We start from the raw sequence: 56,573 nt of genomic DNA, 5'->3' as shown, positions 1-56,573 counted from the left end.
TTTCAGTTGCTGGGAAACGCTCCAGTACCGCGACAGGAGGGAGAAGTTCTTTAATTTCGCTAATGCGAACATCATCGGTCTTATGCATTGTTACTTCCTAATTTACGCATGTGTCAGCTGTAAACTTAATATTACAGACTTCGTTGACAGTATCTTTCAAATCCAATTGACATTAACTTATCTTCCTTTTATGAGCAGTGCAAACGCTAATTGGCCAATTCGGTGATTTTTTTTCAGATCGGTGGCTTATTAATCAACATGATGCGTAATCAATAAAATTTCACATTTATCTCCGTTTTATCTCTTCATATCTTTGAATTCCTCGTTACAAAGCAATAGCATAGTCTTATAAATACTATCTCTTTGGAGCGGTCTGGATGACCAAAGAAACTGTAATTTCGTTTCAAAACATCAATAAGTGGTATGGAGATTTCCAGGCACTCAAGAATATCAACCTAGACATTCAGCGAGGTGAAAAGCTCGTCATCTGTGGTCCATCAGGTTCAGGAAAATCAACCTTGATCCGGTGTATTAACGGCCTTGAACAGTTCAATGAAGGTCAATTGGAGGTGGCTGGAAAACCGCTTGATGCACATCACCTCAAACGCATCCGTGGTCAAGTGGGTATGGTGTTCCAGCACTTCAACCTATTCCCCCATATGACCGTATTAGAAAACCTGACCCTAGCTCCTCGTCGCACCCGAAAGCTTAGTAAGCAAGAAGCCGATAAATTAGCAATGGAATACCTTAACCGTGTTCATATTGCCCATCAGGCCGATAAATACCCTTCACAACTTTCAGGTGGGCAGCAACAGCGTGTAGCTATTGCCCGCTCACTTTGTATGAAACCGGATATCCTGCTTTTCGATGAGCCAACCTCCGCGCTTGATCCTGAAATGATCCGTGAGGTCCTCGATGTAATGACAGAACTTGCCGGCGAAGGAATGACCATGATTTGTGTGACCCATGAGATGGGCTTTGCTAGAAAAGTCGCCGATCGTGTGGTCTTTATGGATGAGGGTGAAATTGTTGAGATTGCCCCTCCCTCTCAGCTGTTTGATTCTCCACAACACCCAAGAACTCAAATGTTCTTGGAACAAATCCTGAGTTATTAAGGATTATGACTATGGTTCACAAAGTGGTTAGGTCATCACCGGTATTGAAAACGTTGGGGCGCATTTCCAAACCTTTTTTCTCAGGCTTATTACAGGTTAGTCTTGTTGCCATTTTCATACTCTGGTTACTTGAGACCGGTGCAGATGCGATGAACTACCGCTGGCAATGGTATCGAATACCTCAGTACTTGTGGTTTGTTGAGGATGGAGAATGGTTTCCAGCAGAGTTACTAGAAGGCTTGAGGGTAACGCTTGAAATTTCAACCGTTAGCTTATTGTTCACCTTGGTTATAGGTTTGGCTACCGCCCTGCTTCGCCTCTCTGATTCGATTGTGGGTCGAACTATTGCTAGAGGTTATATCGAACTTATTCGTAATACGCCTTTACTAGTGCAAATTTACCTACTGTATTTTGTCTTTGGCCCTGTGCTTGGTTTGGAGAGGTTTACCACCGCCGTAATGGCGCTATCTCTGTTCCAAGGTGCTTACACAGCAGAGATTTTCAGGGCCGGCCTAACCAGTATTGAGCGTGGGCAATTTGAAGCTAGCAACAGCCTTGGGCTGTCAAAATTAGACAGCTATCGTTTTGTCATTTTACCTCAAGTCATTAAACGCATTTTACCCCCACTGACAAACGAAGGCGTTTCATTAGTAAAAAACTCATCAATCGTTAGTGTGATGGCGATTTTTGATTTAACCACAGAAGGTAGGAACATCGTCGCCGATACCGCTATGCCCTTTGAGGTGTGGTTCACCGTGGCCGGTATCTACCTCATTGTCACCCTTACGCTATCGGGATTTGCCGCTTGGTTAGCACATAGGCTGAATACCCCGTCACATTAACAGAACTATAAATTGCACTATGTATAAACAGTCATTCATGAAAAACGTTTGGATTAGGAGAAAGGAAGCATGAAACGATTACTCTCAGCACTGTTAGCCGTTATGGCGCTAACGATGGCCTCTGTCTCGACAGCTGCCGATAAAAGTACACTGGTTGAAATCAAAGAGCGAGGGACCCTTCGCGTTGGTTTATCAACATTCGTCCCTTGGGCGATGAGGGATAAACAAGGTGAATTAGTTGGCTTTGAAGTCGATGTGGCTCGCCGCTTAGCTAAAGATGCAGGGTTAAAAGTTGAGTTTATCCCGACGGCTTGGGACGGTATTATCCCTGCGCTACTAGCCGGTAAATTTGATGTAATTATCGGTGGTTTGTCTATTACACCCGAACGTAATATGAGCGTGTTGTTCACAAGCCCATATGCACACTCTGGGGTACAACTTGCTGCTCATAAAGAGCTATCTGCAGATAAGACAACTTATGAAGACTATAACAAACGTAGTGTGACTTTAGCTGTACGCCGTGGTGCTTTCACGGTGCAAACCGCTAAGAAATATTTCCCGAAAGCAAAACTGCGCCAATTCGATGATGAAGCTCAGGCATTTCAGGAAGTCCTAAATGGTAATGCCCATGCCGCTTTGGCCTCATCACCGAAACCAGAACACATGGCAATCCAATACAGTGACAAGCTATACATCCCATTCGAAGAGCGTCTGAGCCGTGGCTCTGAAGCCTTTGCAATCCGTCATGGTGAATTTGATCTACTTAACTTCTTCAACAACTGGATTTTACTTCGAACTGAAGATGGCTGGTTAAAAGAGCGCCATGATTACTGGTTCACTACCCTAGACTGGGAAGACCAGATCGCAGAAGGACAGTAAGTGTTGTCACGAACAAAGATACGAAACATGCCGGGAACGACTTTCCCGGCCTTTTTCAAACTGAACAAACTTGATGTTTTACTTCTTGGTGTTATCGCCGCAACTATTGGTTGGCTATGGTACCGTTCATCTGCCGGAATTCATTATCAGTGGAACTGGGAGAGAGCTTTTAGTTTGATCATGACACCAGGTCGGGATGGTGAGCTACCCTATTTTTTCCAGGGTCTCCTCGCAACATTACGCCTTAGCCTATGGGGAATAGTGTTTGCTGGCGTGCTCGGCTTGTTACTCGGTTTAGCACGCCGATCAACATGGTTTTTCTTGCGGTTACCCGCACAAGCCTATATCCAATTGGTGCGAAACATTCCACCATTGGTTTTTGTCTTTATTTTTTATTTCTTTATCTCCAGCCAACTCATTCCTGTTTTAGGCCTAGAGGCTGTGCTTCGCAATACACCTACTGAAATCAGCCTTTGGCAGTCTGTGCTATTTGGCCCTGCAAAGTTATGGGAAAACTTGTTTTCAGGGATCTTGTGTGTTGGCCTGATTGCTGCAGCTTATATCGCCGAGATTGTCCGTTCTGGTATCGACGCTATAGCAAAAGGACAATGGGAAGCGGCTGACTCGCTTGGCTTAACAAAACTCGACCGTTTCCGTTTTGTTATCTTCCCTCAGGCATTAAGCGGCATTGTGCCACCGCTAGCCGGTCAATTTATTTCTTTGGTGAAAGACTCGTCCATTATTTCACTGATATCGATCCAAGAGCTCACTTTTGTGGGTAGTGAAATAGCCAACTCTTCTGGCTTGATCTTTGAGATCTGGCTACTGGTAGGCGCTGGATACCTCGCTCTTTGCTTTGGCCTGTCCGTCCTGTTCAGCCACTTAGAAAGGCACTCACAGAAGCACTACCAAGCCCGATAGTGCTTCTAATTCGTAAATTGAGCATTCAAAAAAGGGAGCCGATTAAGGCTCCCTTTTTATTTGAAAGACACTGAGCTTGCGATTATGAAGCTCTCTGTCGCCAATGTGTTCCATCCCTATTTTTTTCATAACCTGACGTGCAGACATATTTCGGACGCATGTAAATCCGATAATGCTGTGAAAGCCCGCTTCCCGAAAACCGTATTCAAGGATCGCTTTACCGATCTCAGTCGCATAACCTTGATGCCAATGATCTTCACAGATCACCCATTCAATCTCTGCAGTCGATTCATTATCACCATAAGGGTGCAACCCTACTCGGCCAATCAAGGTATGGCAATCAGATAGTATAAGCGGGCAGTTAAAGTAACCACGGCACCCTTCATTTAAAGGTGGCTCAATATGGTACTTCCGTAATTCACGTCTCGCCTTTTCTTCAGACCAAGGTTCCTCTTCCGTGAAGGTATGAACTGATTGATTGGACATTATCCGGTATAAACCAGCAAGATCGTCTTCATCCCATGGCCTGGTATAAAGACGTTGAGTTTTAATACTCGGTGAAACATCTAATATCATATTCATCCCTCTTATCTCAGAGCCCAGCCGCTTACCGACTAGGCTCAGTGGTTAACAAAAGGAGAATCAAACTCCATTCTTGTCAAACAGTTCAGACCATTCTGGCCATAATTTTTCCAAATCCATATGCTCTTCAAGCATATCGGCAACACGGTCAATGCCTTGCTCTCTGATCACATCAAAATCCGGTGTACAGGTTGCTGTGAGTCCCGCCCAGTTCAAAATGGCATCACAAGCCTCTTGTTGCTCGAAGATACCGTGCAGGTATGTACCAAACACCTGATTGTCTATACCGAACTTACCGTCGAGATTGCCAGCCAACTGAATCGGTGCATCTTCACCAATCCCTTCAGTCACTCCAGCATGGATTTCATAACCTCTAACCGGCACACTTTGCTGATCAGGCATTGTAAGGCTTCCCGCCACTTGCTTGAGTTGCTTATGAGGTGCTAATACCGTTGATACGGGTAAGTATCCTAATCCACGACTCGTCCCGGGTTCACCCTCGATACCATCAAGATCGGCTATCGCTTCACCCAACATCTGATAACCACCGCAAATACCCATCACCTTTCCGCCTAAACGAAGGTGACGGGCAATTTGCTGGTCCCACCCTTGCTCCCGAAGGTAGTCCAAATCACTACGAACACTTTTGGTCCCTGAAATAATGATAAGATCAGATGGCGGAATTTGCTGCCCTTTACCTATAAATTGTAGATTTACTTGAGGATGCATGCGCAGGGGATCAAAGTCTGTATGGTTACTTACACGTGTTAGCACCGGCACAGAGACCTTTAATTGCTCACCATCAGCAGCGACTTGCTGGACATCAATGGCATCTTCTGCCTCTAGCATTAGACCATGGAGATACGGCAATACCCCAAGCACTGGCTTACCTGTTTTCTGCTCTAGCCATTCCAAGCCAGATTCCAATAACTTGATATCCCCTCGGAAACGGTTGATGACAAATCCTTTAACCCTTGCCTGCTCACTTTCCGATAATAAGGCTAAGGTGCCATACAAATGAGCAAAAACACCGCCGCGATCTATATCAGCAACGATAATCACAGGCACATCGGCTTCTTCAGCAAACCCCATATTCGCGACGTCATTTTCACGCAGGTTGATTTCAGCCGGACTTCCAGCACCTTCGATGATGACGGTTTGGTATTCCTGTTGAAGGATATCGAAAGACTCCATAATTGGACCTATCACGACTTTCTTGTAGTTGTGATAGCCAACCGCATCCATGTCTGCAAGAGCTTTACCCTGAACGATGACCTGAGCACCGATATCTGTGTTCGGTTTTAACAATACCGGGTTCATGTGTACAGTTGGCTCAATCCTACTTGCCTGTGCTTGTACCGCTTGCGCCCGTCCTATTTCACCACCATCTTTAGTGACAGCACTATTTAGGGCCATATTCTGCGATTTAAATGGGGCAACCTTAATATTCTTACGTGCTAATACACGGCACAACCCTGCCACCAGCACACTCTTTCCTGCGTCAGACGTGGTACCCTGAACCATCAAACATTTATTATTCAACTACTTAACCTCGAGACCATAAGAAACAGAAATATCATAAGCCTGTAATCTGATAGATCGTATTCAATGCAAAAATTCTGATTGGAAAATATTTGGTACACTTTTTGGTACACAGAAGATTTGGTACAAACTGTTACTCATTATTAGAAATGACATCATACCATAGGGTATTAAGCCGTGGCTTTACTGCCTCTACAACATCCAGCCTCACATTACGTTCTACACGATAGCCCAAAAACAAACATCAATGGAAATGTTCAAACGCAACTTCCGCCCTCTACATATCACCACTTTTACCTGAAAAATTTTACCCGGCATGTAATCTCTCAATACGCACTCCAAACCCTTTAATATGAACTTTCATTTTCAAGATAGGAGCAGAATAATGGAATACAATAAAGTGACAAAAAAAGAGCTTCAGTCAGAACGATTGATCCCTCGAAATCAAGTGGCAGAGCTTCTGGGCATTAAGCCAATCACTCTTTATGTCTGGATTAAGCGTGGTACTTTTAACTTACCCACCTACAAAATTGGTAACCGCTATCACTATCGCTTAGTCGATGTGCAAGCGTATATCAATGACAGTGAGATCAAATAAAGGAATCAGTTTAAAAAATAGCATGCCCTTTTGCCTAAGCGAAGACAGCCAAAGGGCACTCGCAAACAATCCGAAGCTAGATATCAACTTATAACACTAGGTAAAGTTGTAATCTCAAGCAATGGCGAGAACGTTATAATTCTCGCCAAAGGTGCCAGCATCAAAACTCCTATTGGCGCCGTGTGCATGAGCATGGCCAAAAGTGGTGACTATTACTCTTACATCATTCTTGTTGAGGCCAGTGGATGCAGCACTAACATTAACGTCGGTTCGAATGAGGACTTCAACACCATAGCGAAAGATTTAGGGAAAGAGCCTAGAAAAGGAGCTTGGCTTTAAGTAAGTATCTGATACCCAACACTAAATACCCTAAAGTAAGCACAAGTTCTTAACCTAGGGTATTAACTCACCTCCCCCAAGATTGACAAATTCAAGTTACCCGTAAGCTAAGAGACTCATCAACCGTAAGGAGTTCTCATGACACAGCATTATGAATACCGTGGAATTAAGTACTACACAGAATCTCACAACAACTATATAGCCATTTTCGACGCAGCAACTCATCAGTTTGTTTATCAACTGCATGGTAGTGACTTAAGTGAAGAAGAGGTCTTCTATAAATTTCTTAACCAATATCTAAGGCAAGACTGATTCAATTATTAATCTTGCTTTTCCTTTATCCCAAGCCGCTGGTTCTGATCAGCGGCTTCTTTTTTCCCCACCGACTCTCTCATTTAATCACTTCAATCAATTTATAATTTATCCGTAATCGCCCTTGAGGCATTGATGCCGAAGAGCTGATCGGCTGCAAAGCTCAAAATATGATTTCACGGAGACGCATTCCTAAGGCATAAGCCTTCTTTTCATACTCACCAAAGATCATCGGGACCACTTACTTACTCCGGCAGACAAGCCATCAAATCACTCAGCCACCGAGCAGAGTTACCGGCAATGTAGTCACTCATCCGAAGTGAGAGATAACCATCGCTTTTGCCCCCTCGTCTCTTTTTGAAAAAGAGACGAGGGAGTCACAACAGGCCAGGGCCTAATAATGGCAAGGCTTGAAGATGCATTCCTAGCATCAAACTTAGAACGAAAATGAACGACAGTGACAAATTAGCCGGATCTCGCCACCTAAATACGGAGTGGCCTGAACGGGAAGCAGCCCCATAGCGGTTTGTCATCATACTGTTACTAGCAATTAGCTCATAGGCGTTGGGATCGCCATTATCTCCCCTTCACAACAGAGACGCGCCCTCTTGCAATGCGCACCTAACACTTTACTGATTAACTGTGGTTGTGAATGAAAAATTAGCAGTTCCTCTTGGAGAAGGGCTAAGTAAAATTTGGATGTTTGGTATGATAGGCTGTTTGGTATGACAGGCTCTGGCATACCTTTGGGCAAAATCTTCTTAGAGTAACCACGTAAAATAGTAAATTCTGACAACTTTTGGTATCGAAAAGCCGCTTAGTGAAGTGTCCAGTTCTGTTGGTGCAGATCAGTTATGGGATCGATTGATATTAAGGAAACGCTTCATCATTGAAATTGTCTTTAATTTGCTGAAAAATATATCTCAGATAGAACAATCGCGGCACCGGAGCTGTGTGAGCTTCATGGTAAATCTTCTGATAGGACTCATTGCCTATTCGTTCCAACCAAAAAAGCCGAGCATTAAGGTTGCTCGGCTTGAAAAGTTGCGCTTATGCAGATCTGAAGTTATGTAAGTACTGTATCAGCTACCGATAATTGGCTTAGATGTTATTAGAGCGCGGAGATTCCATTAGCCATACAACTTTATATCGCTGGGTACAGCGTTATGCCCCAAAAGTTGAAAGGCGGCTCGATGGTACTGGAAGCCTGGATGGAGCACCAGTTGGCAGGTTTACGAGACCTATATACGCGCAGGTGGTGCCTGGTTGTACTTATATCGAGAGATTAACAAAGAAGCTTTCATTGCTTAAGTCACGAAGTGACTGAAAAATTAGACCTCTCGTAAACTATGTAACAGACCCGATATTAAAAATGCCAAACATTATAGATAGGTCACTCAAATACCTCAGATCATTTTGCATTGGAATCACGCCGCTAACATTCAACAACGATATCCATTAAATTGTATTTTTAAGTTATACTTGAGTCGTTCCAACTCCTTCAAGCTTTGGTATAGCCCACCACAATACGCCAAGTAAACACACTGAATATAGCATGGAAATACCAATAAAAATAAACACTAGTATGCAAATGACCATACCAATTGCAGCCACTAACTTTGCTGTTTTTTTAAGGAGTTTTACTGCACTCCACATTGCAAATAGGTAGATAAGAACAAAGATACTATTCGCCAAAGTGAGAAATGCTTCAGCATCAACATCTAATAAATCACCCAATACACATGATACCACTAATATTGCCCCAACAAATAATGTCGCTTGTTTTGGCACTCCATTATTTGAAATCATTGCAAGCTTACTTTCTGGGCGATATTCCCTTGCAAGTGACCAAACCATACGAGATAAACTTTGAGTGTATAGGTTAATAGTCGCAAAACAAGCGAGGAATCCAACAATACTAATTATCCATATAGCACCTGATCCAAATAGCTTACTCGTTAACAAAGGTACTGACATGATGTTAACATTACCACTACCATAAGCATGAAATTCAAGGATCAACGTAGAAAACAGGTAATACACTATTCCTGCAACCAGACAGCCAATAATAATGGAAATTGGGTAGTCTCTTTCTGGATTTTTAAAATCCTCTCCCATATGGGCGAATGCTTCAATGCCGACAAAACACCAAAACATCACCGAAATAGCCATCGTAATGTTTGACACATGTTCAATTGGGTTTGAACTTGGGAAAAGAGTAAGATTTGTTGGTTCAGCTCGCCATATGAATGCCGCAACCAAAGCCATGATTCCGATTGCAATAAAAGTTTGAAAACGACTTGAAGACTTAATTCCAATCAAGTTAATTATAATGAGTAAAATCACTACAAGAAGTTGAGTAACTAACGAACCAGATAAATAATCTGGTAAAAACTGTTGTGCAAAACCACCAGCAATTGTAATTGCCGCTGGTATACCTACAGGTATCACACTAATAAACAGTAACCCTATAGCCTTTTCCAACCTTTCCCCAAACGCCTGTTTTACAAAATACGCTGTACCTCCAGCGTGAGGGTAGCGGCGTCCAAGTGCTGCAAATGTTATAGCAATAGGACACACCGCAATAATGAGAAACCACCATGCCCATAGAATCTCTTGCCCCGCAATACTTGCCGCGATTGCTGGTACCATAAATAGCCCGGTGCCAAGCAATGTTGTAGACATCATCCCAATTCCGCCAAGTAGCGTGATATCACTTTTTAACTCAGACATAATTATGTTTTATCTTTCTTTTTTATATGAATAACTAGTTGTAGTACACAGTTGTAAAGCTAAAACATTCATATTATTAACATCTAATCGTCATTTAAAACAATCGAAAATTAACACGTGACATATTGTACTATGTATTCATATTTACCATTCAACCTAATTAACTTGTTAATGTGATACACAATAAACTATCAGCCACTTAGGGAAACAATGTCCGATTTTCTCTTGACACAATTAATGAAATATCGAACAGAGATCATATTTTTAATAACTAACATTGGAAATAGTCACCCTCCTTAATATATACGAAGATGATAATACATATGATTAAGTTCAATCCAAATTTATAATAGGTAATATATTCGATTTAATAGATAAAAGGAAAAGTACTGCTTACTTCAAATCATTCGGTTTAGAAAACAGCACCTAATAGCCGCGAGAGCACCCTCAGCTATTAGGCAACCATCACTTTCAAATATTCACTAATTGTTTAATACTTTGGTTATGTCATCAGCATCATGACGCTCAGCCAACTGCTCGTTGTCATCTCCCCATACTCGATTGACAATTCGGCCACGCTTAACTGCTGGACGATCGGCAATTTCTTGAGTCCAACGCATCAGATTCGGGTAGCTGTCAACACTGAGAAACTCTTTTGCATTGTATAGATTCCCTAACATCAGGTTGCCATACCATGGCCAAGTTGCAATATCAGCAATCGTATACACATCACCAGCCAAGTAGCGGTTATTGGCAAGGTGTTTATCTAGTACGTCCAACTGGCGCTTAACTTCCATCGTAAAGCGGTTAATTGGATACTCAAACTTTTCCGGTGCATAGTGATAGAAGTGGCCAAAACCACCACCAAGGTAAGGCGCTGAGCCATGAAGCCAAAACAACCAATTTAAGGTGTTAACTCGCTGAACTTGGTCAACCGGTAGAAACTCTCCAAATTTCTCAGCTAGGTGCACCAGAATAGATGCTGACTCAAAGACCTCGATTTGCTGCTCACCACTACAATCAACCAGTGCTGGGATCTTAGAGTTTGGGTTAACCCCAACAAAGCCTGAAGAAAACTGGTCGCCCTCGCTTATCCGGATAAGATGCGCGTCGTATTCTGCCCCTGGATGACCCGCAGCCAACAACTCTTCCAACATGATTGTGACCTTCTGGCCATTTGGGGTCGCAATCGAATAAAGTTGTAATGGGTGTTTACCCACCGGTAATGCCTGCTGATGGGTGGCACCTGATACAGGGCGATTAATCTTGGCCCATTCCCCACCGTTTTCAGAATCGTGGAACCATACTTCTGGTGGATTATAATTACTCATAAAATCACCTTATTTACCACGTTGCTCTTTCGCAAAGTTTGATGGGTAAAGTGCACGTTGTCCCTCATCGTCCATAGTCGATTTAAATGTCAACTCACTATCAATATTACGTGCCTTTGCTACGGCCGGACGACTGTCAATCTGCTCAAACCAACGCTTCAAGTTCGGGTATGGTGCAAGCCCATCTGCATTAAGCACAAAGCGTGCCTTGTCAATCCATCCCCATGCTGAAATATCTGCGATCGTATATTCATTGCCAACGATGAATTCACGGCCCTCTAAGTGCGCATCCAATACTTCGTAATGGCGCTGGGCCTCACGTAGATAGCGGTTCTGAGCGTATGGAATGGACTCAGGGGCTTTGTGCTGAAAGTGCACCGATTGACCTGAGAATGGACCTAGGCCTGAAGCAATGAACATCATCCAAGATAAAAGTTCTGCACGATCTTCTGGCTGGCCACCTAGTTTACCGGTCTTTTCAGATAGGTACATTAGAATAGCATTCGAGTCGAAAACACGCTGACCGTCATCCATGATGGCAGGTGTTTTACCATTAGGGTTGATGATGCGGTACTCTGGCGTATGCTGTTCCCCTTTCATGGTATCAACTGCTACCAATTCAAATGGCAGATCAGTTTCCGATAGAAACAGAGCGACTTTCATTGGATTTGGGGTCTGGTGGAAATAAAACTTAAGCATAGTAAAACCCTTCGCGGTTAAATTGTAGGTATTTAATATTAGCGAAAGCCAATATGTTGTTTATAAAAACCTTATCTGCACTAATCAGGCAATGTGCCAATAAGGAAAAATTAATTCGCTTCAAGAACTTGAGACAAGACTTGTTTATAGTTTTCCACTGGATGAGCGCCAGTTATCGCACTTTCACGATTGATAATGACCGTTGGTACCCCTTCGATACCAAGTTGTCGCCATTGCTGTTCTAAGCTGCGGATCTTCACTGTACGGCTCTCATCTTCAAACACAGAGGTGTCTGCCTCGATACCAACGCTTCCTGCTTCCGCTAGTAAAACCTGGCGGTCTGAAACGTCTTTATGCTCACTGAAAAATGCGGCAAACAAGCGTTGTTTTAATTGATGCTGCAACCCCTGCTCATGCGCGAGATCCAACAGCATATGGGCATCGAAGGTATTAACCATGCGCATGTCTTCGCTGTAGTTAAACGAGAAATCATGCTCTGCGCCAAGCACCTTGATATTAGTGCGGGCACGTTCACTATCTTCACGGTTAGAGCCGTACTTGCGCAACACGTGCTCGCGTAAGTTCTCACCTTCTGCCGGCATCTGTGGATTCAGCTCGAATGGCTGCCACTCAATCTCTACCTTGTCGGCAATACCCAATTCGTTGATTGCTTCTTCTAGACGCTTATAACCGATAATGCACCATGGGCACACCACATCAGAAATGATATCTAGTTTGATTTTATCAGCCATATTCTACCCTTTGCTTGTTATATGCTGGCTTATATAGTCAGCGTCAAAACGGTATCGCCGTGAAGTGCTTAATAAAAACCGTTACACGACTGATGAAACCAATTTACAGAAGTTGACTATGTTAGATCCCGAACCTAAGAGACCTCTCAGCATAAGATTGAGATACGTGAGGAAATGCCATTTTCTAGCAGGCTCTACCTGCAATTTCTCTTTAATCGATTCGGTCTTAGATGACATTTGCAATTACTATAATACCTCTTGAACAATCGTTCAAGAGGTATTTGAACGAATACTCAAAAATATTCACAGAGAGATGTTATTCTACTGATTAATTTATAAAAAAACCGCCCGTAGGCGGTTATGAAAAGCATTTATTTAAATGGTGGCTGAGTGAAAATAGCATCGACTAACTGGGTTAATTCTTGCTGGCTTAAGGTTTGCCTGTTTACCCTTGCATAGTTACGTAACCCTAATATTTGCACCTGCAAGTAACGTGCTAACTGTTTGGGATCTTTATCCTCAGATAATTCACCTTCAAGTTGTGATTGCTTTAATAGCTCAGTAAAGCGAGCCTCAGCCTGCTGTAACAATTGTTGAGCAAAAGCCAATAATTCTGGCTGCTCATCCGTCAGTTCAGCCACACTTTTTTGCAGCATACACATACCATTAGGTGCACCTTGTTGGGTATCAACCACTACCTTGCGGGTAAATAAAGCGAGCCCCGTGAGCGGACTCCCAGCCTCTTTGAGGCTATTGTTGAGCGCCGTTGCGCTTAATCCTGCATAATGAACCAACGCTTCCTTATATAAGCCTTCTTTGCTACCAAAGGCGGCATAAATACTACCAGGACGCATATCAATCACATCCTGTAAGTTGCGCATAGAGGTGCCGTTAAAGCCCTTTTGCCAATATAGGTCAGTCGCCTTCTGTACTACCAAGTCGCGATCAAATTTAGCCTTCGTTGCCATAAGTAGAGACTCAAAATGAATTGAAATATATCTACATTATACTTGAACTATCGCTCAAGGCTAGTTGAAATGCACGAAAATACATTCATGACGTATCATCATGAAAAATAAGTATTATTGATTTAGATGGTAAATTAGACCATTTTCTATGGCATACATATGGGATGATAGTAGTAAAATACATTTTGATTAATTTATTTTGATCCTCTATTCAAATATTTACATCAGAATTTCTTCTACTTACTTGAAAAAGAAAATAACACTGAATAAAACGCTGGTCTTGACCAGCGTTTACATCAATTGCCTCTCTTGTAAAGATAAGCATTCAACCATGCAAGAGAAAGAATAACCAATGTGAACACAGGTGGCTTTGATTGAAAAGGAAGTACTTCAGCTGGCACATTCGGTAATAGGTGAACATACACTGCAACGAACATAATAACAGTAGTTAATGCTGTCGACGCATACATAATCAAGGTTCTCATATCACGCTCTAGCGATTTCCCACCGATTGTAATCACCAAAAGAAGTGCACCTGCTGCCATTTCACCCAATTGGCCAGCCCAACGTGAAAGAAATGGGAACGGTAGCTCACTCAGTAAAATTTGTTGTGTGAACATTGTATTGAACGGTTCGAAGAACTTCACCGTACCAGCCATCAGTAGAAAAGCGCCGAGTAAGCCGGTCAAAATTTTCTGTGATTTTAGTAATACTGAATCACGCGCGTCATATCTTCGATATAGGAAAAAACCCGTGATGATCATCATAGAACCAATCAATGTCAGTTCCAATAAAAGTTGTTGTGTATTCATGCTACGAACTCTTAATATAAGATATTAACCGACAATTATATTGTCAGTGCTATCATAATTTATTTTACACTTTTAATAAAAACCTATAGCCTAACTCACCACGGAAATAACACCATATAAAATGGTTGTATTTATTTCTTCTGTCAGCCCATCATTTTCTGCATTCGTAAAAATATTATTGACGACTTAATTATAAATAGCTATCTTCAATAGTGGGTTTACGAGAGTATTTATTTTGTGTTAAGTTATTTTATGCTGTATCTGATTAATTATTTTTCGGAACCGGCTCAAGTAACACTTTAGACACAAATATCCGAACTGTCGGTGCAACCACTGCAAGTAACATCAGTGCAGAAGGAAGCATTTGGCCTACCGCAGCTAACCAAGCCTCATAAAAAGACATGCCTTCAGGTAACGTCTTATAAGCCATAATTGCTGGCATGCTAAGAAGCATAGTGGGTAGGACCATCGACATCATCAGTGGATACTGGTATTTGCGTGGAAATTTTTTCATGTTGACACCTCATTCATTTGTTGAGTTATTTTAAACAAACAGGCTGTCACCAAAAACAGTCAATGTTGAATCAAAAGCGTGCAAATATGAAAGCTAAAGACATTTCAAACCTATATCTTTTTTGCCAAGCTGTGGAGTGCGGTGGTTTTGCTGCCGCAAGTTTAGTCACTCATGTTTCGGCTCCGACTCTCTCCCGTGCCGTTGCACATCTGGAGGAGCAATTAAGTGAAAAGTTGGTTCACCGAAATGCCAAGCAATTTCAGCTAACCACTGCCGGTACCGAATACTACAACCGTTTTGCAACGATATTCTCTCAGCTTGATGAACAGTGGATTCAACTATCCAACAGCCAGCCTTCCTTGACGGGGGAAATCAGGGTTTCCTGCCCTGAGCCGTTTGCTGATTATTTCCTACAACAAATCGCGATTGACTTCATGGAATTGCACCCCGATGTGACCATTTCTATTCAATTTAGCTCAGGGACTGAACGTTTTTTTGATGATCAAATTGATCTAGCCCTTGCGACCGCTCCCCCACATGCATCACACCTTATTCAGCGCCGCCTTTTCCAGTCTCCACTCGTCTTGGCAGCGTCTCCTGAATATATTAAAAAATATGGTGCTCCTGAGCGGGTCGAGGAATTAATCCACCATAGGTTACTTGCGGGCAATGATATGCCATATTGGGAGTTTATCGAGGATGGAAAACCTATCCGTATCCCCTTTAACTCAAAATATGCCATTAGCAGTTTACGGTTAACCATTAATGCTACCCTCTCCGGTGTGGGAATATGCCTTATGCCCCTCGGCCCTTTCGAACAGTTCTCTGAACAGGGTAAATTGCTCCCCATCCTGCCAAATGTTGAATGCCCAACAGGAAAAGCGTACATGGTATGGGCCGACAGGAAGCTCATACCAGCCCGGGTCGCTGCTTTTCGAGATATGGTGTTTGAACGATTCCAGCATCCCGTTGGTTTTTTGAATTCAATAGTCGAAAGTACGAACTAAATTGGAAAAGCCCATCTGATGGGTTTTTTAACAGGGTCTGTTTACACCTTCGGCTCGCTATTTAACGCCCTTTCTAACCAAATCGATGCCATTTTAGCGACATACTCCACATCGCTTTTGTTTTGAAGTAAGTGGTCAGCACCTTGCAAGGCGAGAAATGATTTTGGCTGTGGTAATGCAGAATAGATATAACCCGCATTCTTAATATCGACCGTATCATCATCGGGAACATGAATCACCAGGCTGTTAACGCCCTTCAACGATCCCAACCTACCCCGTTGATCCAACTGTTTCAAATCAGACAAAAAACGCTCTCCTATAGTGAAAGGCCGTCCAGCCAACATCACGCTTGCCTGCCCATTTTCTTTGATTTTATCAATATGATCTTCGAATAGATGAAGAATATGCTTGGGTTCAAAAGGTGAGCCGATGGTAATTACTGCCTTTACTGAGGGAAGCTGCCCGGCTACAGCCAACGAGGCAGTCCCCCCGAGTGAATGACCCACCAATGCAGATATGTCCATTCCCTGCTCAGACATCCATGATGCCGCAATACCTAAATCTTCAACGTTAGTCAGAAAAGAGGTATCTACAAACTCGCCACCCGACCCCCCAACACCACTAAAATCGATTCTCAGCGTCGCAAAGCCATGCTTAGCTAGTGCTTGGCACAGACGTTTTTCAGGCAGGAAGTCTTTGCCACACGTAAAGCAATGAGCAAAGAGGATGAAGGCTTTGGGGACATCATTTGGGATATCTAAGGTTGCAGCAAAATGTTTGCCTTGATGCAGGACGGAGACTTGGTGTGTACCAGGGGTGAACGTAACGGACTCTCGCGGGGTATCTGTAAGCTGCTGGTATATTGCGCTCCCCACGTCGCCATCCCTAGCGGCAAACAAGAGAGACAGTATTATCCCCCTCGCAGCACTATCCCCGCCAACCAGGGCATTTTCACTGAGGCAATCCGCAAAGTTGTCATCAAACTGGAGAGCAAAATACAGTGTCAACGGAAATGCTTCAGGGGTATGGCAGGTGGTCCCCATCTGAGTAGCCACCTCAACCGGTTGTTCCCCTGATTTCAAACATTGCTTTACCTTCAGGAAATGTCTCTCAGGCTCTAGTTCAGTATAAGAGCCTTCATTGATGCTCATTTCACAGGCCTCGGAGAAAGAGTTCCCTTGCTGGATAGAGAAAACCATCCTGACAAATAATTCTGCAGCATCTGCCACACATTGAGGGCTATGGGTGATGCTTGTCTGCTCGCGGGCAGCTTGGATCGTTGCTTCAAGGGGTAGGTTCAAATCGAGCAATGGGGCAAGCCTCGATGCCCCTGCAAGGTCATTGGAATCTGATCCATAGCCAGCATTTTTCAGGGATTGCTTAGTAGCGCCATCAAGGTACCCATCATACCCAACCATTGCGCCTAACCAGTGCTCACGCCATGTCTGCTCGTTGAACACGCCTTGTATTTCCAGATATTGTCTAAAGACAGCAATCTGGTCGCCATAGTGCGTAAGCTGGCCAGCTCGCCGATTGGGATGATAGGCACTTTTCGGATCGGTTAATGCGTAGACCCCGTTTGGGTACAACCTTTTTAATTTGCTCGGATTGTAGATCCAGTGAGGTCCCAGCGCTAACGCATCAGCCGCGAGTGCCGCAGTGGTAAATATAGCCATTGATAACTCCTATCTAAGCCGAGATTCATTATCAGCAATAACAATGGTTACCCCCCTAGCGCACGTCAAGTTAATAATTCATATATCGATTGAGAACGTCTTGTCCATCTCTACTGTATATGGGTGCGATTGTTTTTCATGATCGATACTAGTCGAAAGCCGTTCAGACATCCCCAAGGCGTACTGTTGTCTCATCTCGAGATAATGTCTTGTTGTCAGCGACTTTCTCTCGGGCAATAGCGTTGATTGATTGTTATTAAGTCGAGGATTTACGCTAGCCGCAGTTTTTTCTTGGTAAACATGAGTGCCGGAGCTGTACATATCAGCATGTACCGAAATTGAGCCAAAGAATAAAACCATCATTACCAGTCGCATTGCTATTTTCATCGTATATACCGTATCGCAGTGAACAATAACGACATATTAAAAGCAAATAATCGCAAGCAAAAGATTCAAAATTAAATTTGAATCTTTCACTATTGCACGCATACATGCATAGTCAGTAATCCAGCGCTCCTCTTATCGGATAATGATTATTAGGATCCCTGATCCATACCAAGCCATTCAATAGGGTTGATATTTCCGGTCTAACAAAGGGGTTATTTGAAATATCAACCACATGCAGATTACCCAGTTCGTTAACAACAAACAAAGCCGGTTCTGGGAAGTTATGGTCGGTTTCTTGCGGTGAACGCGGCTCAGAAATGTATAACCCCAGTTGCTTCATTTGCGCTTCAGATAGGCCGTACGCAAGGGACAGTGAAACCCCTAACTCTTCAGCGTACTCTTCTGATTGCCCTTTCGAATCCGCAGACACTGCAATAATGTCAATGCCGGCTTCGTGAAATTGCCCATAGAACCCATCCAGCTCTTTTAGGTATCTCGCACAGACCGGACAATGCTTGCCTCGATAGACAAAAATCGCTTGCCATCGCGCCCTATGCTGTGATCCGCCGAGCACGGCTGAACCACTGTTGAGCATTTCAACATTGAGGATAGGAAATGGGTACCCAGACTTCAGTTTCGTAGACATCGTATCCACCTATTATTCGTAGCCTTATGACCAAGCGAACTTTTCAAACACTTTGTCAACCGGCGTTCCGGTAATGTGGTTCGTGTAATTACTCATTACCTTCATTGATACCCCGAGCACAATTTCTAACAACTGCTGCTGCGAATAACCCGCCGAATAAAATGTTTGAAGCTCACTGGGAGTGAGATGACCTCTATTTCTAACCATTGCCAATGTCGTGTCGTGTAATACCTGTAACTTTTCCTTTGTCATTGGCTTGCGGTTTCTTAAGGCTTCGGTTAGCGCAGGATCAACTTTCATTGAATGTGCGATGCCGGTGTGTGCTGGCACGCAATAATGACACGCATGCTCAACATTGACCGTCTGCCATACCACGGTTAGCTCTTCCGCATCTAATGAAGATTGCTCAAATAATTTACCGATAGTTTGATAAGCTTCTAAAATTGCGGGGGCTTCTGCCATCACGCCGTGCAAATTGGGGATCATGCCAAATGATTTCAGCGAGTTTTCTAACAATGGTTTACTTGCATCTGGCGCGGACTCTACAGTATGAATCGTAAATGAAGACATATTGGTATTCTCCTGTGGGTTTAGGAATAGTCAGCTCAACAGGTGTTTCAAATACTCATCTTTCGCATCTAACTGCAAAAAATGCCCTGATTGTTCAATTTTCGAGACTTTTATAACATTCAATGTCTTTTTCAATAAGACGCCGGGGCCATCCCAGGGTTGATGGGGATCCTGCATCGCCCATATGAGGTGTGTTGGGGTTTTAACATTTCGTAGACTGGTCATGATGTCAACGGTATCGCTATTATCCAAGCTCGCCAGTAAGGCTGAAAAGTTATTACGCCCAGATATGCTGGTACATTTGCGATCAATAAAGACGGTCGACATGAGTTGCTCTGTGATCTCACCCTTATTCACAAAAGTACTCTTAATAAATTGGGCTAACCCCTGTGGAAGCTCAGACTCAGATGCAAGGGTGGTAAACTGCCCCGATCTGGCTAAGTCTATCAACACATTCATTTCATCGACCGGCCAGGAATCCGCTGCAATGGAATTGGATATCGTCAACTTTTTATAAAGCACCTCATTAAAAGTCACTAAGTATTGGGCAACACCTCCCCCGATATCATGCGCAACGAGCCAAATATCCGAGAACCCTTGCTGATGTATCCACTTATTAATGAGTGCTGCTGTCCCTTTGATGCCATAGTATTTATCTTCAACCACTTGGGTTTCACCGAACCCCGGCATATCAAATGCGAGCGTATAATACCCTTGCTCCGAAACCTGCTCGATAGTCTTTAACCACAAAGTCGCATTTGCCGGGATGCCATGAATAAAAATAACTACAGGGTGATTTTTATTACCAGCCTCAAGCACGGACAGTATATTGCCGTCGACATCATAACAAACTCTTTTCATCTATCTTTCCCCATCAAAAAAGTGCCCGTTAGCTAAACAACCAATAGAGCCCTGCTGCCAAGATGGCCAGCACCGAAACAATCAATAACGCTGCTGATACCCCTCTATTCTCAATCGTCTGGCTACCAAATAAAGACGTCGCTTGTCCCCATATCATCATTGGGGGGGCTACACGCCACATTTCTGTCTTGGCCTGTTCGCCAGCCTGTTTCAAAACATACGGCAGGTAACCCATGGCCTTCGTCAACGGTTTAACCATGGCCTGGCTTTCTATCTGAGGGGTAGGAGCCCCAGTTGCGGCAGCCTCTAAAGCGTCATACAAGTTATCTTCATCATTGGAAAATAACGAGCGGAAAACAATAAAGCCTTCTTCGTCAATGATATAGGCTGAGTTTGGTTTGGTATCTAACTGTTGATGGAAATCACCCTCAATCGAATCTGATACCACAGTCCAAGGAATTAGATGTTCATGCTTTAACTCCACGGCATGTTTAAGCTTGTCCTCAAATGTTGACGGTTGGTGGATATTTTCAGCTGGGTGGGCTTCCCGGACATTCACCATCAGGAATTCAACATCATTGCCAAAAGCTCGATAGAGACGCTTCAGAACCGGTATCGAAGCCGTCGTCATCGGACAGGTCATGGAGCCGACAGTTAGGAAGACCGGTTTACCTGAAAAGGTTTGCCAAGTGATCTGTTCACCGGTTGTCGACACCATATTGATTTCCGGTATTTTATCACCCGCAGCCGGCTTTCCTTTATTGAACCTCATGTCATCCATCAACAATGACATCGAGATATGGCTGAATCTATAAGCTGTTGAGTTTGCCATACATCCCCCCGATATAAAGAGCTTTGTTAATCATAGAGTCCATTAACCATCATTTCTTTCTAGATGGGTTCAAAATATTACCAAAAAGGTTCATTCTTTTATTTAAAGCCACCTGTTAGCTCCTGTGTAAATGATATAAACTGGGAATAGTATATTTTTTATAATTAAAGCAATATCTTGGATATATTGTATTGAGTGAACTTAAATGATGAAAACTTGAACCAATATAAGAGGTATTCCACTGAGAGTTAATTAGAATGATATTCAACCCATTATATGTTGGATTCATTTTTGACCAAATTTATACTTTATCCACAGACCTTATTATGTTTACAACTAATTTATTTTTGCAAAGAGTAAAACTTCCGGCTTGTTAACTGAAATAATAACCCAACACTGATTAATCGAGATGGAGTACCCATATTCATACAAAGTAATCTAGACGACTAATACCTTGACTTGATTATGAAAGAGGATAGATTAATGAATGAGGATAGAAGAAAAGCAATTAAGAATATTGCGGGGCTCACGGCTGGTACCGTTCTTGTGCCGTCTGTCATGGCTCAGTCAACCGTAGGTATGAAAACGGCAGGTGTTGCTACGGCAAGTCAGGAGAAAGGAACCAGCAATCGCCCCAGTAACCCCAACGCTCAAACCATATTGATCACTGGCGCAGGCAGTGGTCTAGGGCTTGGAACAGCACTAGGGCTCGCACAACAAGGCCACAATGTTATCGCTAGCGTTGAAATTTGGTCACAATCGACCACTGTGCAAAAAGAGGCAAAAAAGGCTGGTGTTGATATTGAGGTCATCAAACTCGATGTGCTGAGTAAAGATGATCGCGATTATGCTGCTTCTTTTGATATTGATATTTTGGTAAATAATGCTGGTATTGGTGCGACTGGGCCAATAGCAGAAATGCCGATGCATTACTTCCGACAGGTCATGGAAGTCAACACCTTCGCGGCTATTGAGCTGACGCAACTATTTGCCAAGAAGTTTGTTGAGAAAAAAGCAGGGAAAATTGTCTTTTTATCTTCGATAGCAGGACTTACCACCTTCCCATTCTTGGCCCCTTATCACGCCTCCAAATTTGCCCTTGAGGCCGCTGCACAGTGTTTCCATACAGAATTGACCCCTTTAGGCGTTCGCGTCTGCACGATTAACCCTGGACCGTATGATACTGGGTTTAATGACCGTATGTATGATGTTGTTGACCAATGGTATGACCCTAACGTTAACTTTACGCCTGAGAAGCCCATTCGTGATATGCAGCAAACGATGGCCTCACCAGGTTTTCAGTTCGATCCTAAAGAGATGATTGATATGATGGTTAAAATCATTCCAATGAAAGAAAAGCATAAGTTCCGTATCATGCTCCCTGAGGACTCCGTTGTTATGTCGAAAGAGGGGCAAAAGAAGATGTGGGAAATGGATGTTTAGTATCAATCTGATAAGATTACAATTCCCTGCCAAGAGGCGGGGACTCCCCATCTCCATCCACTCATCTGAAAATGCCCCTTTCATTACCCACGACCGTTGCCAAAATAAGTGAACTACCTTGACTACCGCTCCCAAGGCGCAAAACAAAGTTTTACGTTAGTAGGCAACCAGATAATTGGCTGATATTGCATCACATTAAATAATTACCACCATTCTATTACATAACCTCGCAATAAAACCGCATAAACATGGTCTAGTATTTAATCTGATGTTTAAAGGTGCATTATGCAAATAGTTACTTATGAGGGTTTTCCCGTATTTGTTCGCAAGAAGCTTGGCAGTGTTAGTCGGGAGCTAAAGCCTGAAGTGGTAAATGCAGCCTGTTTTGCATTTGTCACGGGTGATGACTTTTACCTATTGGAGCAAGTGACCCGTATTTTAATTAACCAAGAACATGGGTTTATTGCAAAATGCACCAATATGTTCATTGAACAAAGTTCGGACAACGCAAAGGGGTATGCAACGGGCATATTTTTCCACCCAGAAATTATGGACTCCCTGTTTAACAATGAATTATCTAGTTTACAAAAAAACACTAATTATAATATAAAACAAATAAAAATAAGTACTGTTTTGGAGACTTATTTCCAAAGCATTGAACATCTTATCGACAACCCAGATCTTGCTGATGAATTAATGATAAAAAACAAATTACGGGAGCTCATCATCATCTTAGCCAAGCATGTCAATGTTGGGTCTGAGTCTGATTTTTTATCTTCGCTGTTTCAGGTTCACTATGAAAAGTTCGAAGATATTATTGAGAAAAATAAATACACAAACCTTAGCCTTGATGAGTTGGCTTTACTATGCAATATGAGTCGCTCTACGCTTAAGCGACGGTTCATGGCTGTGTATGGCACAACGCCAAAACATTACCTCAACCAACAAAAGATCAATAAAGCTATTGTATTGCTAAGAAACCGAGAAAACAGTATCGAAAACATTTCCTATGATGTTGGTTTTAAATCTGTTTCAACCTTTTACCGGGTTTTTAAAGAAGTTACTAATAAATGTCCTTCAGAGTTTTATAAGTAACTGAGAACTAACCATGTAGGAAAAGTGAGATTTAGGAGCGCCTAATTTGACATAAAAATGGCCCTAATTAAGAGGTATGGTTAATTTTTCTATTTTATGCTTAATAAACATGTATATTTGCCATCAAGGTCAATGAATGTTCAAGTTAACCCTCTTTGCTGCATCGATCGTCATAGTTAGCAGTCAAGCCTATGCAGATAGGCTGCTCCCTACCCCAAAGAGACCGGGCTTAAGTGGCAATGTCGGCTTTGGGGCAGCCTTTTTTGATGTTGAATCCAATTTTATTGCGGGTAACCGGTTTGTTGATTTGGATAATGAAACCACGCGCTCGCTGTCTGAGGGGCCTTCCAGTGATTCCACCTTTTCACCTGATATCCAACTGGATCTCCGGTACACTTTTGACAACAACCGAACGCAAATATTTTTTGGTAATGCCCTCACGGATTTAGTCAGGTTAGACTTTTCTCAACAACTCGGTATCAGGCACTATCATTCGCGCTTTGGGACACTCTCTGCCGGGTATGTGTTTTCAGCGGTGCCGACGGAAGTTTGGACTGACCCATTCGAGGCCGGGTCTGAGCGCTCACGCACCGATCGTGACTCTAATGGCTTCAAATTAGCCTTCGATGATATTGCCGGAGTCCCTGTCGGTGTCAATTACACTTTCAGGAAGATAGATATTGATAATGAAGCAAGTGGTACTGCGTTATTGAGGGATGGGGAACTTTCTCCCGCAGATATAGCTTTGCTTGACCGTGAGGGTGATTTACATCGATTAGAAATCATTGGCTTATATGAAATATCACATAAACATAAAGTCGCCCCTCAACTCACCTACAGTAACCTTGACGCTGACGGTGGTGCAGCATCATCCGATGTCTATAATGGGCAGTTGTCATACTTATACACCCGCGACAACTTATCCTGGGTGGCAACCGCTTTTGTTGCCCAACGTAATTACGATAAGGCAAATCCAATTTATAACGAAAAGCCCGATACAACAGGGGTTGGCATTAGCACCTCCCTACTGGCCCACGATATAATCCCGTATAAGAATTGGAGTATACTCGCAGGCCTTTCATGGATTCACGGTGACTCTGATATTGAGTTTTATGACTCTGAAATCTTAGCGGGCAACCTCTCAGTTATTTATTTTATTAACCCCAACTAAAACATGTACCAATCTGGTTAAATCTAAGGCCACTGTCGCTTTATGAGTCCAGTGGCCAAATCAGAAAGAAATCATTGCGTGATAATGGCGTTCACAACCTCAGTCATAGTGGTGCCAGAGATATCGGGCTTCTTGTACATGGGATTATACGGCCAATTCAAACGATCGATATAAGCTGCTTTCATTCCAGCATTTAAAGCTCCGAGTGTATCCCAGTCATGGGTCGCTATGAGTCTCATCGAATTCATCGGTAAACCCAACTTATTACCTAAATAGGCATAGGCTGCCGGATCGGGTTTGAATGTGCCTGCTTCTTCTACCGATATAATATGGTCAAAATATTCCGTTAAACCGGCATTGTCGATTTGCGACGATACCAAACTTAAGGATGAGTTTGAGAATGCAACGGTTTGGAAACCGGCAGCACGCAATGTCATCAGTGTCTCGGTTATGTCATCGTGCGGCTTGAGATTGGAAAACGTGGACAGGATATCTTTAGCATCCTCAGTCTTTAATTTTTTACCCAGCCGGGAGGCGACAGTCTCTAATGTCAATTTGGCTAGTGTGGCAAAATCGGATTTTACACCCGTTACTATAGAAACCGTTGACGTATGCAAGAGCATCGAAAACCATAACATTTGGATTTCTTCATCACCAAAAACCCGTTTAAACTTTGGTTTTAGTGAGTCTAGATTTAGAACCGTTTCATTGATATCAAATACTATCGTCTCTTTCATAACCCATTGGCTCCTTGTGTATTTCTTGCTATACGAAAAGGAGAGGCCCAGCCTCTCCTTTCTTAGTGTTTAGAAACGGTAGTCAACCGACCACACCACTTGTTGGGTGTAATCAATGTCGGTACCCTTTTCACTGTAGTCTTGATCTAGGTAACGGTAAGTGATTTCAGTTGACCAATTGCGGTCGATTTCATACATTGCACCAACCTGGCCGCCCCAGACAAAATCGGTTGAGCTTTTACCGTTTAGCTTGTTATCAGCCGCACCCACAGACACACCGGCGACTAGATTTACACGGTCATGGACAGGCAGTAGGTAGTCATAAGAGGCAAGGAAAAGATGTTGGTCATTCTTATCCGCATAGCCATATGTACCCATGACGCGGTGACGGTCATTGAGAATAGCACCACCACGAAGTTGGATGTTCGCATCTTCACCGTTTGATGCATTGTTCCCTTTTACTTTATCATCCTGATAACCGACACCTGCACCGACAAACCAGTCAGTATTCATTGCTAGTGCTGGAGTTGCCGCCATTGTTGCCATAATTACGGCAGAAGTCATCATCTTTTTCATTATATATCCTAATGTCTATATTTAGTTGAACATTTTCAGGCTGGGATAATATTAATAATTAATCACCAACGGAATGCATTATATATTTATGTTTATATATCTAAAACTGACAGTCATGAATTCATAACATTCAATTATGTAGTTTTGAAATAATTTAATCATTCATATTAGATCGAAGATGCTAAACATCAATGACCAAATGCACTGAGTAATACTCTATTTATTAATTTCTCATTTGCTCTCATACGGACATCTTCAGATTGGTCAATCCATATGATGGTTCCATGTTCATCAACTAATATTGATGTTGGTATCGCCATTGAGCGGTATTTCATTTTAGTGGGGAATGGTAAGCCTAACACTTTCTTTGCTGGCGTTGCATCACCTCCAAAAGCTTTATGGTGCTCTACACCATATTGCTTAATAATGTTTAATTCTGGATCTGATAATAATAAATGCGACAGGTTATCACGTTTTTGATGAGCCCTAGTTGCTTCAGGTGTGTCACCAGATATCGCAATAACTTTTACATTATAGTCATCAAATACAGGCTTCATCTCGTCAAACATTTCCAACTCAGTACTACAGTATGGGCACCACGACCCTCTGTAAAACTTTAATAACACCCGCAGTCCTTTCAGTTCACTTGTTGAAAAGTATGTTCCATCTGCCTTTATTGCAGAGAAGGGTAATAGTGTATCTCCAGTCGCGACTTGAAGCCTGCCAACGGGTGCTTTTGAACCACGAAAAGTCACTGTAAACACTATACTCATTAATATTGGTATAGTAGCAAACAGAATAACCATTATGGAGAAAAATCTAAATGATTGAAGCGTTAGCGTTAGTGAAGAAACACTGGAAATAAAGCCAACAATCAACATAATAACAAAGAATATCGGTTTATCTGGTGTTCGATGTTTCTTCACCTTATAAAAATAACTGCCTGCACCTATTATTGTCGCGAAGAGCCCAACTAGCGAGATGATGACATCATTAGCCATTAAAAAACAACTCCATTACGCTACTTAATAACATCTCTGTCATTCCCTTACTATGACAATATTAATTTAAAAACAAGATTAAATTATGGATTGAATATTTTCAGCTAATACAGGCTTTGAAAAAAGCGGATAACTATATTCAACTGTCATATTTTGCTTGGCTTCATCCAACGTCGCGGTCGCATCTGTAACGGTGTAGACTTCATAGCCCCGGTCATATGCAATGCGCATAGTCGCTTCGACACAAACATCTGTTAATAGTCCCGCCAGGACAACGGTTTCTATTCCATTTTCTCTCAACACTTTATCGAGATCCGTTCCTTCAAAAGCACAAATATGATGCTTTTCTATTATGAGATCACTTTCATCGGTATTAAGGACATCAGCAACTTGCGCCCCTTTGCTTCCTCGGATGAACCCACCAGACTGCGCCACCGGCTTCATGACGCCGTACAAATCATCGGGGTTACCCATTTGATCAGGTTCGATTGTGATTGGTGTGTGGATCACCATCATGTCATTTTCATGAAACTTATCTAATAAGCCATTAAGTTTCTCAATAACATTGGTTTTATCTAATACCGGTTTTACCGCCTCATATAACTTACCATCTTCTGATAAGAAATCATTTTGGGGATCAATAAGAATGAGTGCTGTCGCGTTACGCTTCATTTTTCTAGTACCTAATATTAATACACTTGCAGTGCCATGATTTACAACTTGCTTTCTGGTAGGGCCGAACTCATTATTTTTTCAACCATAGTATTCAGCAATTTTCTTGGTGTGAGGTTTGCCGAGAATGCAGATATCTGGTTTCGCAAACCCGGTACAATGACCACTTTTTTACCCATATTTTTCAGTGCAATTCTTGCAACATCTTGAGGTTCTTTGGCTGCAAAAGGCACTTTGTTCCAGTTAACACCCGTTTTATCAGCCATCGGTGTCTTGGTTAGCCCTGGTGATAAGATACTTACATCAACACCTTTCGGCTTTAGTTCACCATATAAAGACTGCCCGAAATTAATGACATAGGCTTTCGACCCTGCATAATTTGAAAAGTATGGGCTACCCATTTGTCCAAATAAGCTTGCGACAAATAGAATTCCCCCCTTACCTTTGTTAACCATCAAGTTGCTAAAGTGATGAGCCAACTCCATTGTCGACAACACATTAACATTAACGAGTTGCCTCTCAGACTCAAGGTTGATTTTCTCAAAAGCACCGTTATTTTCTAAACCAGCAGAAAGAACAAGCAAGCCAATATTTTGGTTTACCTTTTTAACAGCATTAACGCCATCAGAACGACTTAAATCAGCAACGATATATTCTGTCTTCACATTGTGTTTATCAGAGATTCGTTGTGAATTGCGCTTTAACTCTTCTTCTCGTCTTGCGACAAGCACCAAGTTCATGCCATCAGCTGCTAACTGCTCAGCAATTTGTTCACCAATCCCTGATGTGGCTCCAGTTACTAAAGCCCAACCACCGTATTTTTTGTTGAAGTCAAAATTCATTTGTTGCTTCCAGTTTATGAAGTTCTTGATAGCTTCCAACGCCTTGTTGAAAGCTATCTAAATTAAGTGGGAATTATTTGTTCCAAGCAAATTTTTCGAACATTGGATCGACAGGCGTCTTCGCAATGTGGTTAACGTAGTTACTGATCACTTTCTGTGATAGACCAAGAATAACTTCTAGCACTTGCTGCTGACCGTAACCAGCACCAATGAAAGCGTTCAATTGGTCTTCTGTTACATTTCCGCGTTGACGGACTACAGCCAAAGTAAAGTCGTGAAGTGCTTGTAGTTTAGCGTTTGGCATAGGCTGCTGATTACGGAGTGCTTCCGTTAGTGATGGGTCTACTTTCATGGAGTGAGCGATACCCGTATGCGCAGGAACACAGTAATGACACTCATGCTCGACGTTGATTGTCTGCCATACGACAGTCAGTTCCTCTGCATCAAATGATGTCGCTGTAAATAGTTCATGAATTTTTGTGTAAGCTTTTAAAATTTCTGGTGACTCTGCCATAACAGCGAATAGACCAGGTACAACACCGTAAGCTTTATATGCACCTTCAATGATTGCTTTACTTTTTTCTGGTGCTGACTCAACTGTATGTGATTTAAATTGGCTCATTTTCTTCTCCGATTAACTTGTCTGTTGCTTATTTACTTAATGCATAGCGAAAAGAACTAAGTCCTCAACCGCTCTGTTTGTAGTGAATATACAGAAACCAGAACGACCGTTCAACATAATTTTTGATCGATCGTTCAAAGAAGCATTAACCTAGGGTTAATTAATTGATTTTAAATAAGATTTTTTTAAAAAATATCGGAGTGACATACACTCAATTTAAACCATTGTTTATATTGGTAAAACTTCAATTGTTTTATTCCATCCGACTGTCAATGATAGGGCTCGTAATGCCAGCAGAAAGAGTTGAGAACTTAGGGTCTGATATGAGTTAGCTGACTAGTCCATTAATACCTTGCACCATATTGTTATGGCACTCAGTTGAAATAAACATGTATAAAGAGAGAGCATTAGTAACCAGTGAAGATCACTAGATATAAATGATTTGGCAGACTCAATTTAGAGAAGCAGCCTTGAGTTGTCGATAACCGTATAAAAAGAAAATGTAACTCATTCATCCATACGCTTCACGTAATTGATAGCTCTAACTAAAATGATGTATGGAATCCACTCCCCTTCACAACCACTAGACTAGACGTTGTGATATGGATATTTCGCTGAGAGGGTTTCATTATGGATAAGAGCATCATAGGTATCGATTTAGCTAAAAACGTTCTCCAGGTTTGCCACATCAGTAAGCATGGGGAACTACTCTGCAATAAGGCTATGAGTAGGCAAAAAACTAAGGAGTTTTTAGCCAAATCGAACGTTCTATACACATTATAACTCTGGGTTTGGTGCTTATCAGACTCACAAGGAGAAAAATCATGGGTGTTTTGCCAAAAGAGATTCATAATGAATATTCAGGCCGAAAGGTAGCTTTGTACTTCTTTTTCCTGTTTACTTTGATGACCCTTGTACGGAGCTTAGTTCATATCTTATCTCCAGACGGAGGGGCGCAAAGTATTGCAAAAATTCCCCTTGATACATTTACTCAAACAGGTGCAGAAACTGTTATTCTGATTTTCTCGCTTTGGGGCTTTTCTCAGTTATTATTGGGAATCATTTATATACTCGTCAGTTGCTTTTACCGGTGCTTTGTTCCGTTAATGTACATGTTCATCATCGCGGAAAATGTAATGCGTTTGGTACTGGGAATACTTAAACCTATAGAAGCAATAGGTACGCCAGGCAGTACAGGTAGCTATGTACTCATTCCGTTAGCGTTGATCATGTTTTTGTTATCCCGGCCTAAATAAGAAAAGTTAGGGCTGTTTACTTAATTTTGATTCTTGATTATTTTTGTTTTATCCAAAGTATTATCGCACCAGTAGATTACATATATTTTTGGCAACAAGCTCCGGTTTATTGTGCTTAGCTTCACCATCAGGTAAGAATGGTCGAATTGAAGCCGTTTCAAGGTGAAAAAAAACAAGTCCAAAAAGAGATATTGCTGTCATGTGTGGATCGGTTTCAGGTGCAAGCCTCTTCGCTAATTCAACAACGTTTTTGAATTGCTCCCGGAATACTTCATCGGCCAATACTCTCAAGCGTTCCGGATCCCCTTCCAATAATTCACGATGGAATAAAAGCTCGAAATCATGATCGTTAATGACAAGTTCAGTAAAACGCAATATAAATCGGTGTAACTGCTCTCCAATAGTTCCTTCAGGTTTCAGTATCTCTTCGAGTTCCATCGCCTTATCTTTAAATGATTCTTCAATGCTGCGTAAGTAGAGCGCTTTTTTATCAGGGAAATGATGGTAAATAGTCGCAATACTCACACCAACGGCAGAGGCTACCTGTCTGATTGAAACGCCACTAAAGCCATGTTTGGCGAACAGTGGAATAGATACACGGAAAATTGCACCCAGTGCTTCTTGCGTTGTTGAGAATTTTGCCTTGGCCATTTGTTAACCCTATAGAACAGTCGATATACGCGGATAGTACACTTTTTTTAAAGAGGAGGGAATCCATGATTGCGGTATATAACTATCATGATAATCGTGCCATCAAGGGTTTATGTTAATGGCACGATTTGGTGGACTTGAAGTTACGATTTACATAGCAGCTTTAAGAATTTTCTTTACGATATCTAGAGTTAAGTCGCCTCGTTCAGATAGTGCTGTCATTCCCAACCTGTCAAGGTTACCAACAATCTGTTCGATACCATTCTCATCGATATCGTATTCCGACAACTTAGTATTGATATCAAATGAGCGGAAAAAATGTTCCGTTTTATCAATCACCAAATCAATTTTCTCATCGTCGGTGCCAGTCTCAATGCCCCATACACGTTCAGCATACTGAAGTAACTTTTCACGTTTTTGCTCTTTTCTCTCACGAAGCAAAGAAGGAAGTATGATGGCCAGCGTCCGCCCATGAGCAATACCAAATAATGAGGTTAACTCATGACCGATGATATGAGTGGACCAGTCGTGGGGAACACCTACACCAATGATCCCATTTTGAGCATTCGTTGCTGACCAGATAAAATTCATACGAGCTTCAACATTGCTGTTGTCGTTGTATGTAACTGGCCCAACCTCAATAAGGGTCTTCATTATGCCTTCCGCAATGCGGTCCTGTACCATAGCGTTGACAGGATATGTCAGGTATTGCTCAATAACGTGGATGTAGGCATCAACCACACCATTCGCCACCTGAGATTTGGGTAACGTCAACGTCAACTCCGGGTCTAAGAACGAAAACGCAGGGAACACCTGAGGGCACATAAATGCCATTTTTTGTCCGTTTAAAGTAACAACACCCGCCATATTCATTTCTGAGCCTGTTGCAGGCAGCGTGACAACACAACCCAGCGGCAGCGCTTCATCTATAGAAAACGGGGTAAAGCCATGAGAAAGCAATGCGGAGTATTCCCTTTCTGTATGCGTTGCTGCCATGGCAATAAATTTGGTGGCATCCATTACTGAACCGCCACCGACAGCAAGCAATAAGTCTACTTGGTTTGTTTTGGCAATCTCAACAGCTTCGATGAGTGATTCGTACTTGGGATTAGCTTGAATATTCCCAAACTCGATAACCCGTCTATTTTTTAGAGCAGCTTTTACCTTATCGACGGTATCAAACATCTTGGCGTATTCACTATCAAAAGTGACTAATACCGTTGCGTTTTCTGGTACCAATTTATCGAGTTCAGCGAGACGGTCCCTACCAAAGACGATATGGGTGGGATTGTAGAAATCGAAATTTAACATGATAATTCTCTATATATTAAAGTGTTATTGAATCTTCTTTAGAATTTTTCTAAGCGAGTAAGAAAAACTTTCTGGGCTATCTTCTGGCGTGAAATGGTCGGCATCTTGTAGCAAAAGAACATCGGCTTGTGGGTAATGAGTGCGCCATCTTTCAATGATATCCGGTGTTCCGACCGCTTTATCTTTCATTCCAAATATGAGTTGGACAGGTTTATCTGACAGTGTGTGTAACCTCGATTCCATGCGTTCTAGCCAGTCACCTGCATCGACAATTTGTTTCGGGAAGACGGCGGTGCCTGTGCGTGATTCCGGTGTGGGAAATGCGTGAGCGTAGGCATCCGTAATGGCTTTATTGCTAGCAGACTCTTTGTTTATGTACTTCGGCATAAATCCTGCGGCAAAAAAGTTTTGGTCAAAGAGCTTTTTTTGCATTTCGGGTTTTCGCATCATGTTTGAAAACTCAACGAGGTTACCTTCTGAGCGCCATGCCCAAGTATTACTAATAACCACACCATGGATGCTATCAGGATGATTCGTCGCGACATTTAGACCAATAGGCCCTCCCCAGTCCTGGACAACCATTATAAATTTATCCAATTTGAGGTGGTCGAAAATTAAGGACTCTACCCATTCAGAGTGCTCTTGCGGAGTATACCCGTATCCAGGTGGTGTATCGGAAAAGCCAAAACCAGGTAAGTCGAAAGCAATCACTCGCGCGTCTTTCGACATATCTTTGATGATATTTCTGTTTAAGAAAGACCAGTCCGGGTTACCGTGTGTCAACACGATTGGAATGCCTTCGCCTTCGTCAACGTAGTGCATTGAGATGCCATCACGACTATACCAGTGACTCTTAAACGGATATTCGTCCTTATCGACAACAAAAGGCCGGTATTTAGTATTTGTCGTGTCCGCGTTTGCTAATACCGGGTCGGGATTTATGTCATAAATGACGACCTCTGTATTTTCTGCCATAGCGGTACTAGTGACTAACAAAAGAGTTGCGATGGATGAATTAATTTTTTTAAACAAAACTAATACCAATGTTTGCGCTTATATAAAGCTAAAAATTATTGTGGGAAGGTGTACCGGAAGAACGGTTAATCGTTTCTGTCAACCAGAGCTCTTACTTCGGTGACATCGAAGGAAACCGCAGACGCGACACCAGCGGCTGCGACTTCTCCTGCTTTAGCAACTAATGCCCCGCGAACTGCGTCATAAAATGCGCCTTCTTTTTGCACCTCTCTCACGGTTAAGTAAAGTCGGCAACCTGGTGTGTTAAAAGAAACCGGGGATTCTGCAATACACAAGAAAACGGCATAAGGATTTTCCTCAAGGTTTTTCAAGGTGTGGTTGTTTTCTATCGCCATAGTGAGTACACCATCACTGGTCAATTGAGGACTACCAAAATATGCCATGTTGGGTATTCCTTGTTTACTTGCCGTCGCAATCGTACCAATACGGCCTGGCATATTGACCATGTCAATAATCTCTTTGCTTATCTTTGTCATATATTTACCTATTAGTGAAAATGTTATGTGTTTTCTAGCCCGCTAGAGGCATACCAATTAAAGTTCCGTGCAGAGAAAATATCATTGCAACGGTAAGAACCACACCGAGCACGACCACAATGATGTCGTTAACAACGGATGGTTTTAATCCCGGAACCTCTCTGCTTTCCCTTCTATTCATTGAGATAAAGTCAAAAACCGACCACATCAAAAATGAGACAAACAGAATGACATCTGCGAGCATCCCGTTTACCAGCAGGTGACTGATAGCCCAAAGTTTTACGGCCAGAAGCTGAGGATGTTTGGTTGTCGTTGAAATTCGGCCAGGGAAATAAGGAGCAACAAGCAAAATCATCGCTGGAAGCATCATCAAGTAGGTGACGTGTCTCAGCCAGTAAGGGGTGACATACACGAACACTGGCTCCAACCTAAGTTGGGCATACCCTATTCCGATAAGAACTATCCCGGCCACGGAAGTAAATGCATAGAAAGCTTTCCAGCCAAGCAAACTTTTTGCAGCCAGCCTATCCCTTAAGCTCTCAGAAAATATGGAAACCGAGTGGATACCCAGAAACAAAAACAGCCCCAAAAGTAAGTTCACCATAGTAATTTCCTCAATCAAATGATGTTGTTGCATCAACTTTGTTGTTACATGAACGTGAAACCGTTGGTAACCAGTGAAGAGGGAAACTTCACAAACCAGCGAATTTCGGTTTCAATTAAAATTTGTTCAATGTATCATCTATAGAACGTTCGTTATACACACGAGCAAAAACTATGTCAAACACCCTGTGAATAAAAAAGGACCCTACAGCCATGCAACTTCCTGGACCCATTGTCAGCACTGACTGGCTTGAGAAACACATTAACGATGAGTCGCTTCGTATTTACGATGTCAGTATTTTTCTAACTCCCAATGACCCTGAACCGGGCTATACGTTTACCAGTGGTTACGCCAAATGGTCGATAGAACATATTCCTGGCGCGAATTTCCTCGACTTATTATCCGAGTTCAGTGACGCTAAGGCAGCGATGCCTTACACAATGCTTCCTCTAGAATTGTTAGCAGATAAAGCAGGCCAGGCCGGAATCACAAATGATAGTGCCGTTGTTCTATACTCCGCTGATAGTCCAATGTTTGCTGCCCGTATGTGGTGGATGTTACGTTCTATAGGGTTGGATAATGTTGCGATACTAGATGGTGGTTGGAATAAGTGGAAAAAGGAAAATAGGGCAACATCTGACCGAGCCAAAGCCTATCCTCCTTCTCAACTAAACTTAGGCCCTCGCTCCACTATGTGGGTTAATAAGGATGACGTGATTAGGGCAATGGAAGATGACTCTATATGTATTCTTAATGCATTAGAGTCAGAAGTCCATAACGGAGAAGTAAACCGTTATGGAAGGGCTGGGCACATCCCGGGTAGTCAGAATGTTTCTTATGATTCGCTTATTGATAACGAGACGGGCGAGTTTCTGCCTGCCCAGCAGTTACAAGAGCGATTTAGTAAGCTAGATGTTTTAGATAAGCCTCAAGTTCTTATTTACTGTGGAGCGGGTGTTGTAGCTGCGATGAATGCTCTCGCGTTAACGCTTTTAGGGCACTCAGACGTTCGTATTTACGATGGTTCCATGATTGAATGGGCCAGTGACTCGACATTACCGTTGATATGTAGTGTCAATTGCTAACCATTTAAAGTATCAAATAGTGCGTACTACAAACCATACAAATTTTGCATTAAGTCAATCCACTGCCAGTACTCTTAAGTAGCAAGTTTGGCCAAAAGCTTTCGCAGTTGGTATCTGAAAAAGAGGTACCATTCGTCAATTCGGGGGATGAAAATTAACCGAAGGGTAGGTAGTGTCCAGCAAGCCAAAGTCGCTTTATCTTATACCTTGAAGTGAGTTTCATCATTATGCAAATATGGCTCTGGGATAAAAATGTTAATAGATGGAAGAAAATGGGAGTTTTCGAGCACCATGATTAGCTGGTCGACATGAGAATATGTATTGCAAACTCGGTGACACGATCTGCCACTGAATAATTGCGTTAAATTGCAATGGGACATATTTGAGTCAGTAAGAAGTTGACCAATTAGGAAGTTCACAGTTTCGTGTCAGCCTGAAGGGGGGTCAGCTGACACGTCACCGATTTACTCTTTTAGAAGAGCTTTTTATCGCTTCCGTGCGTTTTCTACTTTCCTATTCTACACGTCATGTAGTTGCCTGATGAATAAGTGAGCATCATCACATATTCACACTTTATAATTAGTTTACAGGACTAACAACTAATTAGTAGAAATATGCCTTTTGATGATTAACAAAACATTACTGAGTTAATATTCTACAACACTTTGGGGCATAACTGAGTTAGTAGCAAACACCATTCCCTATTCGCCTAATCAGATTAATAGTCGTTTCAAAATCGGCTGTCGTAGAAACAATAACAACTGGTCGCCGCTTCAAGGTTCCAACTGTCATGTGTGTTGCGTTTGAGAACCCCTTTGGGTCAGTCCTAACCTATTAGTGACTTCTCACGAACATCGACAGTGAAGTCCAGATAGATCGCTTCAAAGCAACTAGTATCTGAATTCTCAATACTAGGGATAAACAGCAATCATATGATCCAACAAGTTTTGGCTTGCAAGGCTCTAGTTTAATCTCTGATGTCATACCCCTCCCCTAAGATAAATGCTGTCTATATCTTAACTTTAGATATAAAACGAATAAGCTCACACCAATAAACCTTACTTATTCTTGAAAGCCCTGTTTGAAAATTCCCCTCTTCCTTCCCTACTTAAAGCGACTCGTTTCCTTACTCTTGATTCCAAAGCCCATTGTTGCCGCGTCATAATTCTTTTTCCTAAAACCAAGAGGTAAATATGAGGATTTCAAGATGTCGTTCTGAACGGAAAAACCCAAATGCCCGTAATTTTGGTTTAGGTAGTCGAAACATCCTTAAAGCAGCAAAAAACGCCCTTCGTGAAAAACAAGGGAGCCAAGTCATTGGCATAGCGACCATCCATATACAACTATCTCGCTTCGGCCATTTTGCAGACTGGCTCAAATCCCATTATACAATCAATGACATGAGAAAGATCCAAAGATCTCATCTCATGGCATATGCAGAACACTTACGCCAAAGAGTTGAGGATCCACTTGATAGGATGGACTCTTACACAACTGCAGCAAACAACTTGTCCGCGATAAATACCGTCTTAACACAAGCTCGTGGTGATCAATCAGTTCGATTCACCGCGAGTCAAGCTAAGTACCCAGAAAGAGATGACATATTACGTGATAGTAAAACAATCACTTATGAAAACCATGTAAAGGCACGCGCCATGGTAGAGCCTCGGCTAGCAGCACAAATGGGATTAATGCGTGAGTTCGGAGCCAGGTTTGAGGGGAGCTGCAAACTCAATGTGAAAGAGGCTTATTCATTAGCAATACGGTATGGTTACATCCGTATTGATTGCGAAAAGAACCATACACCACGAATAGTCACTGTCCGGCATGCTAACCAAATTAAAGCACTAGAGGATGCCTTGCCATTTCAAGGAAACCATCACTCACTGATCCCTGCCGATAAAAGCTATGCTGAGTATTCTTCACATTGTTATCGGCAACTATCCAAAATCGACGGGTATTTAGCTCATAGTGAAAGACGCTATTTTGCTCAAACTTTGTATTCAGAAGCTATCAAAAGCTTAACTCACATAAAGGGAGTTCAGTGCCCAGTTGTTGCAAATGTTCAACATGGCAAAGCACACCACATTTACCTGGCAGAAAAACTAAATGTCTCTCTAAAGGAGGCAAAAGCTATAGATAAGGCAGCAAGGGAAATTGTCACCAAGGAGCTTGGCCACAAGCGAATTTCAATCACCAACTCGTATATTGGGTGACAAAATGCATAAAATTGAATATCAGATTCGTCAACTCAGTGGCGGTTTAATGAAAACCGGTAACCATCCTGCTCGAAAACGTGTCAGAAACCGAATGATTACCATTATGGTAGATATAGCACGGCACGAGCACATAACCGATATTCGGCAACTAGGGCGAGCACATATCCATAGATACTGGAATCGTACAACCCACCTTAGCCCTGCGACATTGCGCGACCATTATTATGTCATTGAAAAAATCTGGCAGAACTTGTTAGGCAGAACTTCATTCCCGCCAAAACCCAAAGCTGAGTCAAAATAAACTAGCCACTAAATATACAGTTTTTCCCCGGCATACCTTCATTGTTTGGAGTAAATGGCATGGTAAAACAGGTTAAATATTCAATTTGGAGGACTCGCAATGATTTCGACATACCTAAAAATTCAGCATTTACTCTATATGATGAATGCTCCAGCGGACTGCTCACCTGAAGAGATGATGCTCAATGAGGACATCATCGCAGATGTCTTAATTCGGGCTAACAGCATGGGCATACCTATCGACAACGATACAGTTCTGATAATCATGAACTATATGGGCATGGATAATTTCAATCAAATGGCCTACGAGAATGGTATTTTGCTTCGTGACTTCAATGTCAGCATGTCTTTTGACTAAGTTTTGACCAGAATTAGAGGCCTTTTGAACGGCCTCTAATCTTTTCAGGTATTCTGTGATGTCTTCTTCCGTAAGCACTGCGTACCACGATCACTCCGATACAGACATGAAAGCCTGAGCCCCTCTCCCGCAACTTAAAATTTCAAAACATAAGCTATTGTTAATTAACAATAAAACATAAAAAATGAATTTTTTTTATTTTTTTCTTAACGGACGGCCTTGGGTTTCCGTGATTAATAGATAGTAAGAGGTGATGACCTCCCAGCATTGGGGATTCAACTTGGTAGAGTGTTGATGTGGTTAAGGGAGCAATACAATCGTTATGATTAAAAAATGAAGCCAAATCAAAATGGATTCAAGCCATTGAAAATATTGATTAAATTTTCAGGATAAATATCACAGGAGCAAAAAATGAATGTGTTAGGCACAGAAGCAGTAAAGCCTTTGTTTATTACTCGTGCAGATCTTGGCAAGCTATTAGGCATGAAGCCCACAACTCTTGATGCCTTTATTGCCAGAACCACAAGTTTTCCAGAGAAGAAAGCAAGGGGAAGATACTCAAGAAAAGAGTTTGAAGAGTGGTGTAAAAATGAAGGGCTCGTCTGAGCCCTTATAAGGTGTGATTACATTCAGGAAACAACACGTAAATATCCATGCTCTTGTATTTGCTGTAGAAAACTTTCTATTTGCATATGAATATAGTCACACCACTTTTCGTAACAATCTCGTTGTTTATCAAGATAGAAATAATCTATATAGTGCTCTTGAACACCTTTGTGAACCTTATGACCTATCATTGTTTCACTAACCTTTTCAGGAAACTCTAGCGCTTCCCATGCGTTCCTTGCCGTTCTACGCATATCGTGATTACGAGTTTCTGTGTAGCCCATTTCAGTCATCATTTGAGCTAACACTAATGATGGACGATAAGGTGTTTTTGGGTTCAGAGGCTTATCTTTAACGATATAATACCGAGGAAACATATACTTAAACTCTGGTTCTATATCTATTTGTTGTTTGAGTATTTCTTCAGCCATTACAGGAATTGGGCGTACAATTTTTTCTCCTGTTTTCCTCCCCATTTTATGGTTTTCAGCAGGCACCGTCCAAATCATCTCTTCAAAATCAAAATGAGATTTTTCAGATAGCCTCAATTCCCCAACCCGAGAACCAAAAATCATTGTAAGTTTGAGCAAGTTTTTCATTGTTTCATGATACGGAAGAGTATCAATACATACCCACAAGGCACCAATTTCAACATCTGTTAGCTTACGTTTCACTGGTTTGCTCATCTCACCAACATCACTGCCTTTGAGGTGATTAAGATGGTTCTGCTTTAAAAAACCATGCCTAACACCATAATTGAGTATGCTCTTAAATCGATAAAGCAATCTTGTTGCATGTTTTGCTCCCGCTTTCTCTTTTTCAAGTTTGAACAAATGAACATAATCCGCTAGTTCAATATCATCAGCAGGATAATCTCCAATATGAGGAATGATTGAGCGACGAAGGAGACTTTCAATTGCAGGCCACTGTTTGTTGGACTCCATTAAGTAGTTTTCTATGTAGTATTCAATCAGAGCAGAGATCGTTTTAGGGGAGTTAACACCAAGTTTGATATGATTGCCTCTTGGATCAATCCCTTTAGCCACAAGTGCTTTGTGTTCGTCTCGTTTTTCTCGTGCCTCTTTTATTTTCATTGCAGGATACTCCCCCAACTTTACCCTAACGGGCAAACCATTGAAGTTATACCTAAGCACCCATGTGACCTTCCCTTTGGGGCTGATGCGCAATGATAGCCCTTCACCATAAGCAATTTGCGGTGCTCCACTGTAAGGCTTCCCAACTATATTTCTTAACAGTGCATCCGTTATCTTCATCAAACACTCCCTAACCAACAGTAATTTTGGTACACATTTGGTACACTTTACTACTTAATACTGCTTTAGATAGGTTATTACATCTTGGTATTTATTGCCACTTCACAAATAGCAAAATCACCATAACGCACTATTTTTGAAAGAAAAAGATAACTAAATACGTTACTAAATAGTACTTATTGATAGTTCTGCCGAAAATCCGCCATATTCTGCGATTTGAATGGGGCGACTTTAATATTCTTTCTGGCTAACACCCTACACAGACCTGCAGCCAAAACGCTTTTGCCAGCGTCGGAAGTTGTTCCTTGAACCATCAAGGCTTTCGTTGTTGATTGCATTTGTTCTCGCTTAATACTGCTGTTCGGTCGGCCACTGAATTTGAGGCCAGTGCATACCACTATCATCTGTCGCTACCGTGACACGGTAACGCGCTGCATAAGGTAAGTCGATACGATGGAGATAACTGGTTGATTCAGGCATCTCCAACAGAATTCTCATCAGTTGTTTCATGACTCCGGCATGAGTCACCAATAAGATGTTTTGCCCTAAAAAGTTATCTAGGAGATGTTTCCATGCCTGCTCAATACGCAAATCAAAATCTTTAAGCGCCTCACCACCGTGAGGAGTCGATAACCAAGGGTTTTGCCAATACTGCTCTAATGATGCACCATGTTGCTGCCATAGGCTATCATGACTCTGTCCATCCCATTCACCAAAATCCATTTCTTTCCAATGCGCAAAGTGATGGCAAGGCAATGCAAACTTCTGCGCAAACATATATGCGAAATCACTGCACCGTAGCAATGGAGAGGTGATGATCTGCTCAATATCATTCAACCCTTTTACGGCAGTGTGCATTTGTACAAGGCCGGATTCAGTAATGGGAAAATCAGTATGTCCGCGCAAGCAGCCATGACCTTCAGGTAAACCATGCCTCAAAATATCAATTCGGGTTTTCACGCACTGTGTCATTTACGCCCCCTTTAAGTGTTGCGGTATCCCTGCTGTTACAAATGTTACCCTCTCAACCTGTTTTGCTAGCGCTTGGTGTAACCAACCGCTCTCATCAACAAAACGCCTCGACATCTTACCCATGGGCACAATACCCTGCCCAACTTCGTTGCTTACAAGAATGATATCCCCAGGTGCCTGTTCCAACGCCGCGAGAAAATCAACTTTTTGCTGTTGCCAATCAATGGCGTAGTCTTGGTTGAATAGGCAATTAGTTAGCCATAGCGTGAGGCAATCCACCAGCAAACAATTTTCTTTGGTAGAGTAATCGGCAATTACCTTAGCAAGAGCGATGGGCTCTTCGACTACATGCCAGTTGTTTGGGCGGTCTTGTCGATGCCGCTCTATCCTCTCAGCCATTTCATCGTCACCAGCCGTTGCTGTCGCAATGTAGACAACCTCTTTACCACCCGCTAGGGCTAACGACTCAGCATAACTACTTTTACCTGAACGCGCCCCGCCCAAAACCAGTTCAGTTGTCATTGGTTCACCTTTGATTGTACCAGCAAAAGATTCATGGCGATTATTCCTTCTGTTTCCATAGTCAAATTACCGCCAAATACCGTCCATTCCCTTTATTATCGCAATGAAAGTACTGCTTTTTTTCGATAAAATTAGATTCATTATTATATCGCTCAACACCGTATACAATACTATGTTTCATGTTAATGACCTATGGCCAGACGGCCTTGTTTGGCTACTTCTTGCCAGTACATTACTGTCACTGTTTTTCATACCAAGAATTTGGCCAGTTTTACTTGGTACTACCGGATTGGTTGCCTTATTTCTGGATCGTATCTCGCCTACTGCCCTAGTTTTCACCTTGCTTGGGCTAGTTATTGCCAAAATTAGCCAAGGCCAAAAAGGGCTGTACAAAATACTCTGCCATATATTGGTGGTCATCTGGGGCTTTTGCCTCGCCCTGCACCTGATTCCAGGTTTCGACAACTTATTGGTACTTGAGAAAACCCTTACCGGTTCAGATAGCATTCCATTCACCATGTATTTGAATTTGGATAAACCCCTTATTGCTTTTGGGCTACTACTACTTGCACCGACAATGCTGTGGCAAAAGACCGATACAAATCGCCATCAACTAACCATCATCTGTGGGTTATTTCTCACCTTACCGTTCATTGCCTGGGGAGTTGGCATTGTTCAGCCTGAGTTCTCTTTACCAAACTGGATGTGGGTATTTGTCATCAACAACCTTGTTTTCACATGCGTCGCCGAAGAGTTTTTATTTCGCGGTTATATCCAACGGGGTTTATGCCAACGCTTTTCGCCAGCCGTAGGCATTGCAGTTGCCAGCGTCCTTTTTGGCATGGCACATTTCGCGGGAGGCGCATTGTTCATTTTGGTCGCTACACTTGCTGGCCTACTATACGGCCTCACGTATTTCTGGACCGGAAAACTGGCTTTTGCCGTTTTAATCCATTTTGCCTTCAACTTGGTTCATCTTGTGTTCTTCACCTACCCAATGACTCATTAAATCAAAAAATGCTTATATGAACCATTTCTGAATAGCTGCCTCATCATTAATTCAGAACCGGTGTTGTTTAATAGAACCATCAACACAAGGAGACCGAATTATGATTAAGAAAACTGTTATTGCCATCGCGACTGCTGCAATCATTCTACCAACAGCTGCACTTGCAGGAGACCACGACAAAAATGAAAGTGCATTGAATTACTCAGGCCCGGTAGAAACGGTAACTGTTGCTGAACTCCTACAAGACACCAGCATGTTCACCGAGAAAGAGGCTATTGTAGAAGGCCAACTTATAAAGCAAATCAATGCTGATACGTTTATCTTTAGTGACGGAACTAAAGAGATACAAGTCGAAATTGATGACGATATTACAATGCCAGCAGCAATCAATGCATCTACAAGACTACGCCTGTATGGTGAGTATGAAGGTGGTAATACCCCCGAGATAGAAGTTGACCGAGTGCAACTGCTTTAATATCTAGCACGGCCCTATTGCGCTTCATAATTATTCGGCATAACCACAATGTTATGCCGATTTTCTGCTATTTGTCGTACAAGACTTCAGCATTCTAACGAGCAATATGAGATCTTAATCACAATAACGAACCTTCAATATTTATCATAAACTTCACTATCAATAAGTTAAATTCACCCTGAGCTTCAAGTTTACAAAGCGTCACACATCGGAGCTAAGTCTTAGGGGGTGCCGTGTTATACTGCCCGCAGAAAACCCAAATGAGTCGATACATGTCAGATACTTTGTTGTTTCATAAAACTTACCTTCACCCAACCAGCAAGGATTGGGTTGTATTTGTTCATGGCGCAGGTGGCAGCTCTTCCATCTGGTTCAAGCAAATTAAGGCCTATAAGCAACACTTCAACCTGCTTCTGCTTGATCTGCGAGGACACGGGCGCTCTAACAACATGTTTCAGGACATGATTAAAAACCCTTACACGTTCAAATCTGTCACCACAGATATCGTGCAGGTGTTAAATCACCTTAAAATCCACTCAGCCCATTTTGTGGGTATTTCCCTTGGAACCATTATCATCCGTAACCTTGCAGAGCTCGCACCAGAAAGAGTAAAAACTATGGTGCTTGGGGGTGCAGTAACCCGTTTGAATACCCGCTCTCAAGTACTGGTAACGGCAGGCAATATGTGTAAGCACTTCATTCCTTACATGTGGCTTTATAAGCTATTTGCCTATATCGTTATGCCGCAAAAGACCCAGAAAGAGTCTCGGCTGATGTTTGTCAACGATGCGAAGAAGTTGTGTCAGAATGAGTTTAAACGCTGGTTCAAGCTTGCTGCAGATGTGAACCCGGTAATGAAGTACTTCAAGGAGCAGGAACTGCCAATCCCGACCCTTTACTTAATGGGTGGTAATGATTACATGTTCATCAAACCGGTTAAAGAAATGGTCAACAAACATGAGCATAGTTACCTTACTGAATTCGAAGACTGCGGCCATGTATGTAATGTCGAACGTCCTGATGAGTTCAACCACCACTCTATAGAGTTTATTCAACGCCATACACTCGCCGCTTAACGTTAAATTACCTTACGGTAGTCAAACATATAAAAAATGGCCAGTCATCGACTGGCCATTTTTAGTTGGATAGCATATATCAGGCAGAAACCGATACCAAGGCTTTGGCCAAGTAGCCAAGGTGCTGCTCTTGCAAGCCAGCAATATTGATACGTCCATCCCCTACTGCGTAAATCGCGTAGTCATCACGCAGGCGAGCGATCTGTTCAGGCGATAGCCCGGTCACAGAGAACATGCCTTTATGCTGCTGGATAAAATCAAAATGGTTGGAACCCAACGCCTGAACTTCGCCCACTAAGCCAGCTCGCAGCGAGAGAAGGCGCTGCTGCATTTCATTAAGCTCTTGCTTCCAAGTTTGGGTCAGTGACTTATCGTTCAAAATTGTCGATACGAGTGCTGCACCATGATCTGGCGGCATTGTATAAGTAGAGCGGGCAAGATTCAGAATACGTCCCTTCGCCTTCTGTGCTTCTTGCAGGGTATCCCCAATCAAAATAGCAGCCCCAGTTCGTTCACGGTATAAGCCGAAATTCTTTGAGCAAGACGTCGCGATAACCATCTCTCCGATGTTATCCGCCATATGCTGCAAGCCGGCAGCGTCTTGCTCTAAACCGTCACCAAAGCCTTGATAAGCGATATCAACAAACGGCATAAAACCGTTCTTGTTCGCTAATTCAGTAATTGCTTGCCAGTCAGCAAAAGAAATATCTGCCCCAGTTGGGTTGTGACAGCAGCCATGTAGCAATACCACATCTTTGGGGCCAGCTTTTGCCAACTCCGCCAACATAGCTTCACTATTCACTTGCTTAGTCGCTGTATCAAAGTACGGGTAATAGCGAACTTTTAAACCCGCCGCTTCCATCACTGGCTTGTGGTTGACATAACTTGGGTTGGAAATCCAAACCGTCGTCTCAGGCTCGGCAAGATGGATAAGATCAGCCAACATCCTCAAGGCTCCACTAGCGCCTGGCGTTTGCACTGCTGCTGCGCGCGGTTTAGCCGATGTGCCCGTCAACAACAGATCCATCATGGACTGGTTGAATTGCTCGTTTCCCGCAAGGCCAACGTAAGCCTTAGTCTTTTGACTAGCTTGTACTTGCTGCTGCGCTAATTGTACCGCCTGCATAATCGGGGTTTCACCCTGGCTGTTGCGGTAAACGCCAATTCCTAGATCTACTTTTTCTTCTCGGGGATCTTCACGATAAGCAATGGAAAGTGAAAGAATAGGATCAAGTTGCGCTTCGGCAAGTTGCTTAAACATGATTAAAATTCCGTTTAGTTGTCGTTCATACCTTCAAGCTACCACTTCATTTGAGTTCCGTCATCATGAATTTGCAACAATTTCATTTTCTTTAAAATTCAATAATGTGAAGCTTGGCAGTACGTATTATTGATCTAGGTTAAACCTTGTTAGGGTTCTATTGCAGACTGCGTGCAAACGCCTAAATTTAAGGTAGGAAAACCTCGTTTTGTATACTTAATCATGCTTGATATAGATGCTGCATGAAAATGCAAATTTTGGTACATGATGGAGGCCAAGATGAAAAATAGAGTCGATGTACGCACCCTACTCAATGTGTATGAGAAAATTAAAAGTCAGGGTCACACCATTGAATTTGGTACCCAGCTAGAAGATATCAAATGTACAGAATCACCTGATGGTTACTCAGTCAGCCTAGCAGATGATAAAGTCACCTTGGATATCAACTTTCATAACACCTACCACTTCCATACCATGAATGAAGATCCAGAGTCAGTCATCAACCAAACTACGACTGAGTTCCACAACAATAACGAAGTGCAGATTCAGGAGTTTATCCATAAATTGGAAGAGATTGATAAGAATTACTAATCCATTTCAACCTTTCTTCATAACGCGCAATTTCCATCCTACTGAAATTGCGCAGCTTTTTTATGCTACCAACTCTAGTTCTGACAAAGCTCTGACAATCCCATGACAGATGACTAACATCCGCTTCCTATTATAGTTGTGTTGATTCCAACAATGTTCATTAAATGAACAGCATTATTCAGAGTTCATTCATGTAAGCAGCGGTATGCTTTACGGGAATTTATGGTTTCAACAGCGTCTAATTGGCAAGCTATCTTGATGGGAATGATGTCATGCAACTACAACAGTTAAAGAACAATCAAGTAGATACAGTGCTTCTTGCTTTGGATGAGTGCTACCGTCGACTAGAAAAAGCAGAGATCTCAGCAAAAGAACTGACACAAGCAGGTTTTACCTTGATGTTTAAATCGGCTTACGAATCTCTAGCGCGTCAGAAACACTAATTTGTCTACAGAATGAATTAAAAAAGCTCAAGTTTTTCAACTTGAGCTTTAGTACGTCTATCGAACCACTGGTTTAGAAGTCCCAATCACGGTTCTGCAGCACTATTCGATAACCATCGAGATCTTCAAACGTCTTACCGACCTGTTCCCAGTATGGGTTACTTGACTCTACGACCGAGAACCCAGCATCTATCATCTTTCTACAAGCCCTTTCCCAAGCTTGGCTGCAATCTACATAGAAGACCAACAGATGTTCTTGACTAGGTGCACCTCCAACCTCAGAACCGATTTTGTGCACAAACTCGATATGATATGGGTGATGCTTATGTCCCAAAACGACACCATCAAAACCATCATAATCCTCAAATTGTTTAAGTAAATCAAAACCAAGTGCCTCTCGGTACATGGCTGAAATTTGGGATACATTATCTGTAGGCCTGACCACTCTTAATGTCGAATCTTGCGGTATCATATTGAAATTAAACTCCATTTATTTTGTTACCTGAGTAGTGTATTCCTCAGACAAATCTTATTCAACATAGTTAATAGCAACTTCGTACATTCCTTGATACCTGTCACAGAGTAAAGCTACCTCTTTTGCACAATTAATGCTCTACGCTTCATTTCTAGTGTGAAGTTATCAAATATATACAAAATAATTTGATAAACATCTCAACGTCAATGATTCAGGTTTTAACTTGGTATTACTGATTGGCTTTTCTTAATCAGTATTTTCATGCCGTTTAGGTAATAAAAAAGTGGCACCAAGGCCACTTTTTAGGTTGATGTTATCTGTCGACTTGTTAATGAGATAAGTCACCTGATTCAAGCAATGATAAAGCATCCGCAGAATACTTTTTAAAGCTGATGTCAGATTTCTTTGGCGGATAGATATACTTAGTGACCTTCACAATATACTTAGCAATCACCTCACCCGTTGCCTTTTTCTCATCATACCAAAAGGTATCAATATCCTGCTTTTTCCCTATATCCCACTTCATATCAGTACGGACAAACTGATGTTCTGCAGGGATTTCTAATAAATCACGGTACATAATCAGACTCCATTTTTTATTTCACTGAAGCCATAATTCCATAGTTTATCAAAAGGCTTTTCTGCACATGTCACAGTTTAAAAAACAACCAAATATCTAAGTCACAATCTGCGATCTACGCAAATAATCTCAGTAAAAACCCAAGTAGTTGGTTGCTTAGCATTCAAATTAACTCGCTTTACAGTGCACAAGTTGGCGCTTATTCGATTCGGCTCGCAATTCACATCGTGATTTGTCCCATAGGAATCCGGCAGGGATCTTCCCTTTTTCAATAACAAAGAACGCATCTTCTTTGGGCTTAGTGAGCAATGCCGATAATGGCGCTTGATTCAACTTTGCTTTCCCTTCTGAATAAAACTGCGCAGAAAAAGGCCTCTTTTGGATATAGATCAATTCGCTGTTTTCCTTCTCGACTTGCTTTTCCCACTTAGATAACAAGACCTTTTCCGACTCTTTGCCTGTTAGGTTATTACCCAGTAAAAAAGCAGTGATCACTAATAAAACAGGCGTAATCAATCCAACCTTGAAGACTTTATCTGATATTTTTTGCTGGCTTTGGTAGCCCGCCACTAATAAACCCAATGCAGGAAGCCCTGGCATGACATAACTCGGTAGAATATTACCTGCCATGGTGAATAACAGCATAGGTGAGAGCATCCAGCACCATAAATATCCCATATAGCCATTGCTAGTTTGAACACCTTCCTCACCGGCACGGAAGAAACGAGAGACTTGGTACATTAAAACTGGAGCCCATGGCAATGCAGCCAAGAACCAAAACAGCCAAATTGTTCCTCTCACTTCATCATGGGCAGAGCCATAAAGATCTCCTTGCCAACCACTCACGACAAAGCGTTTGATGTGTTCACCGATAATAAAGTAGTTTAAGAACCCTGGCGTTTTCCATTCAGCCAGCAAATACCAAGGCAGAGAAATAATAAGGAATACGGCAATCCCACCTTTCCATGGTAAAACCGTCGGAATACGACGCCACCTTTGGTCTTGCATTAGCCAGATGACAAGGCTGATTCCTACTAACACCATGGTTAAAGGGCCTTTGGCAAGCATACCTATCGCCAAACCAACGAAGAACAAATATCCCCATAGTCGACTGCCAGACTCCCAAGCCATCCAAAAGCTGACCATGCTCAAGGTCACGGCAAACGTCAATGCAGTGTCTGTCATGACAGCACCAGAAATAACAATGAAAGCCGTTGTGGTAGACAAAATCGCGATGGCTAACCAAGCTTCTTTGTTATCTCTTACTTTTGCAGCAAAGAACCAAGTCATGACCAATATGGCAATACCTACGATAAGATGAGGCACTCGAGCCGCAAACTCATTCACGCCGAGCAACTCGAAACCACCCGCACTGAGCCAAGTAAATAGTGGCGGCTTGCCCCAGAACGGAACATTGTAGTCAAACATCGGGGTGATCCAATCGCCAGTATCAAACATAATTCTGGCCATCTCACCATAACGTGCTTCGGTCGTATCCATTAACGGATAAAACCCTAAGGTGGCTAACCTGACAATGACAGTTCCGAATGTCAGCAAGATTGCGAATTGAGTTAAGGATAAGTTTGATAATTGTCGCTTGATCATGCCTGTACTTCCCCGGCAGCAATTGTTGGTGTTGTGTAGTTCTCTTCCATTACCACAAATAAAGGTCTTTGCTTGGCTTCAATGAATAACCGGCCTACATACTCCCCCATCAACCCTATTGACAAGAGTTGGACACCACCGACTAGCAGAACAACTATCATCATAGATGGATACCCTGCGACAGGGTCTCCCCAAATTAAGGTTTTAGTAAGAACAACGACAGCCAATAGCAAGGCCGAAAACGAGGTAACAAGCCCTGCCCCAGTCGCAATACGCAGTGGGCGGGTGCTAAATGAAGTAATTCCTTCAAAAGCAAGGTGTATCAGCTTCCGGTAATTCCATTTTGTTTCCCCCGCAAGGCGTGGATCACGATCAAACTGCAGCGTTACCCTTTTAAATCCCGGCCAGGCAAATAACCCCTTCATAAAACGTGTACGTTCAGGCAACTTGTTAATTTCATCAATGACACGCCGATTGATCAGCCTAAAGTCGCCAACGTTTTCTGGGATAGGCATATCGCTGAGGCGGTTCATAACTTGATAAAAAGCGGCGGCTGTAAAGCGCTTAAACCATCCTTCACCCAGGCGTCGGCGGCGCTGCATATCCACCACATCAAACCCTTCTTGCCACTCGGCAACCATATCAGGGATCAGCTCTGGGGGATCTTGTAAATCAGCATCAATCAGCACTGCAGCTTCTGCCGTAACAGCCTTAAGACCCGCACTCATAGCCGCTTCTTTACCAAAGTTTCGGCTAAGGCGAATGGTTTTAATACTATGGTGCTCACTACCAAGTTGGCTTGCTATGTTCCAACTCTCATCTGAGCTACCGTCATCGATATAAATGATTTCGCAGTGCTTACCCATTTTATCAAGGACATTGCACACCCTTTTATGACAAGCGGCTAAAACCTCTTGTTCGTTATACATCGGGATGATGACTGATATATAAGGGGTTTCCTGTCTGAAATGTGACTGCCGCTCTCTGTGTTGCGACAGGACAGTGATAGAAGACATAGCTAACCTCAAGTGGCATAACATAAGTAATGCGCTATAGGTTATTGAAAGGCGTGTGAGAAAAAGGTCATTGACACTTTTTTCACTCCTGACTATGTCATGATAAAGTAACGTGAATTGTTGCTCTTATCCTTCTCGATCCTCGAGATTGTCATTTCGGTTTAGGTACTTACATGAAGTTATTATTGGTTGAAGATCACCAAGATATTGCAGGTGTTATCTTCGATTTTTTTGAAATCAAAGGGTACACACTCGACTATGCCAACAATGGCCAGCACGGTTTAGAACTTGGTAGCAGCGAACATTACGACCTTATTATCCTCGATGTAATGCTACCTAAAATGGATGGTTTTGAAGTTTGCCAAGCATTACGTGATCGCGGTATCGATACACCTATCCTTATGTTAACAGCCAGGGACACCCGTGAAGACACACTAGAAGGTTTCTCCCACGGGGCAGACGACTATTTAGTCAAACCGTTTGATCTAGAGATTTTAGAAGCCCGGATAAAAGCGCTTACTCGTCGTCGAATGGGCGAAACGGCTTTAAACACATTAAGCTTTGGCGAAATGACACTGGACTTAAGTACCCATACTGTCGAACGTGGGATTTGTAGCTTCTCCCTAAACCCGACCCTATTTACCATCCTAAAGCTATTGATGATGAAAGCGCCCAAGGTGGTCAGCAAACAAGAAATGATTGCTGCTTTGTGGGGGGATAATGAACCAGAAGGTAATGTACTAAGAAGCCATATTTACCAATTGCGCCACCAGATCGATAAGCCTTTTAAACATGCTTATATTAAGAATGTGCCCAAAGTCGGCTACCAATTAGTGGATGAGGACGAGTTGTGAGGCAACATCTAAACAAAGTAAAAAGTGCTAAGCAGCTAACCGTCACTTATTTTTCTATCATCGCTTTTGCCATCATTTCATTACATTTTTCACTGCTAGACGCCACACTTGAAGACTTTGAACAAATCAATGCCAACAACCGACTTATGCATGCAAAAGCTGTTGCTCAAGAAGTATTGCAAGATCAGAATGATATAGATAAGTTCGCTATTCCACCATTTACAGATGCTTATCTAGACCCTAGCTTACTTCCCCCTCAAGCGGTCTTTCCACCGGATGCGCCTTGGGATAAAGCATTTGAAATAGTAAGCACTGATTCTGAAGGCACTGAATATTTCGGGATGAAAACCCGCATTAGTGTCAACAATACAGAAAAGGTTCTCTACTTATTATTTTCAGATTACATTTATGAAATCAGTGAAGAACAAGTATTTCTAAACCAGCTAAAGCAATTAGGCATTTCAATCTTACTGCTTATCGTAAGCTTCTTGGTTGTTCTCAAGGTTTCAGCTAGATTAACTAACCCTTTGACCCAACTCGCGAATGATATCGACTCACGTCGAGCCAATGACCTGTCCCCTATCTCAGCGCCCTCAGGGATCACTTCTCGTGAGGTGCTGCAGTTGGTTGATAGCTTTAACCTTTACGTTACCCATATACAAGAGCTCCTCGATCGCGAACGCTCATTTAACCGCTATGCCAGTCACGAGCTTCGCACCCCCCTTATGGTGATGAAGGGAGCTATCTCGCTACTTGGCCAATCAAACGACCCTAAATTTATCGCCAAGCAACAAAAACGCCTACAACAAGCGAGCACCGAGATGAACGATTTCGTGACCACCTTGTTGTCCCTCACGCGTGAAGAGGATCTTGATAAGGTTTCTATCAGGCAGGTTGAACGTGAAGAACTTAATGAAATTGCTGGTGCACACACCTCATTACTGACCGGAAAAGCCGTTAGCTGGCATGTTGAAGCTCCGCAGCCCATCACAGTAAAAATGCCTGAAAATGCCTTTAAGATTTTACTGGGCAACCTGATTAAAAATGCTTTTGCCTATACTGAGCAAGGGCATGTCATCATTCGGGTAAGCCCAACAACGATCACGGTTGAAGACACTGGCATCGGCCTAGAAAGCAGTACGAATAGTAGCAAGGGCTATGGCTTGGGGCTGTTAATTGCAGCGGATATCTGCCGCAAATACAATTGGCAACTTCGCCACCAAACCAATGAATACCAGGGCTGCACAGCGATTATCGAATTGCAGCCAAACGAAATACCCAACGGTCAGACAGCAAAAAGTTAACTCCCATCCCTAACAATATACCCGGCACCATGGCCAAATACGGCCACCAAGTTGATACATCAACAGATAGTATTAATGAGGTGGCCGGCCCTATGTCACTGTTCATCAAAATCCAATAACACCCCCAATTTGGCAAAAAGCCTATACTGGACGCGCTCAAAAACTGTATCCATTGCTTAAGCGGCCTCTCTTGCTGACTTGATGAAAATGTAAACTGTCTGTTCAGCCACCAGTTTGAACTCGCAGCCACCCAAAAAGCAGCTCCCCTAGCAACTTCCGCCATGACAAACTGGGACAAGATGTAAGTAACTACTATATCAACAAAAAAACCACCAGCACCGACAATGGCAAACTTCAAAAATCGTCTATTTTTCGATTGATTCACAACAACTTACCCAAGCTAACTATATTGGCAGTCAATTTAGCAATGTCATGGTCAAAAAAATGTCCATTTTCAGTCTCAGCAACAGGAAAACACTTTTTTTTCACTCATTGTAGGTATAATAGCGCCAGTTTAAATCTCATCGGTAACTGACGGAAAAGTATGAGCAAAGTGTTTACCTTCCTAAAAGGGATGGCGATGGGGGCAGCTGACGTTGTCCCTGGTGTCTCTGGCGGAACAATTGCCTTTATTACAGGTATTTATGACACGCTTCTAGAAAGCATTCGACGCGTTAACCCTAGCCTGATCGGCATCTGGCGGAAAGATGGGTTTAAAGCGGCCTTCAACCATGTTAATGGTACCTTCTTAATTTTATTACTGTCAGGGATCCTGACCAGCATCTTCACCCTTGCGCGCTTCATTACATGGATGCTTAACACCCATCCTATCCCGCTATGGTCTTTCTTCTTTGGTTTGATCATTATTTCAGTGATCCATATGTTCAAACAGATCACTCACTGGGGGCCATCGCGTATCATTGCAGTAATAGCCGGCGCCATTTTCGCTTACGGTATTACTGTGCTTCACCCGCTTACGCTTGAGCCGACATACTTCAATATCTTGCTTGCAGGCTCTATTGCTATCTGTGCAATGATTTTGCCGGGTATTTCAGGTAGCTTCATTCTACTTCTGCTAGGTATGTACGCACCCATTCTAGGTGCGGCAAAGTCATTGGATATCATTACACTAGGCTTATTCGCTTGTGGCTGTGTGATTGGCCTCCTAACCTTCTCCCATGTCCTATCTTGGGTGCTACGAAACTACCGCGACATCGCCCTGACCTTTTTGACAGGTTTGATGATTGGTACATTGAGCAAGATTTGGCCTTGGAAGGAAACATTGACTTGGAGAACAAACTCTAGCGGTGAGCAAGTGCCTTTAATTGAGCAAAACTTGTCTCCATTCAGCTTCGAACACGTAACAGGTCAACCTGCTTTACTTGGCTATGCTGTTGTGGCGATGGTGTTGGGTATCGGTTTGGTATGGGGACTTGAAAAAGTCGCAGACAAATAGCGTTACCTGTTTTCAATAGAATCCAAAGCACCTTTAGTCTGTTTGACTAAAGGTGCTTTTTCATTTGCGTAGCTTTACGTTGATAAACACTCATTTTCATCCAGATTGTTAGCATAGCTTGTACCAACTATTTGCAAGAAAAGCCTAAATGAGTGTCATAATGAACAAAACATACTGCCTTTACTTAGCCATAATCCTGTCGTCAGCATCTACTTTTGCCAACAATGTGTTGGATTTTCACCTGACAACAGTTGGTGAAAAATCATCGGCCCCTAGTTACTTGCTCACACAAGCTGAAATAGAAGAGCATGGACCTTTGGAAATGCAGCTAACAAGCTCTGGTGACAAGAACAGCCCTGTGACCCATGTAATCCAGAGCCTGCCAAGCAGTAGTTCTGAGTCAATTTTTGATATCCACTACCACTCTACTAATTAATAACAAAAAGCCGCCAACTTACAGTGGCGGCTTTCAGTTAGTAAAGGACATTCACTACAAGCGCATTTCCGTAATTATACGAATGTGCTTAGTAGTATTGGAACATCTTCTGAACGTCTTGGTAGTCCTGAGTCTGTGTAAGAGACAACATCAGTAGAATACGAGCCTTCTGAGGGTTCAAAGAACCTGCAGCAACGAAGCCGTATTTATCATCATCAACTTCTGCATCTAATGTTGTTGAGCCAGAGGCAGTACGGGAACTACGCACGACCATTGTGCCCTCTTTACTCGCCTTAGCTAACTCATCAAAAATGGTATGGTACATATTACCGTTACCCACACCCGCACTGACGATACCGTCGTAGTTTGCTTCCATCATTGCAGTCACTGGCAAAGCAGTTGCGTTGGCATAGTTATATACGATGCCGACTTTTGGCAAGCTATCAACTTTAGAAATATCAAATACAGTGTCAGTGGTGTGCTTACGCTCAGGGCTACGCTGGTATTTCACATCACCATTATGGATATAACCCAGCGCACCAGTATTAGGTGACTGGAATGTATTCACTGCAGTTGTGTTTGTCTTAGTGACATCTCGCGCGTCGTAAACGGTGTCATTCATTGCGACTAATACACCACGACCAGTCGACTCTGTATCTGTGGCTGTAACGATAGCGTTGTACAAGTTTACGGGACCATCAGCACTCATTGCTGTCGACGGACGCATAGCACCAACAAGTACTACAGGCTTGTCACTCTTAACTGTTAGGTCAAGGAAGTATGCTGTTTCTTCCATGGTATCCGTACCATGAGTAATCACTACACCGTCAACGTCATCTTTAGCAAGTAGTTCGTTTACACGTTTTGCAAGTTTCAGCCACACTTCATCATTCATGTCCTGTGAACCAATGCTAACGACTTGCTCGCCAGAAATATCCGCCAGTTTTGTCATTTCAGGAACGGCTTCAATCAGCGCATCTACCCCAACTTTACCCGCGGTGTAGTTTGACTCAGTGCTCGATTGCCCAGCGCCTGCAATAGTGCCACCCGTTGCTAGAATTTTGATGTTTGGAAGATCACCCGCAAAGCTCATAGAGCTAAGACACATACCAGCTAAGAACATACCTACGGATACAGCATTCTTCTTCATTGTTATTACCTTATAGTGATTTATTTCAACATAAACTCAATGAATAAAATACTATTCCAAACAGATAATACTTTTGTGGTATACATCACCTTTTATAATATTAAAAAAGTGATCCTAATTACACATTCGGTGACTAAGCTCAAGAGATTAACTGATTTTCTATACCTTACAAACAGTTGCTAACACCCCATCACAAGATTAACAACCCACTTCCAGTGTGGACTTCACCAACTCGCACTCTCCTCACAAAAATCAACATCTGTTTGTTTTCCTTAACCAAGTCAGTGATAAGATTCACAAATACGTACAATACAAAGAGATGATACAGCCAGTGGTACGTAGCAAACGTTATAGAAATGTTTTCCTTGCTCTTTCTGCTTTTACCGGGAGCTACTTTTTCTTTGATGATGGGCTTCCTCAACTCAGGGCAGTGGTCGGTGATCAGGCAGCACTCGCCAAAGATAACTCTTCCCACACATACTGCCTTTTGAGTAATGAAAAATGTGCCATTGATGGAGCAAACATCAAGTTAGATAGAAATATCATCAGACCAATGGAAGCGGCTAAAATTCAAATAGAGTGGCCATCATTACCGTCCCAAGCAGAGACACTGGAACTAACCCTTGAAGGAGAGGAAATGATGATGGGCGTCTATCGACAAAAGCTCATTCGCCAAACCGGCACCAACCTATATTCTGGAGAATTGGTATTACCTTTTTGTGTTTCAGACGAAATGACCTGGCAAGGAAAAATAGCACCACCAGCAAATAGCTCACAACAACCAGTTTATGTTTCAATAAGGATGATCAAGTGAAATATCAATGGATTATACTCGCTCTAGCTTTATCGGCTGGGTTCATCACTAGCGTAATTGTTGATCGCCAATCCCCATCTGAAGTCGCCGGTGAACCTATTAACCTGTTGAAAAGTGGTAAAGAGGACATTGATTTGTACAACCCGGAGGATGAAAGAATTCGGGTCATTTATTTTGGCTATACCCACTGTCCGGATGTCTGCCCAACCTCTCTCGCCGTCTTGTCAGCTGCCTTGAAGCAAATCGATGATCAGCAAATTAATAAGCTGTGGCCGATTTTCA

Annotated in this window: 61 protein-coding genes and 4 pseudogenes (2 of these 65 only partly in view); 28 read left to right on the top strand and 37 right to left on the bottom strand. The window is 42.5% G+C overall.

The window, feature by feature from the left end:
* Positions 1–88, bottom strand: partial view of a 3-deoxy-7-phosphoheptulonate synthase AroG gene (gene aroG, locus C9J01_RS01985; protein ID WP_107296427.1) — the 5' end (the start) only. 965 nt of this gene lie to the left of the window's left edge; the window shows 88 of its 1,053 coding nt (coding positions 1–88); the start codon lies at positions 86–88; its stop codon lies off the left edge, out of view.
* Positions 89–377: 289 nt separating this feature from the next.
* Between aroG and C9J01_RS01980 the strand changes: the two genes are divergently transcribed.
* The 4 genes from C9J01_RS01980 (at position 378) to C9J01_RS01965 (ending at position 3,757) form a co-directional block, all read left to right on the top strand.
* Positions 378–1,115 carry an amino acid ABC transporter ATP-binding protein gene (locus C9J01_RS01980; RefSeq protein ID WP_107296426.1) on the top strand — a complete coding sequence of 246 codons (738 nt, stop codon included), beginning with the start codon at positions 378–380 and terminating at the stop codon, positions 1,113–1,115.
* Between the two features lie 11 nt (positions 1,116–1,126).
* A complete protein-coding gene (locus tag C9J01_RS01975; protein WP_107296425.1) occupies positions 1,127–1,957 on the top strand; it encodes an amino acid ABC transporter permease in 831 nt (276 codons plus the stop codon).
* Between the two features lie 102 nt (positions 1,958–2,059).
* The gene (locus tag C9J01_RS01970) at positions 2,060–2,836 is read left to right on the top strand and encodes a transporter substrate-binding domain-containing protein (protein WP_419686428.1); all 777 of its coding nucleotides are present in this window, start codon (positions 2,060–2,062) and stop codon (positions 2,834–2,836) included.
* Between the two features lie 27 nt (positions 2,837–2,863).
* A complete protein-coding gene (locus C9J01_RS01965) occupies positions 2,864–3,757 on the top strand; it encodes an amino acid ABC transporter permease (protein WP_107296423.1) in 894 nt (297 codons plus the stop codon).
* A gap of 42 nt (positions 3,758–3,799) precedes the next feature.
* Here the strand turns inward: C9J01_RS01965 and C9J01_RS01960 are convergent, their stop codons facing one another.
* Positions 3,800–4,333: a GNAT family N-acetyltransferase gene (locus C9J01_RS01960; RefSeq protein ID WP_158264474.1), complete on the bottom strand. Its 534-nt coding sequence runs from the start codon at positions 4,331–4,333 to the stop codon at positions 3,800–3,802.
* A 66-nt stretch (positions 4,334–4,399) separates the two neighbouring features.
* On the bottom strand, positions 4,400–5,863 hold the full coding sequence (locus tag C9J01_RS01955; RefSeq protein WP_107296421.1) for a cobyric acid synthase: 1,464 nt from the start codon (positions 5,861–5,863) through the stop codon (positions 4,400–4,402).
* Positions 5,864–6,266: 403 nt separating this feature from the next.
* On the opposite strand from C9J01_RS01955, the gene C9J01_RS01950 reads away from it, so the two are divergent.
* The 3 genes and pseudogenes from C9J01_RS01950 to C9J01_RS30145 form a co-directional block, all read left to right on the top strand.
* Positions 6,267–6,479 (top strand): helix-turn-helix transcriptional regulator, encoded by a 213-nt coding sequence (locus C9J01_RS01950; RefSeq protein WP_158264473.1) that lies wholly within the window; start codon positions 6,267–6,269, stop codon positions 6,477–6,479.
* A gap of 1,503 nt (positions 6,480–7,982) precedes the next feature.
* Positions 7,983–8,194: pseudogene (locus C9J01_RS01940) on the top strand (transposase); the annotation flags it as partial.
* A 166-nt stretch (positions 8,195–8,360) separates the two neighbouring features.
* A pseudogene (locus C9J01_RS30145) lies at positions 8,361–8,441 on the top strand (hypothetical protein); the annotation flags it as partial.
* Positions 8,442–8,606: 165 nt separating this feature from the next.
* Here C9J01_RS30145 and yjeH read toward each other — a convergent pair.
* The 7 genes from yjeH to C9J01_RS01905 form a co-directional block, all read right to left on the bottom strand.
* Positions 8,607–9,863, bottom strand: a complete 1,257-nt coding sequence (yjeH, locus tag C9J01_RS01935; RefSeq protein WP_107296418.1) for an L-methionine/branched-chain amino acid transporter — start codon at positions 9,861–9,863, stop codon at positions 8,607–8,609.
* A 482-nt stretch (positions 9,864–10,345) separates the two neighbouring features.
* Positions 10,346–11,194 carry a glutathione-dependent disulfide-bond oxidoreductase gene (gene yghU / locus C9J01_RS01930; RefSeq protein ID WP_107296417.1) on the bottom strand — a complete coding sequence of 283 codons (849 nt, stop codon included), beginning with the start codon at positions 11,192–11,194 and terminating at the stop codon, positions 10,346–10,348.
* Between the two features lie 9 nt (positions 11,195–11,203).
* Positions 11,204–11,893: a glutathione S-transferase family protein gene (locus tag C9J01_RS01925; protein WP_107296416.1), complete on the bottom strand. Its 690-nt coding sequence runs from the start codon at positions 11,891–11,893 to the stop codon at positions 11,204–11,206.
* Between the two features lie 110 nt (positions 11,894–12,003).
* Positions 12,004–12,645: a DsbA family oxidoreductase gene (locus C9J01_RS01920; protein ID WP_107296415.1), complete on the bottom strand. Its 642-nt coding sequence runs from the start codon at positions 12,643–12,645 to the stop codon at positions 12,004–12,006.
* A 371-nt stretch (positions 12,646–13,016) separates the two neighbouring features.
* A complete protein-coding gene (locus C9J01_RS01915; protein WP_107296414.1) occupies positions 13,017–13,613 on the bottom strand; it encodes a TetR/AcrR family transcriptional regulator in 597 nt (198 codons plus the stop codon).
* A 296-nt stretch (positions 13,614–13,909) separates the two neighbouring features.
* Entirely contained in the window at positions 13,910–14,425 is a 516-nt protein-coding gene (locus C9J01_RS01910) for a hypothetical protein (RefSeq protein ID WP_107296413.1), read from the bottom strand.
* A gap of 265 nt (positions 14,426–14,690) precedes the next feature.
* Positions 14,691–14,939 (bottom strand): DUF2798 domain-containing protein, encoded by a 249-nt coding sequence (locus C9J01_RS01905; RefSeq protein ID WP_107296412.1) that lies wholly within the window; start codon positions 14,937–14,939, stop codon positions 14,691–14,693.
* A gap of 86 nt (positions 14,940–15,025) precedes the next feature.
* Between C9J01_RS01905 and C9J01_RS01900 the strand changes: the two genes are divergently transcribed.
* Positions 15,026–15,946 (top strand): LysR family transcriptional regulator, encoded by a 921-nt coding sequence (locus C9J01_RS01900; protein ID WP_107296411.1) that lies wholly within the window; start codon positions 15,026–15,028, stop codon positions 15,944–15,946.
* 41 nt (positions 15,947–15,987) lie between these two features.
* Here the strand turns inward: C9J01_RS01900 and C9J01_RS01895 are convergent, their stop codons facing one another.
* The 5 genes from C9J01_RS01895 to C9J01_RS01870 all read right to left on the bottom strand — a co-directional run bounded on the left by C9J01_RS01895 (position 15,988) and on the right by C9J01_RS01870 (position 20,918).
* Positions 15,988–17,622, bottom strand: a complete 1,635-nt coding sequence (locus tag C9J01_RS01895; protein WP_107296410.1) for an alpha/beta fold hydrolase — start codon at positions 17,620–17,622, stop codon at positions 15,988–15,990.
* A gap of 499 nt (positions 17,623–18,121) precedes the next feature.
* Entirely contained in the window at positions 18,122–18,655 is a 534-nt protein-coding gene (locus C9J01_RS01885) for a redoxin domain-containing protein (protein WP_107296408.1), read from the bottom strand.
* A gap of 24 nt (positions 18,656–18,679) precedes the next feature.
* Positions 18,680–19,225 carry a carboxymuconolactone decarboxylase family protein gene (locus C9J01_RS01880; protein ID WP_107296407.1) on the bottom strand — a complete coding sequence of 182 codons (546 nt, stop codon included), beginning with the start codon at positions 19,223–19,225 and terminating at the stop codon, positions 18,680–18,682.
* A gap of 30 nt (positions 19,226–19,255) precedes the next feature.
* Positions 19,256–20,086 carry an alpha/beta fold hydrolase gene (locus tag C9J01_RS01875; RefSeq protein ID WP_107296406.1) on the bottom strand — a complete coding sequence of 277 codons (831 nt, stop codon included), beginning with the start codon at positions 20,084–20,086 and terminating at the stop codon, positions 19,256–19,258.
* A gap of 28 nt (positions 20,087–20,114) precedes the next feature.
* Positions 20,115–20,918 (bottom strand): TlpA family protein disulfide reductase, encoded by an 804-nt coding sequence (locus C9J01_RS01870; RefSeq protein WP_107296405.1) that lies wholly within the window; start codon positions 20,916–20,918, stop codon positions 20,115–20,117.
* A 483-nt stretch (positions 20,919–21,401) separates the two neighbouring features.
* Between C9J01_RS01870 and C9J01_RS01865 the strand changes: the two genes are divergently transcribed.
* The 3 genes from C9J01_RS01865 to C9J01_RS01855 all read left to right on the top strand — a co-directional run bounded on the left by C9J01_RS01865 (position 21,402) and on the right by C9J01_RS01855 (position 24,627).
* Complete coding sequence (locus C9J01_RS01865) at positions 21,402–22,361, top strand: SDR family oxidoreductase (protein WP_201797775.1); 960 nt, start codon at positions 21,402–21,404, stop codon at positions 22,359–22,361.
* A gap of 285 nt (positions 22,362–22,646) precedes the next feature.
* Positions 22,647–23,456 (top strand): helix-turn-helix domain-containing protein, encoded by an 810-nt coding sequence (locus C9J01_RS01860; RefSeq protein WP_107296404.1) that lies wholly within the window; start codon positions 22,647–22,649, stop codon positions 23,454–23,456.
* A 136-nt stretch (positions 23,457–23,592) separates the two neighbouring features.
* Positions 23,593–24,627 (top strand): DUF2860 family protein, encoded by a 1,035-nt coding sequence (locus C9J01_RS01855; protein ID WP_107296403.1) that lies wholly within the window; start codon positions 23,593–23,595, stop codon positions 24,625–24,627.
* Positions 24,628–24,698: 71 nt separating this feature from the next.
* On the opposite strand, the gene C9J01_RS01850 is transcribed toward C9J01_RS01855, so the two are convergent.
* The 6 genes from C9J01_RS01850 to C9J01_RS01825 form a co-directional block, all read right to left on the bottom strand.
* A complete protein-coding gene (locus C9J01_RS01850; RefSeq protein ID WP_107296402.1) occupies positions 24,699–25,364 on the bottom strand; it encodes a haloacid dehalogenase type II in 666 nt (221 codons plus the stop codon).
* A gap of 69 nt (positions 25,365–25,433) precedes the next feature.
* A complete protein-coding gene (locus C9J01_RS01845; RefSeq protein ID WP_201797774.1) occupies positions 25,434–25,940 on the bottom strand; it encodes an outer membrane beta-barrel protein in 507 nt (168 codons plus the stop codon).
* Between the two features lie 188 nt (positions 25,941–26,128).
* Positions 26,129–26,941 carry a peroxiredoxin family protein gene (locus C9J01_RS01840; protein ID WP_107296400.1) on the bottom strand — a complete coding sequence of 271 codons (813 nt, stop codon included), beginning with the start codon at positions 26,939–26,941 and terminating at the stop codon, positions 26,129–26,131.
* Between the two features lie 78 nt (positions 26,942–27,019).
* Positions 27,020–27,613 carry a cysteine hydrolase family protein gene (locus tag C9J01_RS01835; RefSeq protein ID WP_107296399.1) on the bottom strand — a complete coding sequence of 198 codons (594 nt, stop codon included), beginning with the start codon at positions 27,611–27,613 and terminating at the stop codon, positions 27,020–27,022.
* 41 nt (positions 27,614–27,654) lie between these two features.
* A complete protein-coding gene (locus tag C9J01_RS01830; protein WP_107296398.1) occupies positions 27,655–28,455 on the bottom strand; it encodes an SDR family NAD(P)-dependent oxidoreductase in 801 nt (266 codons plus the stop codon).
* 73 nt (positions 28,456–28,528) lie between these two features.
* Positions 28,529–29,077: a carboxymuconolactone decarboxylase family protein gene (locus C9J01_RS01825; protein ID WP_107296397.1), complete on the bottom strand. Its 549-nt coding sequence runs from the start codon at positions 29,075–29,077 to the stop codon at positions 28,529–28,531.
* Between the two features lie 630 nt (positions 29,078–29,707).
* On the opposite strand from C9J01_RS01825, the pseudogene C9J01_RS30120 reads away from it, so the two are divergent.
* Positions 29,708–29,839 (top strand): annotated as a pseudogene (locus C9J01_RS30120) (IS110 family RNA-guided transposase); the annotation flags it as partial.
* Positions 29,840–29,901: 62 nt separating this feature from the next.
* Positions 29,902–30,333, top strand: a complete 432-nt coding sequence (locus C9J01_RS01815; RefSeq protein WP_107296396.1) for a hypothetical protein — start codon at positions 29,902–29,904, stop codon at positions 30,331–30,333.
* A gap of 60 nt (positions 30,334–30,393) precedes the next feature.
* Here the strand turns inward: C9J01_RS01815 and C9J01_RS01810 are convergent, their stop codons facing one another.
* The 5 genes from C9J01_RS01810 to C9J01_RS01790 all read right to left on the bottom strand — a co-directional run bounded on the left by C9J01_RS01810 (position 30,394) and on the right by C9J01_RS01790 (position 34,410).
* Positions 30,394–30,984, bottom strand: a complete 591-nt coding sequence (locus C9J01_RS01810; RefSeq protein WP_107296395.1) for a TetR/AcrR family transcriptional regulator — start codon at positions 30,982–30,984, stop codon at positions 30,394–30,396.
* Positions 30,985–31,134: 150 nt separating this feature from the next.
* Entirely contained in the window at positions 31,135–32,295 is a 1,161-nt protein-coding gene (locus C9J01_RS01805; RefSeq protein WP_107296394.1) for an iron-containing alcohol dehydrogenase, read from the bottom strand.
* Positions 32,296–32,319: 24 nt separating this feature from the next.
* On the bottom strand, positions 32,320–33,327 hold the full coding sequence (locus C9J01_RS01800) for an alpha/beta fold hydrolase (protein WP_237156838.1): 1,008 nt from the start codon (positions 33,325–33,327) through the stop codon (positions 32,320–32,322).
* A gap of 68 nt (positions 33,328–33,395) precedes the next feature.
* Positions 33,396–33,806, bottom strand: a complete 411-nt coding sequence (locus C9J01_RS01795; RefSeq protein ID WP_107296392.1) for a pyridoxamine 5'-phosphate oxidase family protein — start codon at positions 33,804–33,806, stop codon at positions 33,396–33,398.
* 34 nt (positions 33,807–33,840) lie between these two features.
* On the bottom strand, positions 33,841–34,410 hold the full coding sequence (locus C9J01_RS01790) for an NnrU family protein (RefSeq protein WP_107296391.1): 570 nt from the start codon (positions 34,408–34,410) through the stop codon (positions 33,841–33,843).
* Between the two features lie 212 nt (positions 34,411–34,622).
* Here C9J01_RS01790 and C9J01_RS01785 point away from each other — a divergent pair, with 212 nt between their 5' ends.
* The 4 genes from C9J01_RS01785 (at position 34,623) to C9J01_RS01770 (ending at position 38,978) form a co-directional block, all read left to right on the top strand.
* A complete protein-coding gene (locus C9J01_RS01785) occupies positions 34,623–35,495 on the top strand; it encodes a sulfurtransferase (RefSeq protein WP_107296390.1) in 873 nt (290 codons plus the stop codon).
* A gap of 1,193 nt (positions 35,496–36,688) precedes the next feature.
* Complete coding sequence (locus C9J01_RS01780; RefSeq protein WP_107296389.1) at positions 36,689–37,711, top strand: integrase domain-containing protein; 1,023 nt, start codon at positions 36,689–36,691, stop codon at positions 37,709–37,711.
* A gap of 403 nt (positions 37,712–38,114) precedes the next feature.
* Positions 38,115–38,372 carry a hypothetical protein gene (locus C9J01_RS01775; RefSeq protein ID WP_107296388.1) on the top strand — a complete coding sequence of 86 codons (258 nt, stop codon included), beginning with the start codon at positions 38,115–38,117 and terminating at the stop codon, positions 38,370–38,372.
* 411 nt (positions 38,373–38,783) lie between these two features.
* Positions 38,784–38,978 (top strand): hypothetical protein, encoded by a 195-nt coding sequence (locus C9J01_RS01770; protein ID WP_107296387.1) that lies wholly within the window; start codon positions 38,784–38,786, stop codon positions 38,976–38,978.
* 23 nt (positions 38,979–39,001) lie between these two features.
* On the opposite strand, the gene C9J01_RS01765 is transcribed toward C9J01_RS01770, so the two are convergent.
* From C9J01_RS01765 to cobU, 4 genes and pseudogenes are all read right to left on the bottom strand, one after another.
* Positions 39,002–40,252: a tyrosine-type recombinase/integrase gene (locus C9J01_RS01765; RefSeq protein ID WP_107296386.1), complete on the bottom strand. Its 1,251-nt coding sequence runs from the start codon at positions 40,250–40,252 to the stop codon at positions 39,002–39,004.
* 200 nt (positions 40,253–40,452) lie between these two features.
* A pseudogene (locus tag C9J01_RS01760) lies at positions 40,453–40,590 on the bottom strand (nucleotide-binding protein); the annotation flags it as partial.
* Positions 40,591–40,600: 10 nt separating this feature from the next.
* Positions 40,601–41,224: a histidine phosphatase family protein gene (locus tag C9J01_RS01755; RefSeq protein ID WP_107296385.1), complete on the bottom strand. Its 624-nt coding sequence runs from the start codon at positions 41,222–41,224 to the stop codon at positions 40,601–40,603.
* On the bottom strand, positions 41,225–41,746 hold the full coding sequence (cobU, locus tag C9J01_RS01750; RefSeq protein ID WP_107296384.1) for a bifunctional adenosylcobinamide kinase/adenosylcobinamide-phosphate guanylyltransferase: 522 nt from the start codon (positions 41,744–41,746) through the stop codon (positions 41,225–41,227).
* 172 nt (positions 41,747–41,918) lie between these two features.
* On the opposite strand from cobU, the gene C9J01_RS01745 reads away from it, so the two are divergent.
* From C9J01_RS01745 to C9J01_RS01735, 3 genes are all read left to right on the top strand, one after another.
* Positions 41,919–42,755, top strand: a complete 837-nt coding sequence (locus C9J01_RS01745; protein WP_107296383.1) for a CPBP family intramembrane glutamic endopeptidase — start codon at positions 41,919–41,921, stop codon at positions 42,753–42,755.
* Between the two features lie 103 nt (positions 42,756–42,858).
* On the top strand, positions 42,859–43,230 hold the full coding sequence (locus tag C9J01_RS01740) for a YgiW/YdeI family stress tolerance OB fold protein (protein WP_107297384.1): 372 nt from the start codon (positions 42,859–42,861) through the stop codon (positions 43,228–43,230).
* A gap of 272 nt (positions 43,231–43,502) precedes the next feature.
* Positions 43,503–44,306: an alpha/beta fold hydrolase gene (locus C9J01_RS01735; protein ID WP_107296382.1), complete on the top strand. Its 804-nt coding sequence runs from the start codon at positions 43,503–43,505 to the stop codon at positions 44,304–44,306.
* Positions 44,307–44,385: 79 nt separating this feature from the next.
* Here C9J01_RS01735 and C9J01_RS01730 read toward each other — a convergent pair whose 3' ends face one another.
* Positions 44,386–45,567, bottom strand: a complete 1,182-nt coding sequence (locus C9J01_RS01730; RefSeq protein ID WP_107296381.1) for an amino acid aminotransferase — start codon at positions 45,565–45,567, stop codon at positions 44,386–44,388.
* A 279-nt stretch (positions 45,568–45,846) separates the two neighbouring features.
* On the opposite strand from C9J01_RS01730, the gene C9J01_RS01725 reads away from it, so the two are divergent.
* Positions 45,847–46,158 (top strand): DUF3081 family protein, encoded by a 312-nt coding sequence (locus tag C9J01_RS01725; protein ID WP_107296380.1) that lies wholly within the window; start codon positions 45,847–45,849, stop codon positions 46,156–46,158.
* Positions 46,159–46,430: 272 nt separating this feature from the next.
* Positions 46,431–46,601, top strand: coding sequence for a hypothetical protein (locus C9J01_RS29740; protein ID WP_170114871.1), 171 nt, complete (start codon positions 46,431–46,433; stop codon positions 46,599–46,601).
* Positions 46,602–46,674: 73 nt separating this feature from the next.
* Here C9J01_RS29740 and C9J01_RS01720 read toward each other — a convergent pair whose 3' ends face one another.
* The 4 genes from C9J01_RS01720 to C9J01_RS01705 all read right to left on the bottom strand — a co-directional run bounded on the left by C9J01_RS01720 (position 46,675) and on the right by C9J01_RS01705 (position 50,277).
* Entirely contained in the window at positions 46,675–47,091 is a 417-nt protein-coding gene (locus tag C9J01_RS01720; RefSeq protein WP_237156837.1) for a VOC family protein, read from the bottom strand.
* Between the two features lie 313 nt (positions 47,092–47,404).
* Positions 47,405–47,656: a hypothetical protein gene (locus C9J01_RS01715; RefSeq protein WP_107296379.1), complete on the bottom strand. Its 252-nt coding sequence runs from the start codon at positions 47,654–47,656 to the stop codon at positions 47,405–47,407.
* A 168-nt stretch (positions 47,657–47,824) separates the two neighbouring features.
* Positions 47,825–49,156, bottom strand: a complete 1,332-nt coding sequence (locus C9J01_RS01710; RefSeq protein WP_237156836.1) for an ArnT family glycosyltransferase — start codon at positions 49,154–49,156, stop codon at positions 47,825–47,827.
* Positions 49,157–49,257: 101 nt separating this feature from the next.
* Entirely contained in the window at positions 49,258–50,277 is a 1,020-nt protein-coding gene (locus C9J01_RS01705) for a glycosyltransferase family 2 protein (protein WP_107296377.1), read from the bottom strand.
* A 173-nt stretch (positions 50,278–50,450) separates the two neighbouring features.
* Between C9J01_RS01705 and C9J01_RS01700 the strand changes: the two genes are divergently transcribed.
* Positions 50,451–51,131, top strand: coding sequence for a response regulator transcription factor (locus C9J01_RS01700; RefSeq protein ID WP_107296376.1), 681 nt, complete (start codon positions 50,451–50,453; stop codon positions 51,129–51,131).
* Positions 51,128–52,435, top strand: a complete 1,308-nt coding sequence (locus C9J01_RS01695) for a sensor histidine kinase (protein ID WP_107296375.1) — start codon at positions 51,128–51,130, stop codon at positions 52,433–52,435. The genes C9J01_RS01700 and C9J01_RS01695 overlap by 4 nt, the downstream gene beginning before the upstream one ends.
* Here the strand turns inward: C9J01_RS01695 and C9J01_RS01690 are convergent.
* Complete coding sequence (locus C9J01_RS01690) at positions 52,383–52,820, bottom strand: GtrA family protein (RefSeq protein ID WP_107296374.1); 438 nt, start codon at positions 52,818–52,820, stop codon at positions 52,383–52,385. The two genes, C9J01_RS01695 and C9J01_RS01690, sit on opposite strands and share 53 nt — an antisense overlap.
* A 159-nt stretch (positions 52,821–52,979) precedes the next feature.
* Here C9J01_RS01690 and C9J01_RS01685 point away from each other — a divergent pair, with 159 nt between their 5' ends.
* Together C9J01_RS01685 and C9J01_RS01680 are read left to right on the top strand one after the other, a co-directional pair.
* Complete coding sequence (locus C9J01_RS01685; RefSeq protein WP_107296373.1) at positions 52,980–53,891, top strand: polyprenyl-phosphate transporter; 912 nt, start codon at positions 52,980–52,982, stop codon at positions 53,889–53,891.
* Positions 53,892–54,051: 160 nt separating this feature from the next.
* Positions 54,052–54,327, top strand: a complete 276-nt coding sequence (locus C9J01_RS01680) for a hypothetical protein (protein WP_107296372.1) — start codon at positions 54,052–54,054, stop codon at positions 54,325–54,327.
* An 88-nt stretch (positions 54,328–54,415) separates the two neighbouring features.
* Here C9J01_RS01680 and ansB read toward each other — a convergent pair whose 3' ends face one another.
* Positions 54,416–55,477, bottom strand: a complete 1,062-nt coding sequence (gene ansB, locus C9J01_RS01675; RefSeq protein ID WP_107296371.1) for an L-asparaginase 2 — start codon at positions 55,475–55,477, stop codon at positions 54,416–54,418.
* 331 nt (positions 55,478–55,808) lie between these two features.
* Between ansB and C9J01_RS01670 the strand changes: the two genes are divergently transcribed.
* Together C9J01_RS01670 and C9J01_RS01665 are read left to right on the top strand one after the other, a co-directional pair.
* On the top strand, positions 55,809–56,291 hold the full coding sequence (locus tag C9J01_RS01670; protein WP_146157054.1) for a hypothetical protein: 483 nt from the start codon (positions 55,809–55,811) through the stop codon (positions 56,289–56,291).
* On the top strand, positions 56,288–56,573 hold the start of the coding sequence (locus C9J01_RS01665; protein ID WP_107296369.1) for an SCO family protein. It continues 308 nt past the right edge of the window; the window shows 286 of its 594 coding nt (coding positions 1–286); the start codon lies at positions 56,288–56,290; its stop codon lies off the right edge, out of view. Before C9J01_RS01670 ends, C9J01_RS01665 begins: the two co-directional genes overlap by 4 nt.

The organism is Photobacterium rosenbergii, from assembly GCF_003026455.1.
GTDB classification, from domain to species: domain Bacteria; phylum Pseudomonadota; class Gammaproteobacteria; order Enterobacterales; family Vibrionaceae; genus Photobacterium; species Photobacterium rosenbergii.
This window is presented reverse-complemented; position numbering and strand designations above follow the sequence as displayed.

What these genes read in the sequence shown, in the direction of transcription:
- C9J01_RS01755 (WP_107296385.1), bottom strand. Translation starts at nt 41,224, where the DNA reads ATGACACAGTGCGTGAAAACCCGAATTGATATTTTGAGGCATGGTTTA.
- C9J01_RS01785 (WP_107296390.1), top strand. Translation starts at nt 34,623, where the DNA reads ATGCAACTTCCTGGACCCATTGTCAGCACTGACTGGCTTGAGAAACAC.
- C9J01_RS01855 (WP_107296403.1), top strand. Translation starts at nt 23,593, where the DNA reads ATGTTCAAGTTAACCCTCTTTGCTGCATCGATCGTCATAGTTAGCAGT.
- C9J01_RS01810 (WP_107296395.1), bottom strand. Translation starts at nt 30,984, where the DNA reads ATGGCCAAGGCAAAATTCTCAACAACGCAAGAAGCACTGGGTGCAATT.
- C9J01_RS01970 (WP_419686428.1), top strand. Translation starts at nt 2,060, where the DNA reads ATGGCGCTAACGATGGCCTCTGTCTCGACAGCTGCCGATAAAAGTACA.
- C9J01_RS01835 (WP_107296399.1), bottom strand. Translation starts at nt 27,613, where the DNA reads ATGAAGCGTAACGCGACAGCACTCATTCTTATTGATCCCCAAAATGAT.
- C9J01_RS01715 (WP_107296379.1), bottom strand. Translation starts at nt 47,656, where the DNA reads ATGTACCGTGATTTATTAGAAATCCCTGCAGAACATCAGTTTGTCCGT.
- C9J01_RS01880 (WP_107296407.1), bottom strand. Translation starts at nt 19,225, where the DNA reads ATGTCTTCATTTACGATTCATACTGTAGAGTCCGCGCCAGATGCAAGT.
- C9J01_RS01965 (WP_107296423.1), top strand. Translation starts at nt 2,864, where the DNA reads ATGCCGGGAACGACTTTCCCGGCCTTTTTCAAACTGAACAAACTTGAT.
- C9J01_RS01950 (WP_158264473.1), top strand. Translation starts at nt 6,267, where the DNA reads ATGGAATACAATAAAGTGACAAAAAAAGAGCTTCAGTCAGAACGATTG.
- C9J01_RS01895 (WP_107296410.1), bottom strand. Translation starts at nt 17,622, where the DNA reads ATGGCTATATTTACCACTGCGGCACTCGCGGCTGATGCGTTAGCGCTG.
- C9J01_RS01845 (WP_201797774.1), bottom strand. Translation starts at nt 25,940, where the DNA reads ATGAAAAAGATGATGACTTCTGCCGTAATTATGGCAACAATGGCGGCA.
- C9J01_RS01900 (WP_107296411.1), top strand. Translation starts at nt 15,026, where the DNA reads ATGAAAGCTAAAGACATTTCAAACCTATATCTTTTTTGCCAAGCTGTG.
- C9J01_RS01680 (WP_107296372.1), top strand. Translation starts at nt 54,052, where the DNA reads ATGAACAAAACATACTGCCTTTACTTAGCCATAATCCTGTCGTCAGCA.
- C9J01_RS01685 (WP_107296373.1), top strand. Translation starts at nt 52,980, where the DNA reads ATGAGCAAAGTGTTTACCTTCCTAAAAGGGATGGCGATGGGGGCAGCT.
- C9J01_RS01870 (WP_107296405.1), bottom strand. Translation starts at nt 20,918, where the DNA reads ATGGCAAACTCAACAGCTTATAGATTCAGCCATATCTCGATGTCATTG.
- C9J01_RS01735 (WP_107296382.1), top strand. Translation starts at nt 43,503, where the DNA reads ATGTCAGATACTTTGTTGTTTCATAAAACTTACCTTCACCCAACCAGC.
- C9J01_RS01840 (WP_107296400.1), bottom strand. Translation starts at nt 26,941, where the DNA reads ATGGCTAATGATGTCATCATCTCGCTAGTTGGGCTCTTCGCGACAATA.
- C9J01_RS01975 (WP_107296425.1), top strand. Translation starts at nt 1,127, where the DNA reads ATGGTTCACAAAGTGGTTAGGTCATCACCGGTATTGAAAACGTTGGGG.
- C9J01_RS01730 (WP_107296381.1), bottom strand. Translation starts at nt 45,567, where the DNA reads ATGTTTAAGCAACTTGCCGAAGCGCAACTTGATCCTATTCTTTCACTT.
- C9J01_RS01705 (WP_107296377.1), bottom strand. Translation starts at nt 50,277, where the DNA reads ATGTCTTCTATCACTGTCCTGTCGCAACACAGAGAGCGGCAGTCACAT.
- C9J01_RS01905 (WP_107296412.1), bottom strand. Translation starts at nt 14,939, where the DNA reads ATGAAAAAATTTCCACGCAAATACCAGTATCCACTGATGATGTCGATG.
- C9J01_RS01980 (WP_107296426.1), top strand. Translation starts at nt 378, where the DNA reads ATGACCAAAGAAACTGTAATTTCGTTTCAAAACATCAATAAGTGGTAT.
- yjeH (WP_107296418.1), bottom strand. Translation starts at nt 9,863, where the DNA reads ATGTCTGAGTTAAAAAGTGATATCACGCTACTTGGCGGAATTGGGATG.
- C9J01_RS01875 (WP_107296406.1), bottom strand. Translation starts at nt 20,086, where the DNA reads ATGAAAAGAGTTTGTTATGATGTCGACGGCAATATACTGTCCGTGCTT.
- C9J01_RS01790 (WP_107296391.1), bottom strand. Translation starts at nt 34,410, where the DNA reads ATGGTGAACTTACTTTTGGGGCTGTTTTTGTTTCTGGGTATCCACTCG.
- C9J01_RS01860 (WP_107296404.1), top strand. Translation starts at nt 22,647, where the DNA reads ATGCAAATAGTTACTTATGAGGGTTTTCCCGTATTTGTTCGCAAGAAG.
- C9J01_RS01795 (WP_107296392.1), bottom strand. Translation starts at nt 33,806, where the DNA reads ATGACAAAGATAAGCAAAGAGATTATTGACATGGTCAATATGCCAGGC.
- C9J01_RS01920 (WP_107296415.1), bottom strand. Translation starts at nt 12,645, where the DNA reads ATGGCTGATAAAATCAAACTAGATATCATTTCTGATGTGGTGTGCCCA.
- C9J01_RS01720 (WP_237156837.1), bottom strand. Translation starts at nt 47,091, where the DNA reads ATGGAGTTTAATTTCAATATGATACCGCAAGATTCGACATTAAGAGTG.
- C9J01_RS01850 (WP_107296402.1), bottom strand. Translation starts at nt 25,364, where the DNA reads ATGAAAGAGACGATAGTATTTGATATCAATGAAACGGTTCTAAATCTA.
- C9J01_RS01830 (WP_107296398.1), bottom strand. Translation starts at nt 28,455, where the DNA reads ATGAATTTTGACTTCAACAAAAAATACGGTGGTTGGGCTTTAGTAACT.
- C9J01_RS01780 (WP_107296389.1), top strand. Translation starts at nt 36,689, where the DNA reads ATGAGGATTTCAAGATGTCGTTCTGAACGGAAAAACCCAAATGCCCGT.
- C9J01_RS01775 (WP_107296388.1), top strand. Translation starts at nt 38,115, where the DNA reads ATGATTTCGACATACCTAAAAATTCAGCATTTACTCTATATGATGAAT.
- C9J01_RS01700 (WP_107296376.1), top strand. Translation starts at nt 50,451, where the DNA reads ATGAAGTTATTATTGGTTGAAGATCACCAAGATATTGCAGGTGTTATC.
- C9J01_RS01770 (WP_107296387.1), top strand. Translation starts at nt 38,784, where the DNA reads ATGAATGTGTTAGGCACAGAAGCAGTAAAGCCTTTGTTTATTACTCGT.
- C9J01_RS01765 (WP_107296386.1), bottom strand. Translation starts at nt 40,252, where the DNA reads ATGAAGATAACGGATGCACTGTTAAGAAATATAGTTGGGAAGCCTTAC.
- C9J01_RS01925 (WP_107296416.1), bottom strand. Translation starts at nt 11,893, where the DNA reads ATGCTTAAGTTTTATTTCCACCAGACCCCAAATCCAATGAAAGTCGCT.
- C9J01_RS01825 (WP_107296397.1), bottom strand. Translation starts at nt 29,077, where the DNA reads ATGAGCCAATTTAAATCACATACAGTTGAGTCAGCACCAGAAAAAAGT.
- C9J01_RS01955 (WP_107296421.1), bottom strand. Translation starts at nt 5,863, where the DNA reads ATGGTTCAGGGTACCACGTCTGACGCAGGAAAGAGTGTGCTGGTGGCA.
- C9J01_RS01960 (WP_158264474.1), bottom strand. Translation starts at nt 4,333, where the DNA reads ATGATATTAGATGTTTCACCGAGTATTAAAACTCAACGTCTTTATACC.
- C9J01_RS29740 (WP_170114871.1), top strand. Translation starts at nt 46,431, where the DNA reads ATGCAACTACAACAGTTAAAGAACAATCAAGTAGATACAGTGCTTCTT.
- C9J01_RS01745 (WP_107296383.1), top strand. Translation starts at nt 41,919, where the DNA reads ATGTTTCATGTTAATGACCTATGGCCAGACGGCCTTGTTTGGCTACTT.
- C9J01_RS01815 (WP_107296396.1), top strand. Translation starts at nt 29,902, where the DNA reads ATGGGTGTTTTGCCAAAAGAGATTCATAATGAATATTCAGGCCGAAAG.
- C9J01_RS01885 (WP_107296408.1), bottom strand. Translation starts at nt 18,655, where the DNA reads ATGTCTACGAAACTGAAGTCTGGGTACCCATTTCCTATCCTCAATGTT.
- C9J01_RS01710 (WP_237156836.1), bottom strand. Translation starts at nt 49,156, where the DNA reads ATGGATACGACCGAAGCACGTTATGGTGAGATGGCCAGAATTATGTTT.
- C9J01_RS01805 (WP_107296394.1), bottom strand. Translation starts at nt 32,295, where the DNA reads ATGTTAAATTTCGATTTCTACAATCCCACCCATATCGTCTTTGGTAGG.
- ansB (WP_107296371.1), bottom strand. Translation starts at nt 55,477, where the DNA reads ATGAAGAAGAATGCTGTATCCGTAGGTATGTTCTTAGCTGGTATGTGT.
- cobU (WP_107296384.1), bottom strand. Translation starts at nt 41,746, where the DNA reads ATGACAACTGAACTGGTTTTGGGCGGGGCGCGTTCAGGTAAAAGTAGT.
- C9J01_RS01915 (WP_107296414.1), bottom strand. Translation starts at nt 13,613, where the DNA reads ATGGCAACGAAGGCTAAATTTGATCGCGACTTGGTAGTACAGAAGGCG.
- C9J01_RS01910 (WP_107296413.1), bottom strand. Translation starts at nt 14,425, where the DNA reads ATGAATACACAACAACTTTTATTGGAACTGACATTGATTGGTTCTATG.
- yghU (WP_107296417.1), bottom strand. Translation starts at nt 11,194, where the DNA reads ATGAGTAATTATAATCCACCAGAAGTATGGTTCCACGATTCTGAAAAC.
- C9J01_RS01865 (WP_201797775.1), top strand. Translation starts at nt 21,402, where the DNA reads ATGAATGAGGATAGAAGAAAAGCAATTAAGAATATTGCGGGGCTCACG.
- C9J01_RS01725 (WP_107296380.1), top strand. Translation starts at nt 45,847, where the DNA reads ATGAAAAATAGAGTCGATGTACGCACCCTACTCAATGTGTATGAGAAA.